The 56,107-nt window shown below is 64.8% G+C and carries 60 protein-coding genes and 2 pseudogenes (1 of these 62 cut by a window edge); 25 read left to right on the top strand and 37 right to left on the bottom strand.

Annotated elements, in window-relative coordinates; genetic code table 11:
* Positions 1-937: DUF222 domain-containing protein (locus GFY24_RS35875; protein ID WP_153809568.1), on the bottom strand; the 937-nt coding region annotated here is incomplete at its 3' end.
* A gap of 75 nt (positions 938-1,012) precedes the next feature.
* On the bottom strand, positions 1,013-2,452 hold the full coding sequence (locus GFY24_RS35880) for a serine/threonine-protein kinase (protein ID WP_309231744.1): 1,440 nt from the start codon (positions 2,450-2,452) through the stop codon (positions 1,013-1,015).
* 150 nt (positions 2,453-2,602) lie between these two features.
* Here GFY24_RS35880 and GFY24_RS35885 point away from each other — a divergent pair, with 150 nt between their 5' ends.
* From GFY24_RS35885 to GFY24_RS35905, 5 genes are all read left to right on the top strand, one after another.
* Positions 2,603-3,214: a glycosyltransferase gene (locus tag GFY24_RS35885; protein ID WP_153809569.1), complete on the top strand. Its 612-nt coding sequence runs from the start codon at positions 2,603-2,605 to the stop codon at positions 3,212-3,214.
* Entirely contained in the window at positions 3,207-4,541 is a 1,335-nt protein-coding gene (locus tag GFY24_RS35890; RefSeq protein ID WP_153809570.1) for a glutamate-1-semialdehyde 2,1-aminomutase, read from the top strand. The genes GFY24_RS35885 and GFY24_RS35890 overlap by 8 nt, the downstream gene beginning before the upstream one ends.
* Before the next feature lie 91 nt (positions 4,542-4,632).
* On the top strand, positions 4,633-5,388 hold the full coding sequence (locus GFY24_RS35895; protein WP_153809571.1) for an SDR family NAD(P)-dependent oxidoreductase: 756 nt from the start codon (positions 4,633-4,635) through the stop codon (positions 5,386-5,388).
* A 13-nt stretch (positions 5,389-5,401) separates the two neighbouring features.
* Positions 5,402-6,262, top strand: a complete 861-nt coding sequence (locus GFY24_RS35900) for an amidohydrolase (RefSeq protein WP_153809572.1) — start codon at positions 5,402-5,404, stop codon at positions 6,260-6,262.
* 289 nt (positions 6,263-6,551) lie between these two features.
* On the top strand, positions 6,552-8,582 hold the full coding sequence (locus GFY24_RS35905; RefSeq protein WP_153809573.1) for an SDR family oxidoreductase: 2,031 nt from the start codon (positions 6,552-6,554) through the stop codon (positions 8,580-8,582).
* 70 nt (positions 8,583-8,652) lie between these two features.
* Here the strand turns inward: GFY24_RS35905 and GFY24_RS35910 are convergent, their stop codons facing one another.
* Positions 8,653-9,300: a cutinase family protein gene (locus tag GFY24_RS35910; RefSeq protein ID WP_153809574.1), complete on the bottom strand. Its 648-nt coding sequence runs from the start codon at positions 9,298-9,300 to the stop codon at positions 8,653-8,655.
* Between the two features lie 269 nt (positions 9,301-9,569).
* Here GFY24_RS35910 and GFY24_RS35915 point away from each other — a divergent pair, with 269 nt between their 5' ends.
* The gene (locus GFY24_RS35915) at positions 9,570-10,973 is read left to right on the top strand and encodes a wax ester/triacylglycerol synthase family O-acyltransferase (RefSeq protein WP_153809575.1); all 1,404 of its coding nucleotides are present in this window, start codon (positions 9,570-9,572) and stop codon (positions 10,971-10,973) included.
* A gap of 11 nt (positions 10,974-10,984) precedes the next feature.
* Here GFY24_RS35915 and GFY24_RS35920 read toward each other — a convergent pair whose 3' ends face one another.
* Positions 10,985-11,914 (bottom strand): alpha/beta fold hydrolase, encoded by a 930-nt coding sequence (locus GFY24_RS35920; RefSeq protein WP_153809576.1) that lies wholly within the window; start codon positions 11,912-11,914, stop codon positions 10,985-10,987.
* An 84-nt stretch (positions 11,915-11,998) separates the two neighbouring features.
* Positions 11,999-12,898, bottom strand: a complete 900-nt coding sequence (locus tag GFY24_RS35925; protein ID WP_153809577.1) for an expansin EXLX1 family cellulose-binding protein — start codon at positions 12,896-12,898, stop codon at positions 11,999-12,001.
* 199 nt (positions 12,899-13,097) lie between these two features.
* Between GFY24_RS35925 and GFY24_RS35930 the strand changes: the two genes are divergently transcribed.
* From GFY24_RS35930 to GFY24_RS35955, 5 genes are all read left to right on the top strand, one after another.
* On the top strand, positions 13,098-13,958 hold the full coding sequence (locus GFY24_RS35930) for a cyclopropane mycolic acid synthase family methyltransferase (protein WP_153809578.1): 861 nt from the start codon (positions 13,098-13,100) through the stop codon (positions 13,956-13,958).
* Between the two features lie 191 nt (positions 13,959-14,149).
* Positions 14,150-14,740: an isochorismatase family protein gene (locus GFY24_RS35940; RefSeq protein ID WP_153809579.1), complete on the top strand. Its 591-nt coding sequence runs from the start codon at positions 14,150-14,152 to the stop codon at positions 14,738-14,740.
* A 75-nt stretch (positions 14,741-14,815) separates the two neighbouring features.
* Positions 14,816-15,208: a DoxX family protein gene (locus tag GFY24_RS35945; RefSeq protein ID WP_153809580.1), complete on the top strand. Its 393-nt coding sequence runs from the start codon at positions 14,816-14,818 to the stop codon at positions 15,206-15,208.
* Positions 15,209-15,242: 34 nt separating this feature from the next.
* Positions 15,243-16,418, top strand: coding sequence for an erythromycin esterase family protein (locus GFY24_RS35950; protein WP_153809581.1), 1,176 nt, complete (start codon positions 15,243-15,245; stop codon positions 16,416-16,418).
* A gap of 30 nt (positions 16,419-16,448) precedes the next feature.
* Positions 16,449-16,658 (top strand): hypothetical protein, encoded by a 210-nt coding sequence (locus GFY24_RS35955; RefSeq protein WP_153809582.1) that lies wholly within the window; start codon positions 16,449-16,451, stop codon positions 16,656-16,658.
* Here GFY24_RS35955 and GFY24_RS35960 read toward each other — a convergent pair.
* Entirely contained in the window at positions 16,655-17,251 is a 597-nt protein-coding gene (locus tag GFY24_RS35960; protein WP_228566982.1) for a hypothetical protein, read from the bottom strand. The genes GFY24_RS35955 and GFY24_RS35960 overlap by 4 nt on opposite strands.
* Before the next feature lie 137 nt (positions 17,252-17,388).
* Between GFY24_RS35960 and GFY24_RS35965 the strand changes: the two genes are divergently transcribed.
* The gene (locus tag GFY24_RS35965; RefSeq protein ID WP_153809628.1) at positions 17,389-17,820 is read left to right on the top strand and encodes a GtrA family protein; all 432 of its coding nucleotides are present in this window, start codon (positions 17,389-17,391) and stop codon (positions 17,818-17,820) included.
* Between the two features lie 190 nt (positions 17,821-18,010).
* Here the strand turns inward: GFY24_RS35965 and GFY24_RS35970 are convergent, their stop codons facing one another.
* Complete coding sequence (locus GFY24_RS35970) at positions 18,011-18,940, bottom strand: MerR family transcriptional regulator (RefSeq protein ID WP_153809583.1); 930 nt, start codon at positions 18,938-18,940, stop codon at positions 18,011-18,013.
* A 43-nt stretch (positions 18,941-18,983) separates the two neighbouring features.
* Here GFY24_RS35970 and GFY24_RS35975 point away from each other — a divergent pair, with 43 nt between their 5' ends.
* Entirely contained in the window at positions 18,984-19,763 is a 780-nt protein-coding gene (locus GFY24_RS35975) for an SDR family oxidoreductase (RefSeq protein ID WP_309231745.1), read from the top strand.
* Here the strand turns inward: GFY24_RS35975 and GFY24_RS35980 are convergent.
* The 17 genes and pseudogenes from GFY24_RS35980 to GFY24_RS36055 all read right to left on the bottom strand — a co-directional run bounded on the left by GFY24_RS35980 (position 19,760) and on the right by GFY24_RS36055 (position 32,486).
* The gene (locus tag GFY24_RS35980; RefSeq protein WP_153809585.1) at positions 19,760-20,395 is read right to left on the bottom strand and encodes a TetR/AcrR family transcriptional regulator; all 636 of its coding nucleotides are present in this window, start codon (positions 20,393-20,395) and stop codon (positions 19,760-19,762) included. The two genes, GFY24_RS35975 and GFY24_RS35980, sit on opposite strands and share 4 nt — an antisense overlap.
* A complete protein-coding gene (locus GFY24_RS35985; RefSeq protein WP_194853151.1) occupies positions 20,392-20,994 on the bottom strand; it encodes a TetR/AcrR family transcriptional regulator in 603 nt (200 codons plus the stop codon). Before GFY24_RS35985 ends, GFY24_RS35980 begins: the two co-directional genes overlap by 4 nt.
* A gap of 38 nt (positions 20,995-21,032) precedes the next feature.
* A complete protein-coding gene (locus tag GFY24_RS35990) occupies positions 21,033-21,653 on the bottom strand; it encodes a hypothetical protein (protein ID WP_153809587.1) in 621 nt (206 codons plus the stop codon).
* A gap of 14 nt (positions 21,654-21,667) precedes the next feature.
* The gene (locus GFY24_RS35995; protein WP_153809588.1) at positions 21,668-22,618 is read right to left on the bottom strand and encodes an MlaD family protein; all 951 of its coding nucleotides are present in this window, start codon (positions 22,616-22,618) and stop codon (positions 21,668-21,670) included.
* Positions 22,615-23,622 carry an MlaD family protein gene (locus tag GFY24_RS36000; RefSeq protein ID WP_153809589.1) on the bottom strand — a complete coding sequence of 336 codons (1,008 nt, stop codon included), beginning with the start codon at positions 23,620-23,622 and terminating at the stop codon, positions 22,615-22,617. Before GFY24_RS36000 ends, GFY24_RS35995 begins: the two co-directional genes overlap by 4 nt.
* Positions 23,619-24,554, bottom strand: coding sequence for an MCE family protein (locus GFY24_RS36005; protein WP_153809590.1), 936 nt, complete (start codon positions 24,552-24,554; stop codon positions 23,619-23,621). The genes GFY24_RS36000 and GFY24_RS36005 overlap by 4 nt, the downstream gene beginning before the upstream one ends.
* The gene (locus tag GFY24_RS36010) at positions 24,554-25,567 is read right to left on the bottom strand and encodes an MlaD family protein (protein WP_153809591.1); all 1,014 of its coding nucleotides are present in this window, start codon (positions 25,565-25,567) and stop codon (positions 24,554-24,556) included. The genes GFY24_RS36005 and GFY24_RS36010 overlap by 1 nt, the downstream gene beginning before the upstream one ends.
* A complete protein-coding gene (locus GFY24_RS36015) occupies positions 25,564-26,571 on the bottom strand; it encodes an MCE family protein (RefSeq protein ID WP_309231746.1) in 1,008 nt (335 codons plus the stop codon). The genes GFY24_RS36010 and GFY24_RS36015 overlap by 4 nt, the downstream gene beginning before the upstream one ends.
* Positions 26,568-27,596 carry an MlaD family protein gene (locus GFY24_RS36020; protein WP_153809592.1) on the bottom strand — a complete coding sequence of 343 codons (1,029 nt, stop codon included), beginning with the start codon at positions 27,594-27,596 and terminating at the stop codon, positions 26,568-26,570. Before GFY24_RS36020 ends, GFY24_RS36015 begins: the two co-directional genes overlap by 4 nt.
* 4 nt (positions 27,597-27,600) lie before the next feature.
* Positions 27,601-28,470, bottom strand: a complete 870-nt coding sequence (locus GFY24_RS36025; RefSeq protein WP_153809593.1) for an ABC transporter permease — start codon at positions 28,468-28,470, stop codon at positions 27,601-27,603.
* A complete protein-coding gene (locus GFY24_RS36030) occupies positions 28,470-29,300 on the bottom strand; it encodes an ABC transporter permease (protein ID WP_153809594.1) in 831 nt (276 codons plus the stop codon). Before GFY24_RS36030 ends, GFY24_RS36025 begins: the two co-directional genes overlap by 1 nt.
* A 253-nt stretch (positions 29,301-29,553) precedes the next feature.
* Positions 29,554-30,711: an FAD-dependent oxidoreductase gene (locus tag GFY24_RS36035; protein ID WP_309231747.1), complete on the bottom strand. Its 1,158-nt coding sequence runs from the start codon at positions 30,709-30,711 to the stop codon at positions 29,554-29,556.
* The gene (locus tag GFY24_RS36040) at positions 30,708-30,893 is read right to left on the bottom strand and encodes a rubredoxin (protein WP_153809595.1); all 186 of its coding nucleotides are present in this window, start codon (positions 30,891-30,893) and stop codon (positions 30,708-30,710) included. The genes GFY24_RS36035 and GFY24_RS36040 overlap by 4 nt, the downstream gene beginning before the upstream one ends.
* Positions 30,894-30,937: 44 nt before the next feature.
* On the bottom strand, positions 30,938-31,075 hold the full coding sequence (locus GFY24_RS36045; protein WP_153809596.1) for a rubredoxin: 138 nt from the start codon (positions 31,073-31,075) through the stop codon (positions 30,938-30,940).
* A pseudogene (locus GFY24_RS36050) lies at positions 31,075-31,395 on the bottom strand (alkane 1-monooxygenase); the annotation flags it as partial. The gene GFY24_RS36045 and the pseudogene GFY24_RS36050, both read right to left, overlap by 1 nt.
* Before the next feature lie 129 nt (positions 31,396-31,524).
* Entirely contained in the window at positions 31,525-31,689 is a 165-nt protein-coding gene (locus tag GFY24_RS43925; protein ID WP_375336154.1) for a zinc ribbon domain-containing protein, read from the bottom strand.
* A complete protein-coding gene (locus GFY24_RS36055; RefSeq protein WP_309231748.1) occupies positions 31,623-32,486 on the bottom strand; it encodes a transposase in 864 nt (287 codons plus the stop codon). The genes GFY24_RS43925 and GFY24_RS36055 overlap by 67 nt, the downstream gene beginning before the upstream one ends.
* A 22-nt stretch (positions 32,487-32,508) precedes the next feature.
* Between GFY24_RS36055 and GFY24_RS36060 the strand changes: the two genes are divergently transcribed.
* Complete coding sequence (locus GFY24_RS36060; RefSeq protein WP_153809597.1) at positions 32,509-32,862, top strand: hypothetical protein; 354 nt, start codon at positions 32,509-32,511, stop codon at positions 32,860-32,862.
* On the opposite strand, the gene GFY24_RS36065 is transcribed toward GFY24_RS36060, so the two are convergent.
* From GFY24_RS36065 to GFY24_RS36075, 3 genes are all read right to left on the bottom strand, one after another.
* Positions 32,846-36,025, bottom strand: a complete 3,180-nt coding sequence (locus GFY24_RS36065) for a carboxyl transferase domain-containing protein (RefSeq protein WP_153809598.1) — start codon at positions 36,023-36,025, stop codon at positions 32,846-32,848. The genes GFY24_RS36060 and GFY24_RS36065 overlap by 17 nt on opposite strands.
* Positions 36,026-36,121: 96 nt before the next feature.
* Positions 36,122-37,141, bottom strand: a complete 1,020-nt coding sequence (locus GFY24_RS36070; RefSeq protein ID WP_153809599.1) for an alpha/beta hydrolase family protein — start codon at positions 37,139-37,141, stop codon at positions 36,122-36,124.
* A gap of 37 nt (positions 37,142-37,178) precedes the next feature.
* The gene (locus tag GFY24_RS36075; protein ID WP_153809631.1) at positions 37,179-38,546 is read right to left on the bottom strand and encodes an AarF/ABC1/UbiB kinase family protein; all 1,368 of its coding nucleotides are present in this window, start codon (positions 38,544-38,546) and stop codon (positions 37,179-37,181) included.
* Positions 38,547-38,739: 193 nt separating this feature from the next.
* Between GFY24_RS36075 and GFY24_RS36080 the strand changes: the two genes are divergently transcribed.
* Positions 38,740-40,290, top strand: a complete 1,551-nt coding sequence (locus tag GFY24_RS36080) for an acyl-CoA carboxylase subunit beta (protein ID WP_153809600.1) — start codon at positions 38,740-38,742, stop codon at positions 40,288-40,290.
* 195 nt (positions 40,291-40,485) lie between these two features.
* Here GFY24_RS36080 and GFY24_RS36085 read toward each other — a convergent pair whose 3' ends face one another.
* From GFY24_RS36085 to GFY24_RS36095, 3 genes are all read right to left on the bottom strand, one after another.
* Positions 40,486-41,859: a lipase family protein gene (locus tag GFY24_RS36085; protein ID WP_228566983.1), complete on the bottom strand. Its 1,374-nt coding sequence runs from the start codon at positions 41,857-41,859 to the stop codon at positions 40,486-40,488.
* A 185-nt stretch (positions 41,860-42,044) separates the two neighbouring features.
* Positions 42,045-42,878, bottom strand: coding sequence for an acyl-CoA thioesterase domain-containing protein (locus GFY24_RS36090; RefSeq protein WP_309231750.1), 834 nt, complete (start codon positions 42,876-42,878; stop codon positions 42,045-42,047).
* Positions 42,879-42,989: 111 nt separating this feature from the next.
* Positions 42,990-43,274, bottom strand: coding sequence for a hypothetical protein (locus GFY24_RS36095; RefSeq protein WP_153809601.1), 285 nt, complete (start codon positions 43,272-43,274; stop codon positions 42,990-42,992).
* Between the two features lie 138 nt (positions 43,275-43,412).
* Between GFY24_RS36095 and GFY24_RS36100 the strand changes: the two genes are divergently transcribed.
* On the top strand, positions 43,413-43,682 hold the full coding sequence (locus GFY24_RS36100) for a hypothetical protein (protein ID WP_153809602.1): 270 nt from the start codon (positions 43,413-43,415) through the stop codon (positions 43,680-43,682).
* Positions 43,683-43,887: 205 nt separating this feature from the next.
* A complete protein-coding gene (locus GFY24_RS36105) occupies positions 43,888-44,136 on the top strand; it encodes a hypothetical protein (protein WP_153809603.1) in 249 nt (82 codons plus the stop codon).
* A 130-nt stretch (positions 44,137-44,266) separates the two neighbouring features.
* Here GFY24_RS36105 and GFY24_RS36110 read toward each other — a convergent pair whose 3' ends face one another.
* Positions 44,267-45,151 carry a helix-turn-helix transcriptional regulator gene (locus tag GFY24_RS36110; protein WP_153809604.1) on the bottom strand — a complete coding sequence of 295 codons (885 nt, stop codon included), beginning with the start codon at positions 45,149-45,151 and terminating at the stop codon, positions 44,267-44,269.
* Positions 45,152-45,243: 92 nt separating this feature from the next.
* The gene (locus GFY24_RS36115; RefSeq protein WP_153809605.1) at positions 45,244-45,480 is read right to left on the bottom strand and encodes a DUF397 domain-containing protein; all 237 of its coding nucleotides are present in this window, start codon (positions 45,478-45,480) and stop codon (positions 45,244-45,246) included.
* A 597-nt stretch (positions 45,481-46,077) separates the two neighbouring features.
* On the opposite strand from GFY24_RS36115, the gene GFY24_RS41385 reads away from it, so the two are divergent.
* Together GFY24_RS41385 and GFY24_RS36120 are read left to right on the top strand one after the other, a co-directional pair.
* On the top strand, positions 46,078-46,254 hold the full coding sequence (locus tag GFY24_RS41385; RefSeq protein WP_228566984.1) for a hypothetical protein: 177 nt from the start codon (positions 46,078-46,080) through the stop codon (positions 46,252-46,254).
* Between the two features lie 96 nt (positions 46,255-46,350).
* Positions 46,351-46,629, top strand: a complete 279-nt coding sequence (locus tag GFY24_RS36120; protein WP_153809606.1) for a hypothetical protein — start codon at positions 46,351-46,353, stop codon at positions 46,627-46,629.
* An 88-nt stretch (positions 46,630-46,717) separates the two neighbouring features.
* On the opposite strand, the gene GFY24_RS36125 is transcribed toward GFY24_RS36120, so the two are convergent.
* A complete protein-coding gene (locus GFY24_RS36125; RefSeq protein ID WP_153809607.1) occupies positions 46,718-47,494 on the bottom strand; it encodes a GntR family transcriptional regulator in 777 nt (258 codons plus the stop codon).
* 173 nt (positions 47,495-47,667) lie between these two features.
* Here GFY24_RS36125 and GFY24_RS36130 point away from each other — a divergent pair, with 173 nt between their 5' ends.
* The gene (locus GFY24_RS36130; protein ID WP_309231751.1) at positions 47,668-49,731 is read left to right on the top strand and encodes an APC family permease; all 2,064 of its coding nucleotides are present in this window, start codon (positions 47,668-47,670) and stop codon (positions 49,729-49,731) included.
* A gap of 21 nt (positions 49,732-49,752) precedes the next feature.
* Here GFY24_RS36130 and GFY24_RS36135 read toward each other — a convergent pair whose 3' ends face one another.
* Positions 49,753-50,082 carry a helix-turn-helix domain-containing protein gene (locus GFY24_RS36135; RefSeq protein ID WP_228566985.1) on the bottom strand — a complete coding sequence of 110 codons (330 nt, stop codon included), beginning with the start codon at positions 50,080-50,082 and terminating at the stop codon, positions 49,753-49,755.
* 59 nt (positions 50,083-50,141) lie between these two features.
* Here GFY24_RS36135 and GFY24_RS36140 point away from each other — a divergent pair, with 59 nt between their 5' ends.
* The 3 genes from GFY24_RS36140 (at position 50,142) to GFY24_RS36150 (ending at position 52,702) form a co-directional block, all read left to right on the top strand.
* Positions 50,142-50,876: an SDR family oxidoreductase gene (locus GFY24_RS36140; RefSeq protein ID WP_153809609.1), complete on the top strand. Its 735-nt coding sequence runs from the start codon at positions 50,142-50,144 to the stop codon at positions 50,874-50,876.
* Positions 50,877-51,618: 742 nt separating this feature from the next.
* Positions 51,619-52,269, top strand: coding sequence for a LysE family translocator (locus tag GFY24_RS36145; protein WP_153809610.1), 651 nt, complete (start codon positions 51,619-51,621; stop codon positions 52,267-52,269).
* Between the two features lie 82 nt (positions 52,270-52,351).
* Positions 52,352-52,702, top strand: coding sequence for a hypothetical protein (locus GFY24_RS36150; protein ID WP_153809611.1), 351 nt, complete (start codon positions 52,352-52,354; stop codon positions 52,700-52,702).
* A 1-nt stretch (position 52,703) separates the two neighbouring features.
* On the opposite strand, the gene GFY24_RS36155 is transcribed toward GFY24_RS36150, so the two are convergent.
* Positions 52,704-53,810, bottom strand: coding sequence for an oxygenase MpaB family protein (locus tag GFY24_RS36155; RefSeq protein ID WP_153809612.1), 1,107 nt, complete (start codon positions 53,808-53,810; stop codon positions 52,704-52,706).
* A 105-nt stretch (positions 53,811-53,915) separates the two neighbouring features.
* Between GFY24_RS36155 and GFY24_RS43135 the strand changes: the two are divergent.
* Positions 53,916-54,008, top strand: a pseudogene (locus tag GFY24_RS43135) (TetR family transcriptional regulator); the annotation flags it as partial.
* A 194-nt stretch (positions 54,009-54,202) separates the two neighbouring features.
* A complete protein-coding gene (locus GFY24_RS43500; RefSeq protein WP_309231754.1) occupies positions 54,203-54,499 on the top strand; it encodes a hypothetical protein in 297 nt (98 codons plus the stop codon).
* Here the strand turns inward: GFY24_RS43500 and hpnE are convergent.
* Both hpnE and GFY24_RS36170 read right to left on the bottom strand, forming a co-directional pair.
* Positions 54,460-55,893, bottom strand: a complete 1,434-nt coding sequence (hpnE, locus tag GFY24_RS36165; RefSeq protein ID WP_153809613.1) for a hydroxysqualene dehydroxylase HpnE — start codon at positions 55,891-55,893, stop codon at positions 54,460-54,462. The two genes, GFY24_RS43500 and hpnE, sit on opposite strands and share 40 nt — an antisense overlap.
* Before the next feature lie 87 nt (positions 55,894-55,980).
* On the bottom strand, positions 55,981-56,107 hold the 3' portion of the coding sequence (locus GFY24_RS36170) for an amino acid permease (protein WP_153809614.1). It continues 1,280 nt past the right edge of the window; the window shows 127 of its 1,407 coding nt (coding positions 1,281-1,407); its start codon lies off the right edge, out of view; the stop codon is at positions 55,981-55,983.

The raw sequence follows: 56,107 nt of genomic DNA on the forward strand, positions 1-56,107 counted from the left end.
CCGCAGCACGCTCGACCTCGGCCAAGCTCATCGTGATGACCGCCGCCACCGGCAGACCACGATGCTTACCCAACTGGCCGTCGTCGAGGTCGAAACGCAGGAAACACAGCAACGCATCATGATTGCGTTGCGCGGCGGTACGAGTATCACGGCGGGCGGCGGCCTTCAACACCTCGAGGTCTTCGGCAGCCGCCGCGGTGCACGGGCTTTCCCGATCCTGCGGATTGCACATACCGGGGCGCGCGAACTTGGCCAGCAACGGCGCCAACATCACCCGCAATTCGGGAGTAATCTCCCCGGACAACGGGGACATCCCATCCACCCGCTGCTTACCCAGAGTGATGCCCCGGAAGCGCTGGCGGTCCTTGTCCGTGGTCAGAGTCCCGTCGGGATCGATACGGGCCATGATCTCCTCACCCAACCCCGGCAACACATCCGGACTGCCCTCGCGGGCATAGTCGGTCAGGATCCGCTCGGCGTTCTCCTTCTCCGCATCGGTCGCGATCTCGGGCAGCCGCTTGATAATCCACGCGATCCGCCGCGCATGATCGACCGAGATCGCACCCTCCTCCTGCGCCAACGCGACATACGGCAACGCCGGACCCACATCCACACCCTGCAACGTCACCTGCGGCGACAACGTCTCCGCCGCCCGCACCCGCGCCAACGCATCAGCGTGACTCAACCGCAGAGTCCGCTCCAAATAGATCGACGTCTTCGAGAATCCCGCATTCTTAGCCAGCGACCGCCGCTCGGTATCAGCGATCAACCGATGCTTCACCGTTTCCAGTTGCCGCATCGCACACTCGACCTCACCCATCATCTCCACGAATTCACCATCGGTGAGCGGATACAGGGATTCGGAAGCCAGGGTGCGCACCGCCGTGAGCAGCGCGTGCGCGCCGTCCACGATTGCGGTCTCTCCCCTGAGATTCATACCTTTATTCTACCGTGATAGAATAGACCACGAAAGGCGAATTCTATTGTGATACACGCCTTTTCAAATAAGGATTCATGCAGGAAATAACGGGCTGACCCATTTGCTGCACAGCCATTTTCCATCCACGTAATCCATCGACATCGTAATGTTCTGATGCTCCGTGGTGTCGGCTTTGCCCTTGGTCGAATTTACCTGGGTTACGTCGACTGCCATCTCGTAGTGGGTTGTGTTGCCGGAGGTGACTGCGCACTTGGCGTCTGTTCCTCGTGTGTGTTCGGCGCCCGTTTCCAGCAGTAGCCGGATCGCTGGAAGCAGCTGTTGCGCTTGGGTTTTCCAGGTTCCGGTCGCGCCGTTCACGACGTTCGTCTGCCACCCGTCGCCGTCGTTGTAGTCGTAGGTGGTCATCAGGATCCCGTAGTCGCATGCCGCTTTGATCGCGGCATCGCGTGAAGCGTCCGAAGGTGCGACGCCGCCGGGGGTGGCGGCGTTCGGGACCGACCCGGCTCCGATGGTGAATTTCAATGCGCCGCTGCCGAATCCGGCTCCGACGCCAGCCACGATGATCGCCGCCACCACCGCGGCGAGGATGAGGCGTTTCCGTCCCCGCCTACGAGGCACAGGGACGGAGACGGGCGCGGGGACTGGAGTCGAGGGTGCGTCCCAGCGTTTTGTGGGCTCCAGGCTCGCTCGCACCGCCGCTGCCGCGAATTCCCCACAGCTGGCGTATCGCTGGTCCCGATCCTTGGCCATGGCCCGCGCGATGACCTCGTCGAACGCCACCGGCACACTCGGATTCTGCTCACTCGGCTGCGGAATCCGGCCATTGAGATGCCCGTTCACCAGCTGCGCGGTGCTCCCGCCCGGATACGGCAGCTCGCCGGTGAGCATGTGGTACAGCGTGCAGCCGAGCGCATACACATCCGAGCGCTGGTCCATATCCGTGCGCAGCTCGAACTGCTCCGGTGACGCGTACTGGAAACTCGCGTACATCTCCCCCGTGCGTGTCAGCGCGCTCGTCTGGTCCAGCGCCTTCGCAATCCCGAAGTCCGCCAGGAAAACCCGCTGTTCCGGCCCCCATGCCAGCAGAATATTGGCGGGCTTCACATCTCGGTGCAGCACTCCGGCGCGATGCGCGTGGTCCAGCGCCCGTGCGGTCTCGCCCAGAATCCGTACCGCGTGATCCGGTCGCAGCGGCCCGTCGCGCAGTACCGCCGCCACATCGGTACCTTCGATGTACTGCATGGCCATCCACAGCCGGTCTTCGGTGCGGCCGCGCGCGTAAACCGCGACGATATTCGGATGGGCCAGGCGCGCAGCCGTATCCGCCTCGCGCAGGAACCTTGCCCGGACCTCCGCATCATCGGCGACCGCGGGGCTCAGCAGCTTCAATGCCACCTGGCGCGGCAGGTCGCGGTCCCGGGCGAGGTACACCTCACCCATTCCGCCGACCCCGAGCAGCCGCTCGATCAGATAGCCCGCGAATGTCTGCCCCTGCGCGAGTGTCCTCGCCACGACCTCACTACCTCCGACCGGCTACATACTGCCGACCACCGTAACGCACGCGCGGGACGCGCTCCGCGCCAACAGCCTTTAGACTTGCGCTGCACGGGCGTCGGGGCCTCGACCGCGGTAATTCAGGGGACAACCCGGGGGTGAGACGCCATGGATGAGTCTTTCAGCAGTGAGCAGCGACCTGCCGCGCAGAGCGTTATCGCCGTCGTGGGGCGGCTCGCGCCGGAGAAAGGCCAGGACCTGTTCCTGCGCGCGCTCGCGGGGGTGGCGGTTCTGCCTCGCGAGGTCTTCCTGATCGGCGGACTACATCCTGGCGACGAGGAGTATCTCGGCGAGCTGCAATTGCACACCACGGCATTGGATCTGCCGGTCACCTTTACCGGGCGGGTCGAGGATCTGGAACCCTATCTGCGCCATGCCGATACCCTCGTGCAGTGCTCATTGCGCCCGGAGCCGTTCCGCCGGGTGGTCTGGGAGGGGATGCGGGCCGGGTGCGCGGTGATCGCGACCCGCCCACGCGGTATCGAGCAGATTATCGAACCGGGCGTCAACGGCCTGCTGGTCGAGCCGGGTGATCGCGCCCAATTGACGCGCGCCCTGGACACTCTCATCACGGATCAGGAGCTGCGCAGCAAGTTCGCCGACGCGGCCCGCATTCGCGCCGCCGACTTCGAGATCAACGAATCCGCCCGCACGGTCACCCTGTCCACGCCCACACTGAGCGAAACCCGTTGGCGCGCAGCAGGAGGAACATATGCCTGAATTCACCCGCAGCAACGAGATCCAGGACCGCCTACACGAGTTGGTGCCGGGCGGGGCACACACCTACGCGCGCGGAGCGGACCAGTATCCGGAGTTCAAAGCGCCGATTCTGGTGCGCGGGTACGGAGCTCGGGTGTGGGACTGCGATGGGAACGAGTACGTCGAGTACGGGATGGGTTTGCGGTCGGTGACCCTGGGGCACGGGTATCCACCGGTGGTGGACGCCGTGGCTCGCACCATCGCGCACGGTGTCAACTTCTCCCGGCCCACCGAACTGGAATTGCTTGCGGCACAGGATTTCCTGAGCCTGGTGCCCAATGCCGACATGGTGAAGTTCGCCAAGAACGGCTCGGACACCACCACGGCGGCGGTGCGCTTGGCGCGGGCGGCCACCGGGCGCGAGACCGTCGTGGTCTGTGATCAGCCGTTCTTCTCCGTGGACGACTGGTTCATCGGCGGCACCGAAATGAACGCGGGCATACCGGAATCGCCCACCATCACCTTCCGCTACAACGATCTCGGCTCGCTCGCGGAGGTCCTCGAATCCGAGGAGGTCGCGTGCGTGGTCATGGAGCAGGCCACCAGCCTGGCCGAACCGGCGCTCGGATTCCTGGAAGGTGTTCGCGCCCTGTGTGATCGGCATGGCGCGCTGCTCGTCTTCGACGAGATGATCACCGGTTTTCGCTGGTCTCTCGGTGGCGCACAACAGCTTTACGGCGTCCGGCCGGATCTGTCCTGCTGGGGCAAGGCCATGGGTAATGGGTTCCCGCTCTCCGCGCTCGCCGGTAAGCGCGAGTACATGGAGCTGGGCGGGTTGCGCACCGATGCCGATCGGGTCTTCCTGCTCTCCACCACGCACGGCCCGGAAACTGCCTCGCTGGCGGCTTTTCGCGCGGTCGTCGAGGCGTATCGCAGTACCGATCCCATCGAGCGGATGGAGCATGCGGGCCGCCGCCTCGCCGAGGGCGTGAATGCCGTCGCCGCGGAGATGGGTATCGCGGATCATCTTCAGGTGCGGGGGCGGGCCTCGTGTCTGGTGTTCCTCACCAAGGATCCGGAGGGCAAGCCCTCGCAGCCCTATCGCACGCTCTTCCTGCAGGAGCTGCTGGAGCGCGGTGTGCTCGGTCAGTCCTTCGTGACCTCGGCGGCGCACACCGATGCCGATATCGATCACACCATCGCGGCCTGCCGGGAAGCCGCGCTGATCTATCGAAAAGCACTGGAGCACGGCTCCGTCGAGGGTTTCCTGACCGGCCGCCCGGTGGCTCCGGCGCTGCGGCGCAATGCCGCTCCGCGCCGACTTCCTGACATACCAACGCGTCGGTAGGTTCTCGGCGGCAGGATTTCGCTCGAATTGCCGAAGTTGTATCGCAAATCTCGCGCTGAACGACTATTCATGGATTGCGAGGGATTCATGGATGACGGGTGAGGCAGTGGGTGAAAGCGACAGCGCGACGGGCGCTCTCGTAACGGGCGGTGCGGGCGATATCGGCAGCGCGGTGGTGCGGCGGCTCGCGGCGACGGGCCGCGAGGTGGTGATCGCGGATGTCGATCTCGCGGCCGCCGCCGAGCTCGCGGCCGAGCTGGGGCCGAAAGCGGTTGCGCTGCACCTGGATCTGACCGATCCGGCGAGTATCGAGGCGGCGGCGCACGCGGTGCGCGGGAGTATCTCGGCGCTGGTGCAGTGCGCGGGCGCGGCCATTGTGGAGCCGTTCCTGGACAGCACCGTCGCGCACTGGGACCTCATGCACCAGGTGAATCTGCGCGGGCCGATGCAGTTGACCCAGCACCTGCTTCCGGCGCTGCAGGAAGCCGAGGGCGCACGCATCGTCTTCGTCTCCTCCGATGGCGCACGGGCGGGCGCGGCGGGTGAATCCGCCTATGCCGCCTCGAAATCCGGGCTCTTCGGGTTCGCCAAATCCCTGGCCCGCGAGGTCGCCCGGCACGAGGTCACCGTGAATGTGGTCTGCCCGGGCCCCATCGAGGGCCGCATGGTGGCGCGCACCATGGAACACCACAGCGGCAATCTCGAAGCCCTGCGCAAGGCCATCCCCATGAAACGCCTGGGCCGGCCGGACGAGGTCGCCGCCCTCATCACCTGGCTGGCGAGCCCGGAAGCCAGTTATCTCACCGGCCAGCTGATCAGCGTCAGCGGCGGCATCACCATGCAGTGAAGGAGACGCCACCATGCCCACCATCCCCATAGTCGACGCGCACCTGCACCTGTGGCACACCAGCGCGCACGACTGGTACCCCCGGCTGCGCGAGTTCGGCGCGGCCGGCGGCAGACCCGAAGTGGCCGACGACTTCCTGCTCGCGGACTACGACCTGGCGGCCGGCACCGAAGTGGCGGGGCTGGTACATGTCTCGGCCACCACCGCACCGCACACCTATCTGGCCGAGGGTCGCTGGATCGACGGGATCGCGGCGACGGCGGGACGGCCGGTGGCCATTGTCGGAACCGTGGATGTGACGCTGCCCAAAGCGGATCTGCTGGCACACCTCGAACACCAGGCCGCGAGCCCGCGTTTCCGTGGACTGCGGGTCTACCAGGGCCTGTCCCCCAATACCCCCGCCGCCGAGACCATCGCCGCCTGGCTGCAGGACCGCGACGCCGTCTTCGATCTGGTGGCGCATCCGTACGACATGCTCGACTGGATCGACTTCCTCGCCGGATATCCGAACCTGCGCGTGGTGCTCGAACATCTGGGACTACCCCAGGGGACAGCGCCCGAAGAGCGCACCGCCTGGCATAACGCGCTCTCCCTGGCCGCCAAGGAAACCCCGTGGCTGTGCAAACTCTCCGGACTGGGAATGATCTGCCCGGACCTGTCGTGGGACACCCTGGAGTACTGGCTCGAGTCAAGCGTCCAACTGTGGGGCTGGCGGCGGCTCATGTTCGGCTCGAATATGCCCATCGACACCATGGCGGGCAGCTACCGCGATCTACTGGCCACCGTCGATCACCTGGTCGGTACCGATGCCACCGATCAGGAGACCGAATTCTTCTATCGCACAAACGCCTTCGACGCCTACCGACTGGGCTAGTCGATAAGTCGTAAATGGAGTTCTCAACTGCATCCGGCGGTTACATCAAACCCGTTGTCACAGTTAAAAACTCGAATTTGCGGCCGGGTGACCAGTCCCACATGCCCGAAACCGCCGATTTGGTTGAAGGGTTTATGGGCGGCCCGTAAAGTTACTCACCAGTTAGGCACGATGGTGTTCCTACCTCGGCCCGACATTCTGCTAAGGGGTCGCATTCTCTCGTCCACATCCACCGACGCATGTCGGACGAACAACGTTGAGCACCAACAAGTTCGTAAAAGGAGGGGCGATGGTTTCCTACATCGTGACGGGCGGCACCGGATTCCTCGGCCGACGCGTGGTCGCCGGACTACTCGAGCGCGACCCGCAGGCCGTGATCCACGCACTGGTGCGCGAGGCTTCGGTGGCCAAACTGCGTGAGATGGCACAGGGCTGGGGTGCCGCGGATCGGGTGTTCCCGCTGGTCGGCGACCTGACCGCGCCCGGACTCGGACTCCTGGACGTGGACGGCGAATTCGATGCCCCGCGCGCCGATCATGTGATCCACCTCGGCGCGGTCTACGACATGACCGCCGACGAGGACAGCACCTACGCGGCCAATGTGCACGGCACCCGTGCGGTCGTCGCGCTCGCCACGACGCTCGGCGCGGTACTGCATCATGTCTCCTCGGTCGCGGTCGCCGGTGATCACAAGGGCAAGTTCTTCGAGGACGATTTCAATCTGGGTCAGCGTCTCGATTCGCCCTATCACCGCACCAAATTCGAGGCCGAGAAACTGGTTCGGGAGAGTCACGACCTGCGCTGGCGGGTGTATCGCCCGGCCATTGTGGTCGGCGATTCGCGCACCGGCGAAATGGATAAGATCGACGGGCCGTACTACTTCTTCGCCGCCATCGCCGGACTCGCGGCGCTGCCCGCGGAACTGCGGGTGCCACTGCCGGATCTGGGCGCCACCAATATCGTGCCGGTGGATTATGTGGCCGCCGCCATGGTCGAGTTGATCACCAAGCCGGGTTTGATCGGCCGCACCTTCCATCTCACCAATCCCGAGCCGCAGCCGTTCGGACAGATCTACGCCGCGCTGGCGAAGGCCGCCGGCGCGCCGACCGGGATCGGGCCGGTGCCGGGTAGTCATACCGCACTGGCGGCTCTGGGCGGGCTGCCGGGCGTTCCGGCGGTGCGTGATTTCGTGCTGGAGCGCTTGGGGATTCCGGCCGAGGTCGCACCGCATACCGCGTTCGAATCCGCGTTCTCCTCGGACTTCACCCGGGCGCAGTTGCGCGGCACCGGCATCGAGGTGCCGAAGTTCGATACCTATGCCGGCAAGCTGTGGCGCTACTGGGAGAACAATCTCGATCCGGATCGCGCGCGGCGCGGGCGGGAGAAGCTGGCGGGCCGGATCGTGCTCGTCACCGGATCCTCCGCCGGGATCGGGCTGGCCACCGCGCACGCCGTCGCCAAGCGTGGGGCCACCGTGCTGATGGTGGCGCGCACGCCCGAGGATATCGAGACCGCGGCCGCGCAGGTGCGCGCCGAAAGCGGTGCGGCACAGGCGTATACCTGCGATATCACCGATGAGAAGTCGGTGGAGCTGCTGGTCAAGCAGATGCTCGCCGATCACGGGCATGTCGACTTCGTGGTGAACAATGCCGGGCGGTCCATCCGCCGTTCGGTGCTCAACTCCACCGATCGCATGCACGACTTCGAACGGACCATGGCGGTCAACTACTTCGGCGCGGTGCGGTTGATCCTCGCGCTGCTGCCATCCATGCGCGAGCGCCGGTTCGGGCACTTCGTGAATATCTCCTCCATCGCGGTGCAGACCAAGCTGCCGCGCTTCGCCGCGTATGTAGCGAGCAAGTCGGCCCTGGACAACTTCAGTGAGATCGCCGCGGTCGAGAACGCCGACGCCGGAATCACTTTCACCTCGGTGCGGATGCCGCTGGTGCGTACCGCGATGATCGCGCCGACGGATCTGTACAAGTCCATTCCGGTGCACTCGCCGGAGCAGGCCGCCGATATCGTGGTGCGAGCGCTCGAGCATCGGCCCAGCCGAATCGATACGCCCATCGGCACTTTCGCGCAGCTGGTGGATACGGTGATGCCGTCGGTGAAGCGGGCGATTCTGTCGCAGGGGTTCCGGATGTTCGGAGAGTCCAAGGCCGCCGAGCCCGATCGTGCGGCGGGCACCGAAAACAATGCCGACAAGCCGGAATCCTGGAGTCCGCTGCTGGCGCTCGCGCCGATTGTCCAGCCGCTCATGGGTCTGCCCGGTCCGGCGGCACGGATCGCCAATACGATTCCCGGGTTGAACTGGTAATCGACTACGGCACACAGTGATTCGGCCCGGTGAGCAATGCTCACCGGGCCGAACCCTTATCCCTCGGGACTCAGATGCGCACCGCCGCGAAGTTGGCCGCGGCGACGAGGCTGTCGCTGTAGGACACATGGGAGGGTGCGTTCATCCCGGCTCCGCAGACGGGATCGCCTCCGGTGCACCAATCTCCGGTGCGGCCGACGTACCAATCCGGCACATTCCAGCCGATGGCCCGCATGGGATCACCGAAGAGCAGAACCGCCGCGATTCGGGAACCGAGATCGCCCGGCAGCTGCACCCGGCCCGGATACCAGGTCACCGCGCCGGTGCCCAGTGCCGCGTGTACGACCGCCGCGCCCTGCGAATAACCCACCACGATGAATCGCTGCGCCGGGCAGGCAGCGGCCTGAGCTGCCAAGTGCCCCACCAGATCTGCGGTGCCCGCGCCGACATCGAAGCTGTAGTCGGCCGGATAGGCGACGGGGTAGGCGGTGATGGAGACGGGTAACCGGTCCTGCAGCATGCCGTACAGCTGATTGCCGACCACATCGCCCAGCCATCCGGGCTCACCCGTCCCCCGCGCCACCACCACATCCACATCCGAACACCAGTCCGCGTGTGCCTTCGGTAGTGGGAAGAAAATACTCACCACCATCAGCATGGCGGCGAAACCCCAAGCTATACGCCACTTTTCAGACAGCAGAACCTTCCGGTCGGCCATTGCGCTCACCCTCTCACGCCATTGTGAGTAGCCCCGTGACTCTTGTCAGTGACAAGTGACATTCCACCGGGCTATGTGACCCAAGGTAGGGAGAGGCGTAAGGGGCGGCAACGAGTTGCACTGGAGAGATACCCAATCGGTGCGCAACCGTATCACCGCGAAACTTGTTATCTACAAGCCACTTTGAGGCAACGGACCGGCACCGGAAGAGCCGCTCGAAGCGTCGCGAACGCCGCGCAAAATGGAACTAGTTCTCATAGGGTGTTGGTATGGAACGACTTACCGGGCTCGATGCGAGCTTCCTTTATCTCGAAACCGACACTCAACTCCTGCACGTCTGCGCAATGTTGATACTTGATCCGGCCGCCGACGGCGTCGAATTCGATTACGACGCATTCAAAGCCGAGCTCGGCAGACGGCTGCATCTCCTCCCGGTCATGACGCGCCGGCTGCACGCGGTGCCGTTCAATCTCGATCATCCGGTGTGGGTCAACGACTCCCACTTCGATCTCGACTACCACGTCCGCCGGGCCAGACTGCCCGCCCCCGGGGGCACGCGCGAATTGGCCGAGATCGCAGGCGATATCGCAGGTCGGGCCTTGGATCGCAGTCGGCCGCTGTGGGAGATGTGGGTGGTGGAGGGGCTGCCCGGCGGTAAGGTCGCGGTCGTCTCCAAGTACCACCACGCCATCGTGGACGGCATTACCGGCACCAATATGATGATGCACCTCTGCGATATCGAGCCGGGCGTTTCCTATACCCCGCCGACCGAAACACCCGCCGCCGAAACGAAACCCAACGATCTTCTGCTTGCCGCCGAGGCGCTGGCGAAGTTCCCGGGCAAACTCGGAATGGTCGGTATGGTCCGCCAAACCGTCGGCGTACTGGGCGGTCTGGTGCAGCGGCGGCGTAACGGCGAGGGAACCCGCGGTATGGCCCTGCCATTCACCGCACCGCGCACACCGTTCAATCGAGCGATCACCCCGCATCGCGCGGTCTCCTTCATACAATCGGATCTGGCCGATATCAAGGAGATAAAGACCGCGTTCGGCGTCAAGGTCAACGATGTGGTGCTCGCCGTGGTCGGCGGCGCGCTGCGCAGTTATCTGGAGCTGCACGACGAACTACCCGAAACCTCGCTCATCGCCTCGGTTCCGGTCTCGGTACACGCCACCTCGCGGCATGAGGAGGGCACCAATAAGGTCTCCACCATCTTCGCGCGGCTCTACACCGATCTCGCCGATCCGGTGGAGCGGATGGCGGCCATTGCCGCGGACAATCGAGGGGCCAAGGAGGAGCACAATCTCATCGGCGCGGATTTCCTGATGGATTGGGCGAAGTACGCCCCGCCCAACACCTTTCAGCTCGCCGCGCGCGCCTACTCGTCACTGAAACTGGCCGAGCATCATCCGGTGGTCCACAATCTGGTGATCTCGAATGTGCCCGGGCCGAACTTCCCCATGTACTTCCTGGGTGTGCGCGTGTCCTCGATGTATCCATTCGGGCCGGTCTTCCACGGCGCCGGACTCACCGCCACCGTCATATCCAATAACGGCCACCTGGACTTCGGCTTCATCGCCGCCGCGGAACTGGTGCCCGACGTCGAGAAGATCGCCGACGCTGTCCCCGAGGTGATCACCGAGCTGCTCAAGGCAGCCCGCGAAAAGAATTGAGCCGCTAGGGCTTACAGCCGTTCGGCTACTGACTGCACAGCCTCGAGGAGCACCGGGACAAAGACGTCCGCCTCGAGTGCACAGGCCGCATGACCGGCCTTGGCGAGGAAGATCTCAGCTCCCGGAATAGCCTTCGCCATCTCCAATTGCCGATAGACGGGCAGCGCCCGATCCCGGGTGGTGATCAGCACCGCCGCCGGCACCTTCAGCGTCGAGAGCCACTCCGACGAATCGAATTGCCCCAGTACCACCAGCGCCTGCGCCAGCGCCCAGCCACTGGTGCTGCGCATCTCCGACATGGCCCAGCGGTCCATCCGACCCACCGGCCAGGACGACTGCGGCAGCATCTGCAGCTTCTCATCATGCAATTGCGTACGGCGCGTGGCGTATTCGGCCATCGAACCGATCATCAGGCCCCAGGCCTTGTGGAAGGCGCGCTCGCGGCGGGTCTCTTGGAAGCGATAGGTGGTGGCGGTCAGGACAATTCCGCCGACCTTGTCCGGATTCCGATGTGCCGCAAGCTGTGCCACCACACCGCCCAAGGAGTAGCCCGCCAGAATCGGGCGGTCCACGCCGAGCACTTCGGCGAGCGCGAGGGCGTCATCGGCGAGATCATCGAGATCGAAACGCTCGGAACGGATTCCGTGACCGTGCCAGCGCTGATCGAAGAGCACCACGCGATACCGCTCATTGAGTTCACGCAGCGATGGAAACCAGTTCAGCATGGCGGTGGTCGCCATGCCGTGCAGCAACAGCACCGTCGGTGAATCCGGTGTGGGGCCGGCCAGATCCACCACGTAGGTGCTGCCGCGCCCCGGCAGTTCCACCATCGAGCCCTCCGGCACAGCTGTCAGCCTGGCGATGCGCGGTGACACCCGGCGCCCGCGGCGCTTCTCACCGGTGGCGGTTTCACTGGGGTAATCCAGGCTGGGGTTCGACATCGAAGGGCCTCCCGGTGAGCTGCTTCAACAGGCGAAAATGAAACACGTTTCACTTGATGATGCCATAATCCCGCACCGCGCGTTCTATGTGGCGCACTGCGATGGCGTGGCGATTACGGTGGTCACCACCACCGGGGGCGGCGGCGGGGTGGTGACGACCGGGACCGGGTCGGTGCTGTCGTAGAGGCGAATCCCGGTGTAGCGCAATTGACCTGGGTCGATCTCGATGCCGGGGACCTCGACCACATGGTCGTAGATATCGACAATGCAGGCGGTGAAGGGGCCCGGCCCCGCACCGGAGACGGACCAGTAATTGTCGTAGCCGCGGCGCAGTGGTTTGAAGTCGCCGCCGGCGTCCGGGCGTAAAGCCACCCCGCGCAAGGGATTTCCACCACCGGAGAAGAGCAGGCCGAGCCAGGAGGGCGATGCGCCCGGCTGGACCCGGTAGAAGAGCTCGGGGGCCGGGTTGGGGTCGCGCACGTGGCTGATACGGATCGGGGCGACACCGTCGATGGTGTGCGCGATCGCCTCGAAAGCCGCTCTGCTGAGGTCGTATTGGTGCGGCGCGCAGCCGGGGCAGCGGTCCACGATCTGGGCGCGGACACTGCCGAGCGGGCCGTCGATATCGATATAAGAGCCGCAGGGGGTGGAGTCGTCGTACTCGCCGGTCGAGACGCCGACGTAGTAGCCGTCCAGGGGCAGGTCCGGCAGTGAGCAGGCCGTACCCGGGCCGAAGGCGTAGTAGCGTGCCTCGGCGGCCTCGGGGGCGGGCGGCTCCGTGGCTGGAAGCTGCTGCGTGGTAACCGAATTCCGGGTGGCCGTGGCGGGCAGGGTGACCACCGTGGTGATCGGCGCGGCGGTGCGGCAGGCCACCGGTTCCGGGCGCATCGCCCAGGTCGCCGTCCCGACCACCACCGCTGCCGCGAGGGCGGTCCACAGCCACGGTCTGCCGGACCGCACCTCTTCGTGTCCTGTGCGGTGCATGGCTGTTCCCCAACCTCCGAGTTGTGTTTGCTGCGACGATGCTGAACCCTCTTCAGGAAAGCAGCCTGGCCGGTTGTACAGGGCTAGAATCAGAAACACGAAGTCAAAAACGCGGTGTGTCGCCGGTGTGTCATGGATCCCGAACGGGCGGTGCTCCGCTGTCGTATGTCCTGATACACCGACGTCAGGAGCACCCCTCATGCCCGCCGATCTCGCGCCCTTCTACCAGCAGGTGCAGGCCCACTACGACCTCTCCGACGACTTCTACGCCCTGTTCCTCGACCCGTCCATGACCTACAGCTGTGCCTACTTCGCCGATCCCGCGATGACACTCGAGCAGGCCCAGCTCGCCAAGATCGACCTCGCGCTGGGCAAGCTGAAACTGCAGCCCGGGATGACGCTGCTCGATATCGGATGCGGTTGGGGCGCGACCATGATTCGCGCCGCACAGCAGTACGACGTGCGGGTCATCGGGCTCACGCTGAGCCGCAATCAGTACGAGTACGCGCGCGCCCGCATCGAAAAGCACGGGCTCACCAATGCGCAAGTGCGGCTTCAGGGCTGGGAGGAGTACGCCGGGCGCGCCGATCGCATTGTCAGCATCGGGGCGTTCGAACACTTCCGTAAGGAACGCTATGCGGAGTTTTTCGCCCGGTGCCACGCCATGATGCCCACCGACGGACGGATGCTGCTGCACAGCATTATCGGGCGCACCCTCGCGGAATTGCGGGCCATGGAAATTCCGGTCACCCGGCAGGACGCGCTGTTCCATATCTTCATCAAACGGGAGATCTTCCCGGGCGGGCAGCTGCCGCAGCCACCGGTGGTGACCGGACTGGCCGAGGCCGCCGGATTCCATACCCAGCGGATTCATTCACTGCAACCGCACTACGCACGCACCCTCGACCTGTGGGCCGAGGCGCTGCAATCACATCGAGAGGCGGCGGTGCGGCTCACCTCGGAGGAGGTCTACGAGCGCTACCTCAAATACCTCACCGGATGCGCGCATTACTTCCATGCAGGACATCTCGACGTCATGCAATTCACGCTGGTGAAATAGCTCGCTCGATGCGGAAGCGGCAAGGGTTTTCACCCATCGCACCACCATCGGGTCGCTGACCGCGCGGACGCGGCGATCGCCGTCGACCTCGACCGCGCCGGGGACGATGAGGATCTGCAGGTTACATGATATTTCCGACATGACGCCGCGGCCGTAGCGTGATACACATTCAACTCCTGGAAGGACATTCAATGGCTGCGACGACTCTGCGCGAACTCGACGGTCTCGATCCCACCCCGGCCTCGCTCGCCGATGCCACGCTGGTGCTCATCGATTATCAGAACACCTATACGCGCGGCGTTATGGAGCTGACCGGATGGGAAGCCGCGCTCGATGCCGCGGCCGAACTGCTCGCGCGGGCGCGGCAGGCCGGGACCACGATCATTCATGTCATCAATGACGGTGGCGAGGGCACGCCCTACGACATCACCGCCGAGATCGGGCAGATCCATCCGCTGGTCGCGGCCATCGAGGGCGAGGCGGTGGTGGTGAAGACCGCGCCCAATAGTTTTGTCGGCACCGACCTCGGTGAACGGATCGACGCGGCGGGCAATAAGAACGTCATTCTCATCGGATTCATGACGCATATGTGCGTGCAGTTCACCGCCGAAGGGGCTTTCCTGCGCGGCAACTCACCCACCGTGGTCGCCGATGCCTGCGCGACCCGGCCGTTGGCGACCGTCGTGGCCGAGGTGTCGGCCGAGCAACTGCATCGGAGTGCACTGGCGACCATCGGCGATGTGTACGCCGTCATTGTCGCGAAGGGATCCGACCTGACATAGCCACCTACTGCGGGACAATGGATTCAGTGATCGCGGTGGATGAATACCGCGTCTCCGGCTGGAACGGAGTAGATCATGAATTGGATTCGTTATCGCCCGCTCGTCTACTGGGTGAGCACCGGGCTGGTCATCGCGGAGCTGGTGGTAGGCGGGGTACTCGATGCCGTGCATTTCCACACCTACCGGGATCTGGTGGTGAATCTCGGCTATCCGACATACTTCCTCACGATCTTGGGCGTGTGGAAGATAATCGGGGCCGCCGCGATACTCGCGCCGGGCTGGCCGGTGGTCAAGGAATGGGCTTATGCGGGAACGTTCTTCGTGTACACGGGTGCGATTATTTCGCATCTGACCACCGGGTACGCGTTGAACGAGGTCGGCGTGCTCGCGGTATTCACCGTACTCACGGCGGCCTCCTGGGCGCTGCGGCCCGCCGATCGCAGAGTGCCCCGGGCCACACTCGCTTGACCTCAACCTTGGTTCAGCTAGCAGAGTTGCGAGTATGAACGCGACCTCAACTCCGGCAAGCACTTCCACCGGCCTCGGCCTCGCCGATCTGCCGTCCGTACCGCGTGCGCTGGATGCGGCGGGGCTCGCGGAGATCGCGCGCGCGGTGGCCGCGGCCAAGGTGGTGGGTATCGGTGAGTCGACGCGGTTCGCACCGGAGACCTTCGCTCTGCGGGATGCGCTGTTCCATTTGCTGGTGCAGCAGTATGGGTTTCGGGTTGTCGCGCTACAGGACAGTGCCGATGTGGCCGCGATTCTCGACGAGTATGTGGTGAGCAGCGAGGGGTCGGCCCGTGGTGCGCTCGAAACCGCTTGGCGGCCTTGGCGGCATCAGGAGATGGCTACCGCGTTGGAGTGGATCCGGGATTTCAACCGGGCGCATCCTGCGGATCCGGTGCGGATTATCGCGGTGAAACCCGCACAGGCGAAGTCGGCGGATTACGACGTGGTGTCGGCGGCGGTTCGGGAGGTTGCGCCTGATCGGGTGGACGAGCTTTCTGCTCATCTGGAGCCGATTCGCACCGCGCATACGACTGATGAACACGTACAGCGGGCTCAGGGTATCCACCCGGGACGCTTGTTCCGTGAGCACGCCGATGATGCTGCGGCCCTGGTTAATTCGCTGCCCGTCTCGGATCAGGCGCTATCGCTCATGCGGTCGATCGTCGACTTCCATGAGAACAGCGTCGCGGGCCGCGGCAGTTTCATCGGTGATGACGAGCGCTGGGCGGCCACCATCATCAACCATCAGACCCGGACCGGTGAACGCGTCGTCTACTGGGACGGGATAGCGCACAGTGCCGCAACACCTCTCGGCTCGCAGCCCACCGACAGCACCCCGCCGACCGTGGGTAGCGCGCTACGCCGGTACTACGGCTCCGACTACGCCTCCATTGCCATCGGCTTCCACCACGGCAATGTCGGTATCGCCGATATCCCCTCCCCCGCACCGGATTTCCTCGACGCCGTGCTGGGTTCCGCTGCCCCTGAGACGAATTGGCTGGATCTGCGCGCCGCCGAACCTTTCGGTCCGGTCAAGATGCGAGTCATCAGCGGTATCTACAACCCGGCCCAGGATACCGCCGCCTACCTCACGGTCGCGGATCTGCCCGCCGCCTTCGACATCCTCATCCACGTTCGCGAAGTCTCGCCGCTGCGCTGGTTCCAATAGCGCCACCGCCCAGTCGATTAGGGTGTCGGCATGGATGCTGCCGACTACGGTCCAGGTGATGTCGTCTACTTTCCGGAGGGCCCATTCAGCGGCATCTGCGGGGTCGTCCGGGAAGTCGATCCGCACCGCGCCGAGCTACGCATCGAATTCGGTGAGGGCCTCGTTCATCGTGAGGGCAATGTGCTGCGCGAGCGCCGGCACGGGCTGACCGTCGGATTCGACGAGGTCGAGCTCGTTTAGGGGCACTGTTCGAGGTCCGCCAGGAATGCGGTTGCTTCGCGATGTGAGCGCAGCCGGATAAAGGTGATGTGGCGGTATGCCGGGTCGTCCTGCCAGGTGAGGTAGCGGTCGCGGTTCCTGGCGTGCGTCGTCCAAGCCCAGGCGATGACCGAATGCTCCGGGTTGAGCGAGAACAGGTTTCGGCCGCGTTCGCGATTACCGTTCCACAGCTCGTGCCGGGCCAGCAGCCTTATGAGAGTTCGCCGGATGATCTGCATCATGACCTGCCACCGCGGTAGATCGAACCAGACCACGGTATCGGCGCGACTCCACACCAGGTGACCGAGCTTGCCGTGATAGTTCCCGTCGACCACCCAGGCGTCCTGGGCAATGCGCTCGCCGACCGCGGCCCGGAACTCCGCCTCCCCCAGCGGCGTCCAATCCGCCTGATGGTGAATGGCGTCGAGCTCGATATGCGGAATCCCCAGCCGCCCCGAAATCCGCCGCGCCAGCGCACTCTTACCCGACCCCGAAGTACCCGCGACCGATATCCGCCGTGTCATCACCACCAGTGCATTATCCACCGCGACCAGGCCGAACACCGTGTGAGTCACGTGTCAGGGCGGTGTAAGCCCGATGTAAGCGCGCTGTCAGCGAGGTTGGCGACAGTAGTCCCGTGAACAGCACAGCACTCGCCGCTCCCGGCCAGCGGAACCCATACGGGGACACCACCCTCCTCCCCGGCCTCGACCTGAGCGTCGGCGCGGAGTGGCTGAGCGTCGTGCGCCGCTATCTGCGTGGTGATCACACTTTCGCCCAACTGATCCGTTTCGCCCTGGTCGGCGGCGCCAGCAATATCGTCTACATACTGCTGTTCATGGCCATGACCGAATTCGGCCCCCTGATAGCCAATATCGCCGGCTCGATCGTAAGCACGATCATCGCCAACGAACTCCACCGCCAACTAACCTTCCGCGCCACCGCCCGAGTCGGCTGGTTCAACGCCCAATGGGAAGCCGGCGGCCTGGCCCTGATCGGTCTCCTGGTCAGCACAGCAGCCCTGGCCGCCCTCAACCTCTGGGCACCGGGCCTCAGCACAATCGCCCAGTCAGCCGCGGTAATCGCCATCATGGCCGCAATCGGCGCCCTCCGCTTCCTAGCCCTCCGCGGCTTCGTCTTCTGAAACGAGACCGCCTCGACCTCCGAAATCTGATGAAACTGGTTGCGGTAGTGCGACATACGCTGATGGACGGATGATCACCATGAATCCTGCGTGGTAACGGGGACCGTCGACCGGTCATACCGGGTACCTGGTCCGTGACCACCGGCAACCTCAGACTCGATGAGATGAAACCGCACTCCCGGGGTAGGGGTTAGTGGGAGCGGAGGGCGGCGGCGAACCAGGTGAAGATGGGGGTGAGGTTGGGGAAGGGGGGCCAGGCGTTGATGGTGGATAGGAGGCGCCAATATTCTTCTACGCGGGGGTCGTTGGCGATTGTCAGGCGTTCGAGGATCCAGTGGCGGAGGGCCGGGTCGTCGGGTTTGGCGAAGGTTTCGGCGTAGCGGGCGGTGAGGGTGTTGAGAATTGTTGCGGCCGTGGGGGAATCGGGGGTGATTCCGGCCTCGAGGGCGGCGGTGATTTCGGTGGTTACCGCTTCGGTGAGGTCGTGGTGTAGGCCGGTGGTTTCGCCGGCGGCGCGTTCCTTGGCTTGGTAGGCGACCATGCGGCGGACTGCTGCACGGAAGTCGGGGTTTTGGGTCAGGTCGGCCAGGTCTATCCAGGCTTCCAATTGTTGGGGGGTGGGGTCTTCGGGGAGGTGGGGCATGGAGGCTCGGACCAGGTCGGCCATTTCGGGGTTGCCGTTGGCGGAGCCGAAGGTGTCGTCTATGAAATCGTGGATGAGGCGGTGGCGTTCTGCTTCGGAGAGCTGGATGAGTTTGTGCATGAGGGTCATCTCCTGGGGGTTGGATTCGCGTTTGGCTACCGCGCGTAGGACCGCGCGGCGGAGGCGGAGCAGGGTGATCTGTAGGTCGATGGCTTCGGCGTGGGTGGCGGCCACCTCGGCGACGGTGGTTTCGCCGGCCAGGACGCGGCGGATGGTGGCCAGGTCTACGCCCAGATCGCGGAGGGTGCGGACGAGTTCGAGGCGGGCTATGGCCTCGGCGTTGTAGAGGCGGTAGCCGGCGGGGGTGAATTCGGTGGGCGGGACGATGCCGCGGTCGGCGTAGAAGCGAATGGTCTTGACCGTCAGACCGGTTCGTTCGGCCAGAGCCCCGATGGGGTAGAGCGCTTCGTCGTCCATGAGCAATAGCTTGGCGTCTCCCCCTGGTGGAGACTCAAGTACCGTGACTACACAGGATTACCTCTCCGGACTGTTCTCGCTGCGGGGGCGGGTCGCGCTCGTGACCGGCGGGAGCTCGGGCATCGGGCGGGCCATCGCGGGTGCGCTCGCACAGGCCGGGGCCAGAGTCGTGATTGTGGCGCGCGGTAAGGACAAGCTGGCGGAAACCGCCGCCGAATTCACGGCGCAGGGCTGCGAAATGGGCTGGGTGAGTGCGGATCTCACGACGCGCGCGGGTGTGCGGGCGGGCGCCGAGGACGCTGTGCGGATCTTCGGCGAGCCGGATATTCTGGTGAATTGCGCGGGGATCAATCTGCGGCCACCCTTCGCCGAACTCGGCGAGCAGGTGTGGGATCAGACCATGGCGGTGAATCTGGACGCGCCATTCCTGCTCGGGCAGCGCTTCGGGCCGGGTATGGCGGAGCGCGGGTTCGGGCGGATCATTCACATCACCTCGCAGCAGGCGCACAGAGCATTCGTGAACAGTGGCGCCTACGGGGTGTCCAAGGGCGCGCTGGAGTCGCTGGCCCGGTCACAGGCCGAGACCTGGTCGCCCTACGGCGTCACCTGCAATACCCTCGTCCCGGGCTTCGTGCTGACGCCGTTGAACCAACGGCTGCAGGAGGATTCGGAGCGGGTCGCGGCGCTGGCCGCGCGCACCATGGTCGGCCGCAATGGCCTCGCCGACGATTTCGCCGGTGCCGCGGTATTTCTCGCGAGCCAAGCCTCCGCGTATGTCACCGGTCAGGCGATCCATGTCGACGGCGGATTCTCGGTGCACTAATCCGGTGCTCCGAGCGCGGTGCAGAGAAACTCGGTGAGCTGCAGGCGAACTCGCTCCTGCGTGAGGCCGTCCGCGCCCGCGCGCAGGGCCGAGAACAGCGCGGAGACGAGCACCGAGAGCAGCACCTCGCCCGCGATATCGGCATCGAGGCCGGCGTCCAGGAACCCGCATTTCATTCCCTGACTCACCTGCTCCACCGCTTGCGCACCGAAGCGGCGGGCATTGCGCAGACAGCGATCGATGACCCGGTCGTCGATCGAAGACGCCTCCAGCAGCAGGAAATTCACCAGACCGGGCTCGGTGGCCACCAGGTCGTAGCAGCGATCGATAACCCGCGCGTACCGAGCGCGAAATGCCCCCATGGAGTCGGGCACGACCTCGGCCTCTGGTCCGAGCAGGCGCTCACGAATCTGGTCGAAGCAGTGGTCGATGACGGCGTCGAGAATATCGCGCTTATTGTCGAAGTAGTTGTAGAAGGTCCCGTGCGAGACGCCCGCCGCGCTGGCGATATCGTCCACGCCGATGCTCCGAAACCCCTGCTTCATCACGAGACCATAAGCGGCATAGATCAATTCGGCACGCCGCTGCTCCGCACGATCGGCCCGCCGGGCATCGCGGCCGAGCTCACTCACGACACCGCCTCTCGTATACGCAACGCCTTCTCCAATAACCGCAGCACCCCCTCGGTACTGCGCTCGCGGGCGCGCGGATCGGGCGTGCCGTGCAGTTCCCGCATGAGCCACGGACCGACGAGGGTCAGGATAGCGTGTCCGAGCACCTCCGGATCGAGATCGGCGCGCAACCAGCCCGCGTATACCCCGCGCGAGATCTCACCCGCCACCAGTGACGCGGTCACCGCCTCCAGACCCAGAAGCCGTTGTGCCAGTTCGGGATCGATGGCCCCGGCCTCAACGAGTAGCAGCCGCAACACCTGCGGCTCCCGCTCCAGCAGGTCGTATATCCGCGATACCGCCGCCCGCACCGCATCCATCAGCTCGTCGAGACTCCGTGCGGTACCGAAGAGTTCGGGGATCCGCACGGACTCGATCACCTTGTCGATCCCGAAATCGACGACGTGGTCGAGGATTTCGCGCTTGCTACCGAAATACCGGTAGATCGTGCCCTGTCCCACCCCCGCGCGCGCGGCCACTGCGGAGATGGCGGTGGCCGCATAACCGTGCGCGGTGAACACCTCGTAGGCGGCTTCGATAATCTGCCGACGCCGTCGCACGGAAAGGCCGGGCTGCGGCGGCCGGCCTGTGCGCGGGGCTATTTCGTGGCCCCGGCCTTGGCGACACCGTCGGTGGTGACGCCATCCTTGGGGCCGTAGTCGACCACCAGCCAGTCACCGCCGCTCTTGGCGACCGTGACGACCAGCAGATTCGGCTTGGCGGCGGGCTCGGTCTGCTGAATATTCTGGGTGCGCTGAATGGCGTAGACGGTGACCGCGTACTGGTCATTGCCCTTGGCCTGCACCGAGGTGCCGACCACCTCGCCGGTGGCGACGACCTGCGCCCCGGTCATGATCTTGGTGAGGGCATCGTGCGCCTGGGTGTACTTGTTGCGCAACGCCTCCGAGGTATCGCGCTGCACACCGTCGAAGAAGCCGGGCAAGTTCTTGTAGTCGTAGGTCAGCGAGCGCATGGCGTAATCGCCGGCCACCTCGGCAGCCCGGTCGCGGTCGGAATCGCTGGTGCGCAAGGCATTCAGATTGCCGGAGGCACTGTGCCAGCCGATTCCGAGCAGTACGGCCAGTACCGCGACGACGGCCACCGCGATCACCTGGAGCCGGTCGCGAATCTCGCTGAACCGCACCGGCTTCACGAGCTCGGGCATCGACTTCTGCAGCACCACGGTGGATTCGGTGTTCTGCTTCTCGATCTCACTCACGATTCGCCTTCTCTCTATCGAGGAAACTCAACGCCGACATGGGCTTTGCCATCGCCGGGAAATACGGTCGCCAGCAGATCGACTATCGATCCGGCATCGACCCGCAACGGCTTGATCGCACTCGTCGAGGGTCGCAGCGCGGTGGCAATGAACCCGAGATCCGGCCCGATCAGGGACAGGTACTGATCGATCTTGGTGACTAGCGGCCCCAGCGGATCGTCGAAGATGTTCTCCCCGACATAGGAGAAGTTCTGGAACGCGGCGATAATGTGCAGCAGCTCCGGCAATGCCGAGTCCAGGTCACCGGCGGCGGCACTGAGCGAGGGGGCCCGGCCGTCGAACCGGTCACCCAGGGTCTGCACATTCGAGTACAACCGGGCAATCGCATCGCGCTTGTCCCGCAGCAGATTCGCCGTACTGGTCAACGCCTTGGTGAGGTTGGCGATATCCGCGTCGCGCCCCTCGAATCCGGCCGCCACGGTGGTGGCCAGATGCTCCAGTCTCGCCGGATCCAGTTGTGCGGTAAGCGCATCCATTTTGGCGAGCGCGTCACCGACGGTGCTGGCGATCCGCACCTGCCGCTGCGGCACAATGCTGCCGTCGTGCAGGAACGGCCCGGCGGTGCCGGTGGGCCGGAAGTCGATGAACTGCTCCCCCGCCGCCGACAGGTTGGCGATCCGCACCGCACTGTCCTCCGGAATCCGGTACTTGGCATCGTATTCCAGCGTTACCGCCAGCCCGCGTACCGTCGCGCCGATATCGCGCACCCGTCCGATCGGCAGCCCCCGCAGGGTCACTTCGGAGGTCTTCATGAGCCCGCCGGAGAAGTCCAGCAGCACTGTGACGGTGTTGTTTTGGCGGCGCGGATCCAGATTGAGCACACCGACCGCCATATAGCTGCCGCAGACCAGCGTCAACACCATGAGCAGGACCAGCGAAACCGGTCCGGAGAACGAGAGTTTCATGGCACCAGCCCCATCGATCGCAGGGTTGTGAGCAATTGATCGGCCTGCACATCCGCCGAGACCCGATCCACCCGCACGTCCGGAGACTCCAGGAAGGGAATCAGCTTGTCCCGCAGCAGATTACGGAAGGCCTCCAGATTCGTGGCCAGGGTGATGTCGGAGTAGCCGATGGTCACCGCGGTCGGGGCGAGAATCGAGACGATCGATCGGAAGTCGCCGATATGCGGTAGGACCAGTTCGCCCAGATGCTGCGCCATCGTGCCGCCGCTGATAATCAGTTCGACCACATTGAACAGCACCGCCGACAGCCCGGCCGCACGTTCCGGCCCGAAGGTCAGAATGCGATCCACCGCATCGCGCCCGGTCTCCAGCTTCCCCGTAATCTGTTGCGCCGAAACAAGAATGCGATCGATATCGGCGCTGTGCGAAGCCATATCGCGCAGCGCCGCACGCCCGGCGGTATTGATCCGATCCAGCTCGGCCGGATCGCTCGGGAAGGCCGCGTTCACATCGGCGACCAGCTGCTGCAGATCACCCCACCGGCCGCCGGTGATGATATTGGACAGCGCCCGCAGAATATCCTCCACATTGGTGGCGGGCACGGTCTGCGAGACCGGTATGACATCACCATCACGCAGGAAGTCGGCCGGGGCGTTCGCCGGGGCTTCCAGGGCGATATGGATATCGCCGAGAATGGTGCTCTGCCGCAATTCCGCGGTGGTGGTCTTCGGCAGTTTGGCATCGGTACGCAGTTCGACCGTGGCGACCGCGGTGGTGCCGATCAGATCGATGTGATCGAGCATGCCGATCTCGACACCGTCGGCAATCACCTTGGCCCGGTCCGGCAGATTCAACACCGAGCCGAATTCGATTCGCACGGAGTAGGTTTCACCGCTGGGATAGGTACCCGGAATAGGGATATCGGTGGCCCGCACCCCGCAGCCGGTGAGCAGCAGGGCGACCGCGATCAACACCGGAATCACCCGCGGAGCTATATGCCTCATCGGCCACCTGCCTGCGGTAGTTGCGCCGCCAGCGACGGCAACTGAGCGAGCAGGCTGGCGATATCGCCCTCATGCTGCTGCACGAAGTCATGCGCCTGCGGCAGATACAGATCCAGGAAGCTGTACGCCTGCTGATCGTATTTCCCGACATTGCGCGCCAGCACCGGCAGGAACTCCGCCGCGATATCGACCGCACCCGCGAATTCGGTCGAGAACTCACCGATGAGTTGCAGTCCGGCGCGCAGATTGTCCAGCACCTGTTGCAAATCCGGCCAATTGGTCACGAACATGGTGGTGAGCTGATCAAGATTGTCGACCAGCCGCCGGAACACCACATCGCGCTGCGACGGATCACCGACCACGGCGGAGAGCCGCTGTAGCAATTGATTCCACTGCGGTCCGGTCCCACTGATGGCATTGTCGGCGGCGGTGAGCGTGTCGTTGAGCAGGGTGTCATTCGCTTGCCCGCCGCCGGTCAGATCACCGGCGAGCCTGCCCATGGCATCGAGCGCCTCACTGATCCCGATGGGAGTCTTGGTGTGGTCCAGCGCAATACATTTCGAAGTGTCGAAACGCGGTCCAGCGGTGTAGGGCTTGGTCAACTCCACATGCCGGTCGGTCACAATGGAACTCGACATGGTGACGGCCTCGATATCGGCGGGCAGTTTCACCTTCTCGCCCACGCTCATGGTTACCCGCATGCGATCGCCGAGTGATTCGATCTTCGATACCGCGCCGATCTCGACACCGAGCATGGTGACGCTATTGCCCTGGTAAAGGCCTACGGTATCGGCGAATTCGGCGCAGACGCTCTGTTTCGTATCACGTACCGTCCCGGCCCAGGTCACCCCGGCTGCAACGGTTATGGCGACCACGACCGCGGCAGCGGCGGCCAGCACAGATCGGCCCCGGGCTTTGCGCATCCATCCCATCAGCACGCCTTGCCCTGGTAGGGAATACACACCTGCACACCGTCGGCGGGCGCATTCGCCTTCACCTGGGTGCCGAGCAGGCCATTGAGTTTGGCTATCACATCCCGCAATCCGTTCACCACGGTGTCGAGCCGATTCGGGTCGGCGAAGACCTTGGCGAACAATTGCTCGAACTGGGTTACCGAGGGTTCGATGGAGTCCCCGTACGCCATGATCGGGCGATGCAGGACGACGAGCAGCCGTTTCACCAGATTGAAGACGGTGACGATATCGTCCTTGCGATTGCCGAGCTGATCGGCGACGGTGCCGAGCTGGCGGACGAAATCGGCCAGTAGCGTCTTGTCATCGGCTATGGCGGCTATGTACTCGTCCGAGACCTGCAGCGCGGTATTGAGCTGCTGGGTGCGATCGGCCAGGATTCCGGTCAGATCATTCGCATTGTTGATGACACCGCGCAAAGCGTCGGGCTGCCCGGCCAGAGCCTTGTTCAACTCGCCGACCGTATCGCGCATGGTGCCCGCGTCGACCTTGCTGAAGATCGGCGTGCCCTTGTCGAGAATATCGCTGAGCTCGAAGGGTGTTCCGGTGCGCTCGGGCGGAATGTGCTTGGCCCCCAACTCCTTATCGCCGGTCGGGGCGAGCGCCAGGTAGTGCCCGCCGATGGGGGTCAGCATCTTGACCTCCACCGCGGCCCGATCCCCCACCCGCACTTCGGATTTCACGGTGAAGCTGACCTCGACGTGATCGCCGACCAGGTCCACCGAGCGGATCTTGCCGACATTGATGCCCGCGACCCGCACCTCGTCACCCGAGCGCGCTCCACCGGAGATCTTGAAGTCGGCGATGTAGGTGTGCTGCCCGAACGGCACCACGTACAGCGTGCCCGCCGCCAGCAGCGTCACCGCGCATACCGTGACACCGGCTATGCCCCAGCGCAATTGCGTCGGCTGGTCACCGCGCCCGGTGAGGGTGTCGCGGATCAGTTCGCTGAAGTAGCGGATCAGCCCCTTCATTTGCACACCACCAGGTTCTGCGTGGACAGGATGACGTCCGCGACGGCGGGCAGCGCTGCCTCGCCGTTGGAGCAGGTGATCCGCGGTTTCACGCCGTCGCCGGGCACGCTCTCGTTCAGTCCGGTGACCAATTGCGGTGTGACCGCCAGAATCTGGGTGAGCTGATCGGTCTGCGGGACCAGCCGCCGCAGCAATCCGTCGATCGGGCCGTAGGCCACGTCGTAGGCGTCGCGGGTCTGCTCGAGCAGCGGAATCAGCGGGGCCAGTGCGTCTTTCGCGGAATCGATAGCGGTCAGCATCGTCTGCGTCCTACTGGTGAACTGGCGCAGAATGCCGGCCAGTTGCGTCACCAGATCGCCGACCGCCTGGGATTTGCCGCCGATCTCATCGGAGACAAGGCCCAGATTGCGAATGAGCAGCACGATCACGGCCTCGCTATTGCGGGCGTGCCTGGTGAGCGTATCCAGGTCCGAGAGCACCGGGCCGATACCCGAACCGTCCCCTTGGATTACGCGCAGCAGATTATCGCCGAACCTATTGAGCTGTCCGGGATCCAGGGTGTCGAAGAGCGGTTTGAAGCCGTTGAACAGCTTGGAGACATCGAAGCTGGCAATGGTCCGCTGTATCGGAATCGTCGCTCCCGCCGGTAGTTTCGCGCCGCCGGTGCCCTCGGTGAGCAGCTCGACATACCGCTGCCCGATGAGGTTCTGATAGCGCACCGCGGCCTTGGTGTTGTCGTAGATCGGCCGGTCGGTGGCGACGGTGAAGTGCACCCGCGCCCGCGCGCCGTCCAGGGCGACCGTCTCCACCTTGCCGACCGCGACACCGGACATGCGCACCGAGTCTCCGGCGAAAAGCCCTGACACATCGGTGAATACGGCGTCATAGCCGACCTTGTCACCCGGGATCGGGGTGCGCAGCGCGGTCACGATGAAGACCGAACAGGCCGAGACGATGAGCAGGAAGATCACGAGTTTGACGGAGGACTTGACGATATCGTTCACTTCGCCGCACCTCCCAGCGAATCGGCCAGATACGGCATGGTTTTCACGATCAGGTCCAGCTGCAGCTGTACATGCCCGTCCACCTCCGGGAAGGCTTCGTTCATGGCGCGCAGCAGATTCGGAATCCGGTTGTAGGCCGGAGCCACCGTGCCGAGCGAGACGGTCACCGGCACCGCGACATCGAGCACTCCGCCGAGTACCTGCTCCAGGTCCGGGTTGTTGCGGCGCAGCAGCTCCGAAATACCCACCAGCACAGACTGATCCACACCACCGGTGGCCTTGTCGGTGCGCGCGCGATTGGTGGCGTCGCCGAAGTACGCGGATTGTTCGAGCACCGCGAGAATGGCACGCCCGACCGAGGGCGTCAGATCGGCGAGCGCGCCGGTCATATCCCGGCCGATCGTCAGGTAGTGCCCGAGCGGAGCCTGCTGTCCGTCGGCCAGCAGGCGCGCGGTCTCGAAGAACGACTGCAGCACCGGGCCCAGACTGTCGGCATTGTCGAGCAGCAGATCGAAAAGCCTTCGCACCGTGGCGGAGTCGAGTACCTGGGTGAGCCGTGCGGCGCGCCGGAAGACCCCGGCGACGGTGGCATTGGTGGCGTTCTCGCCGATATGCAGGGTGGCATTCTCACGCAGTGGCGCGCCACCGCTACCCGCGACCAGTTCGATCGCGCTGGAGCCGAAGACATTCGAGGAGGTGAAGCGCGCGGTCACATCATCGGTGAGCGCGGCCGCCTGCCTCCGGTCGATCTGCAGCTGAATACGCTGATGGCCGTAGCCGACTGTTTCGACCTTGCGGACCGTGCCGATGGCATAGCCGCGGAACTTCACCTCCGCACCCGGCGCGAGCCCCTCACCGAGGGTGGCCGCGTCGACGGTGAGATCGAACCGGTCGGCGAATGATCCACGCGCATAAGAGCTTACGAGCAACGTCACGGTGACGAGAACTATCGCGATCAGTACCCCGCGCAACCGCAATACCCACGGTCCGGCGCTGCGGCCGGAGTGGTCCTGGAAGCCGCTCATCACATCACCCCGAGATCCTGATGCCGACATCCAGGCCCCAGATCACAATGGTGAGGATCATGTCCAGGATGACCACCAGCACCAGACTGGCGCGAATGGCCCGGCCCGACGCCCGGCCCACGCCCTCCGGACCGCCGGAGGCGTAGAAGCCCTGGTAGCCGTGGATGAGAATAATGGCGATGACGAAAATCATTGCCTTGACCAGGGATGCGATCACATCACCCGGTTGCAGGAACGCGTCGAAATAGTGGTAGTAGGTGCCCGAGGACTGCCCGTGCAGCACATTCACCACCGTCGCGCAGGACAGATACGACAGGATGAGCGTGAGCAGATGCAGCGGGACAATGGTGATGATGCCCGCGATCACCCGGGTCGTCACCACGAACGGCATGGGCCGAATTCCGATGGCCTCCAAGGCATCTATCTCCTCGGAGATGCGCATGGCGCCGATCTCGGCGGTCATCCGGCAGCCCGCCTGTGCGGCGAAACCGATGGCCGCGACCATGGGAGCCATCTCCCGGGTATTGGCGTAGGCCGAGACGAAGCCGGTGAGCGGGCCCATGCCGACCATATTCAGCGCGGTGAAACCCTCCACGCCGATGGAGCCGCCGACCGCGATACCGAGGAAGGCGAGCACGGCCACGGTGCCGCCGCCGACAATAATCGCCCCTGAGCCCCAGGTGATATCGGAGAGAATGAGCATGGTCTGACGCCGGTAGACACGCAGCGTATGCGGGATGGCGGCCAGCACCTCGTAGACGAAAGTCGCCTGGTGGCCCAGGGATTCGAAGATTCCCAGCGGAGCCCGCGCGCCGCGTTCGGCGACCCGGCCGACAACGCCCAACGGTTGATAACGAGCTGGAACCTGAGTCATCAGCCCACCTGCGTCGGAATGAACATCGAAACCAGCTGGGTGATAACAAGATTCACGCCGAACGCGGCGATCACACCGATCACCACCGCCGCGTTCACAGCATTGGCCACCCCCTTGGGACCGTGCATCGCCTCCAGACCGCGCTGGCAGGAGACGACGAGCACGATCACCCCGAAGAGGATCGATTTCACGATCGCCACCACCAGATCGCTCATCTTGGCGAAGGCCGCGAAGGCGGACAGATAGCTACCCGGCGTGACGCCCTGAAACCCCACGGCGATCACGTATCCGGTGAACACGCCCATGAAGATGATCAGCATGCACAGCAGCGGGGTGAGCGCGATCATGGCCGCCAGCCGGGGTGCGACCAGTCGGCGCACCGGGTCGATTCCCATGGTGCGCAAGGCATCCACCTCATCGCGAATGGTGCGCGCGCCCAGATCCGCGGCAATCGCCGAACCCGCCGCACCGCCCAGCAGCAACGCGGTCACCATGGGCGCACCCTGCCGGATAACGCCCAGTCCGCCCGCCGCACCGGAGACCGAACTCGCGCCGACCTGCTGGGTGAGGCTGCCCACCTGCACCGCGACAATGACCCCGAACGGAATCGATACCAGCACAGCGGGAATGGCGGTGACGCTGACAATGAACCAGCCCTGCTGCAGGGTGTCGCGCCACGGATGTTTGAGAGCCACGATATCGGTGACCAGATAGCGGAAGGCCGCCACCGCGAGTTGAATGGTGCGCCCGAAGGTACGCAGCCCCGAGAGAACGAACTCGACCGCCTGCCGAATCAACGGCTCAGGCCCTTGAATGACCTTGTCGACCAATGCCTACCACCCCACTGCCCCGATGGGTCCCTACCGACCCAGACGGACAGTAATACAGATTTCGGACTGACGTGTCAGTCTTCACTGGATTAGCCGGAGGGCTTGACCAACCGAGCGGTTTCGGTGAAAAATGCCCGCGCGCGTACGAAAGAGAGCAGGTCACAACCGCTTTCAGCAATGGCTCGGCAAACAGGAATACCGCCGATCAATCATATTGATGCGGCGGTATTTCACTAATTGCGAGTGGTTAACCCTATGCGGCGATTTGTTCGCGGGCGGCGCGAATGTCGGCGGGACGGCCGATTGCGACCGCGCCTCTGAGACAGCCGTCGTGAGTGGCGAGCACGGTGATATCCGGGGTGCCGGGCGTGCCGCGCACCTCCAATTCATCGCCGGGCAGGATGCGACCCGCGAACTGGATATTGACGCCGTATTGGGTGGACCAGCCCCACGGGACACCGGCGGGAGTCACCGGCAGATCGAGCATGGATTGCGCGACCGCAGCGCCCTGCGCCTGAGCGCTGTTCCAATGCTCTTCGCGCACATACGCATTGAGCTTCGGATCGAATCGGGCGGCGGCGTCTCCGGCGGCGAAGATGCCGGGAATCGAGGTGCGGTACGCCTTGTCCACCAGGATGCCGTCGTCGATCTTCACACCGGCGGTTTCGGCCAGGGCGGTATCGGCGACGGTGCCGATGGCGACCAGGGCCGCGCCAGCGGTCCACTCGCGACCGTCGGTGGCGGTAGCGATGACCCCGGCGGCGGTGTGCGTCACACCGGTCAGCAGTACCTCGGGATGGATGTCAACACCGTTGTCCGCGTGAAGTTTCCGGATATAGTCGCCGATTACCGCCGGGGCGATCCGATCCAGCGGGGCGGACCCCGCATGCAGAACCGTCACGCGCGTACCGAGACTCGCGGCGGTGGCGGCAACCTCACACCCGATGAGCCCGGCTCCGGCGATCAGCAGCGAGCCGCCGCCGATTGCCCGGCGCAACACCTCGACATCGTCTCGCCTGCGCAGCAGGTGCCCCCGGATACCCGGCAGTGCGCGCGGACGCGCTCCGGTGGCGAGAAGCAAAGCGTCGTAACCGATCTCGCCGCCGTCGCGCAGCCGCACCACCGAGCGATCGGCATCGATACTCTCGACGGTGATGCCCGTGCGCACATCGATCCCGCGGTCCGGCCAGAACTCGGCGGGCTCCAGTAGCGTGCGCCGCTCCACCGCGGTGCCCGCCAGCAGCTCCTTGGATACCATGGGCCGCCGATACGGCAGGCTCCGCTCCGCGCTCAGCAGCACGATCTCACCGCCGTAACCCGAACTCCGCAGCGTCTTGGCGGCGGTGGCGCCCGCGACGACACCGCCGACGATCACCATGCGCCCGCCCTGTGCGCCGGATGAGACGGTCACGAGCGGCTGACCTCGACCATCTCGAAATCCGCCTTGGCCGCACCGCAGTCCGGGCAGGACCAGTCCTCGGGGATATCCGCCCAGCGGGTGCCCGACTCGATACCGTCCTCGGGCCAGCCCAGCGCCTCGTCGTATTCGAAGCCGCAGACCAGGCAGCGGAAGAGTTTGAAATCGGTGCTCATGATTCGGTTCCCGTTGTCGCGGTGATGGATTCGAAGTCGAGTTTCTAGCGCACGCCACAGTCCGGACAGCACCAGTCGTCGGGTACCGCCAACCATGAGGTAACGGCCGGAAAGCCCTCGCGGGGAGCGCCTTTCGCCTCGTCGCAGACGTAGTCGCAGACGGGGCAGCGGTAGGCGGCCATCACCGGGTCCCGTACCGGGCGAGCACACGCTCGCGCTTACCGGGCTGGATGTTCACCAGCGTGATATCGCCGTCGTAGTGGTTCAGCACCCGGCGATCCATCACCCGGCGCCACAGTCGCGGGAAGTAAGCCAGGGTGATCCTGCCGGCGTAGCCGCTGGGCAGATTCGGCGCGCCATCCATGCTGCGCAGGATCTGGTACCGCCGAGTCGGATTCGCGTGATGATCGCTGTGCCGTTACAGGTGGTACAGGAAGATACTGGTGACAATGTGATCGGAGTTCCAGCTGCGCTCGGGGGTGCAGCGCTCATAGCGATCTCCGGCGGTGCGCTAACGGCGCAGGCCGAAAAGCCAGAGTTGACGTCCTCCTGGCCTTGCGGCCAGAACTTCTACCGGTGCCCTCACGGGGCGCTTTCGATGGGTTCCTGTTTCACCGGGACGTGCTCTCCGTTAGACGGAAAGGCTGGCAGTCCCTCCACAGGCGTTTAACCACTCCGCCCGCCCGGCGGCGTGAATGTTCTTGGCAGCATTCATATCCCGGTCATGGGTCACCCCACACGCACACGTCCACTCCCGAACCGACAGCGGTTTTGGCTCGCTGACCACCCCGCACACGGACGATCCTCGTGGACTGCGTGTGCCCAATCACGGCGTGTGTCAGCGACTTTGGCGTGTACCTTCGCGACTCGAACCCGCGCCTTTCGTCGGTTACTGGAGCCTTTCATCTTCCGGGACAACGACCGCTGCGCCTTGCGCAACCGGCGTTCGGCCCGGCGCAGAAACCTCGGAGACTCGATCCGCGTGCCGTCGGACAGGACCGCGAACGTGGTCAGCCCCAAGTCGATTCCGACTTCCGAATCACGTGGCGGCAGCGGCACATCAGTCACCTCGACGACAAAAGACGCGAAATACCGGCCAGCCGCATCCTTAATCACTGTCACGGAGGGCGGGGCCGAGGGCAGCTCTCGCGACCAACGCACCGACACGTCTCCAATTTTCGGCAACCGCAACTTGCCACCCGGGGTGATCGCGAACCGAGCGTTCTTGGTGAATCGGATCGACTGCCGGTTGTCCTTACGGGACCGGAACCGGGGCAGTCCGATCCTGGGACCCTTGCGTTTACCAGTAAGCGAGGCGAAGAAGTTGCGGTACGCGGCATTCGCATCGGCCACGGCTTGTTGCAACACCACGGACGACACCTCAGCTAGCCACGCCCGCTCCGGCGTCCTCTTCGCCTCGGTCAGCAGTCTCGACAGTTCGCTATCGGTCGGATACGGCAGCCCAGATCGGCGCGCCGATTCCCGCGCTGCGACCGCATCATTGAAGACCACCCGCGCGCACCCGAACGCCCTCGCCAACGACTGCTGTTGCCCCCCAGTGGGGTACAGGCGGACGTTGTGTCGTAGCTGCACGTCGCGATGCTAGCAATGGTTCATGACCGAACATGACGATATCCGGCAAGCGGTCCGATACACGCCGCGCACCGGCATGGACAACACGCTGTGGGAGGCGTCGCTGTCCGGCCGCACCGTCCCCGACACCGCCCTGCTCCCGGTCCTGATGACCGAGCCCGAACCGGTCCTCGGCCGCGCCATCACGGCGGTCGGCGCGATGATCCGCGCCCAATACCAGCTCCCTGGACTATCCGATACCGATCTCGCCGCTTCGACGGAAACCCTTGTCCGCCTTGCCCTCAGCCACCTCTTCCAGCCCACCGCCCCGATCGACCGTGCCGTCGACCAGATCATCGCGGTGACCACCCCCGCACTCGCTAACGCAGGGTGGTGATCCAGCGGCGGGTGTCGGCGGGGTCTATGACGTCGTCGAGTTCGAGGACGGTGGCCGCGGTGAGGGCTTTGCCGCTGGCGTAGGCGAGTTGGACGAGGTTGTCGAAGGTGGTTTGGCGGGTGATGGGGTCTTCGATGGCGGCCAGTTCTTTGGCAAAGCCGAGACGGACCGCGCCTTCCAGGCCCATGCCACCGATTTCGCCTGTGGGCCAGGCTATTACGAAAGTGGGGGCGCGGAAGGAGCCTGCTGCCATGGCTTGTGCGCCCAGGCCGTAGCCCTTGCGCAGGATGATGGTGCCCCAGGGGACGGTCAGGGCGGCGGCGTCTATGAAGAGGCGGCTGAATTTGGTTACCGTGGCGTGGGTTTCCGCTTCCGGACCAACCATGAAACCCGGTGTGTCGCAGAGGGATACGACCGGGAGGTGGTGGGCGTCGCAGAGTCGCAGGAAGGCGCTGAGTTTGTCGGCGGCGGGGGCGTCTATGGCGCCGCCGAGGTGGTGGCAATTGTTGGCGATGAGGCCGTAGGGGCGGCCTTCCACTCGGATCAGCGCGGTGACAATGCCTGTCGCCCAGTCGCGGCGGAGTTCCAGGATCGAATCCATATCTGCGATGGATTCGATGGCGGCGCGAATATCGAAGGCGCGCAGGCGATCCTCGGGGATGATGTGGCGGGAGAGGCGGGGATCCGGGGCGGTCCAATCGGATTGGGCGCCCTGGAAGTAGGAGAGATAGTGCCGCGCGATCGACATCGCCTCGGCCTCATCGGCGGCGACTATGTGCACCACGCCATTTCGGCGCTGCACCTCGATCGGGCCGATGTCCTCGGGGGCGTAGACGCCGAGGCCGCCGCCCTCGATCATGGCGGGGCCACCCATGCCGATATTGGCATCGGGGGTGGCGATGACCACATCGCACATGCCGAGCAGGGCGGCGTTTCCGGCGAAGCAGCGGCCCGAGACTATGCCGATGAGGGGGACGTGGCCGGAGAGTGCGCCCATGGCACGGAAGGTGGTGACGTCCAGGCCGGAGATACCGGGGTAATCCGTATCTCCCGGGCGACCGCCGCCGCCCTCGGTGCAGAAGATCACCGGAAGCTGTTGTGTGTGAGCCAGTTCCAGCATGCGGTCGGTCTTGGCGTGATTGCGCATGCCCTGGGTGCCCGCCAGCACGGTGTAGTCGTAGGACATGACCACGGCCCGGGTTCGTTCCGCGCCGAAGCGATCGGCATTGATCGTGGCCACGCCCGCGATCAGACCGTCGGCGGGGGTATTGGCGATCAAATCCTCCGAGCTGCGGCGCAATCGCTGCGCCGCCACGGCCAGGCCGCCGTATTCCAGGAAGCTGTCATCGTCGACCAGATCGGTGATGTTCTCGCGAGCGGTGCGGCGGCCCAGGCGATGTCGTTTGGCGACCGCTTCGGGCCGGGATTCGTCGAGTCCCACGCGATGGCGGGCGAGCACCTCCGCGAGATCGGGGCGAATCGTATCCAGGTCGATAACGGCGCTCTCGACGCCCTCGCCGTCGTGATCCGCCTCGATCCAAACCAACAGGGGCGCATGCGGGTCGATCACCGCACCCGGCTCGATCAGATGGCGCAGCACCCGCAGCGACTGTTCGGCGCGCAGGACGTGCTGCATCTTCATCGCCTCCAGCACAACAACTTCCGTACCCGCGGCCACGACCGTACCGGGCTCGACCAGCGAGACCACGGTGCCGCCCATCGGTGAGCGCAGGGCTTGCTCGTCGGCGGCAAGCTCCACGGTGTCCACCGAGGCGACCGCATCCGGGACGGCATGGAGCACCGGGGCGTAATCCGCTGCCTTGACGACGAATTCGCGCACCTGCCGCTCATACCACGAGGTCGAGACCGGAGTCGCGGCGACGAGCTCGTCGAGCACCGCCCGTTGCACGGCCAGATTGGTTTCGACACCGGCGATCACCGTCTCGGCCAGGGCATCCGCCGCCCGGCGTACCGCCGCCGGATAGGTCGGCCCACGCGCGATGATCTTGGCCAGCAGAGAATCGAATCGGGCGTCCTGCCGCAGACCGATTCCGGCGGCGGTATCCACCCGCACACCCACTCCGGTCGGCGCGGCGAACTGCGTCAGCGTTCCCGTACTCGGCAGCACTTCCCCACCGGCGGTGACGATTTCGGCATTCACCCGCACCTGCACCGCATATCCGCGCGGCGCGACCGGCGGCAGTTCGAGCTCGGCGAGACCGCGCCCGCGCGCCAACTCCAGTTGAATCGCCACCAGATCCAGCCCGGTCACCTCCTCGGTGATGGTGTGCTCGACCTGCAACCTCGGATTCACCTCGAGGAACCAGGATTCCGTGCCACGCACCAGGAATTCGACCGTGACAACACCCCGGCAGCGCACCGACTCGGCCAGCCGCACGGCCTGCTCATACAGCCGTTCCCGCACTCCCGCAGCGAGGTTCGGCGCGGGCGCGACCTCGATGAGCTTCTGCTGCCGCCGTTGCACACTGCAATCGCGATCCCCGATCGCGATCGCTCGCCCGCCATCGGCAATGATCTGCACCTCGATATGCCGAGCCTCGGTCACCAGCGCCTCGGCATACACGCTGTCATCGCCGAATCCGGCCAGGGCCTCCGCCCGGCAGCGCTCATACGCCTCGGCCAGCTCGGCGGCGTCACGCACCACCCGCATACCGCGACCCCCGCCACCCGCGGCGGCCTTCACCATGACGCCATCCGGATGCGCCGCAAGCAATTCCGCGATCCGCTCCACCGACGTCATACCGGTGGTCGCCGGAATCACCGGTACCCCAGCCACTTCGGCCGCCGCCCGCGCCGCAACCTTATCGCCGAACAATCGCAGCACCTCGGGTGAAGGCCCCACGAATACCAGCCCCGCAGCAGCGCACGCGGTAGCGAATTCGGCACTCTCACTGAGGAATCCGTACCCTGGATGCACCAGCGGCCCATCCCCCGCTTTACGCGCGGCGGCCACCACCTCATCAACATCCAGGTAAGCGCGGGCCCCCACCCCGGGCAGCCGCACCGCCTCATCGGCAAGTCGCGCGGCCATGGCCTCGCCCTCGTCCCCGGTGTGCATCGCGAGTGTGGCGTACCCGCACTCCCGAGCACTCCGGACAACCCGGACAGCCACCTCACCCCGATTAGCTACGACGACGTACATCCCGCCATCCTCGCAGCCGCCAAACAAAACGTGCATGTAATGGCGCAGGCGTCTTCTCGACGTTTACCCGCGCCATTACATGCACGTTGGAGAAAATCAGGCGGGGATACCCATGCCCTGAGCCAGGATCGGCCAGGAGTTGTGCAGGGCCTCATCCCAGTACGGCCAGTAGTGCGTGCCCACCGGGTTGAACTGGTAGGTGGCCGGGATGTCCAGGCCCTCCAGACGGGTCTTGAGGTTGGCGGTGCAGGCGTTGACCGCGCCCTCGATGATCATGCCCAGGCCGAGGTTGATGCCGCCCATGACGCCGGGCGCGCTGCCCAGGTAGTACTGGACGTCGGACGCGAGCGGGATACCGCTGCCGCTGGAGACGTAAAGCAGTGTGCCACGCAGCTTCTCGGCATTGAGGACCGGATCGTTGGCCGCCCACAGCGGGCTGTCGCTCGGGCCGTACATATTCTCGGTATTGCCACCGGCCCAGGTTTCGGTGGCCAGCTTCACGAACTGCTTACCGGCCGGATCGGCGATCTGAGCGCAACCGCTGTACGCGGCGACCGACTTCCACAGTCCGGGCTTGGCCTCGGCCAGTTGCAGCACCGAGGTGCCCGAGGTCGACAGACCGGTCAGTGCGTTCAGGCCGGTGGAGTGCAGCGCGTCATCCAGCAGCGGCGGCAGCTCCTCGGTGAAGAAGGTACGCCACTTGTTCAAGCCCAGCTTGGGATCGGCCTTCTCCCAATCGGTGTAATAGCTACCCAGCCCGCCGATCGGCTGAATGACATTGACCGGCTTATCGGCCAGCCATTCGATGGCCTTGGTCTGGGCCTTCCAATTCGCCGTGCCCTCACCGCCATCGAGACCATTGAGCATGTACAGGTTCGGCGCGGGTGTGGACTCGTCGAGCGGGCGCTGCACATCGACGGTGATGTCCTTGCCCATGGCCGCCGAGTACACCTTCATATGCCAGGTGCGGCCATCCTTGGTGATCGAGCTGATCGCCGAGGGCTTCGCGGGCTCCGCCGAAGCGGAGGTCCCGATCATGGCCATGGACAGTGCCGCGGTGAGTGCCACAGCGGTAGTCCGGAGAACAGACGAGCTGCGTAGTGCGGAGAGCTTCATCGAACAGTCAAATCCAATCCAGTGGTCACCGCTCCCGTCAGTCGACGGGTAGCTCGGTGCCTTCCTCGGCGATCTTGGTGGCTACTTCATTCGGGAAGACATTACGGAACAGGAACAGGTCTCGGCCAAGCCGCCAGCCGGGGGCCAACGCCACGGCATATCGCTCGAAGTAGCCGAGTTGTTTCCCCATCATGATCAATTGCTCCGGACCGGAAGCCCCACGGCGCTTACCGAATTCGAGCAGACGGGCCGCGACCAGGCCCAAATCGAGCTTGTCGAGACTGCCCGAGAGCACCGGGCCCAGCGCCACCGCGAGCTGACGGCCGATGGTGGCATCGTCACCACTGTCATCGGCGACCAGATCCAGTTTGCGCAGCGCACGGGCCACCGGGCGGAAGTCGTTGTCGATAGCGCTGGCGTAGAACAGCGCTCGCACGAACTCACGCCATTCGGTCTCCATACGGCCGACAATGCCGAAGTCCAGCATGGCGACTCGGCCGTCGTCGAGCAGCCAGAGATTGCCGGCGTGCACATCGCCGTGGAAAAGCCCATGCACCGCAACCGATTCCATCCACGCCTTGACCAGACGGCGGATCAGCAGTTCGGGATCCGGATGCACCTCGCGGATATCGTCGAAGCGATCCAGCGGCATCCCGCGCATGCGTTCCATGCACAGTACGCGCGGACCGCAGTGCTCCCAATAGACCTCGGGCACAGCCACATTGGTGTTGTCGCCGAACGCCGCCAGGTTCGCCCGGGCGCGGGTCTGATTATCGGCCTCGACGAGAAAATTCAGTTCGGCCACGGTCGCCTCGTACAGATCGCGAACCACGGCCTGCGCGTTGGCGACTCGCGCGTTCTCCGAGCGCTTCTCCAGTGCCCGAGCCAGTTTCATGGCCGCGCGCAGATCCACGATCATGCGCCGGGCGATCTCGGGCCGCTGTACCTTCACCACCGCGTCCCGGCCGTCGAGCAGCACGCAGGCGTGCACCTGGGCGATGGACGCCGCCGAGAGCGGTTCATCATCGAAGGACGCGAACAGCTCCGAGATCGGCTTGCCCAGATCGGCTTCGATAATCGCGCGCGCATCCGCCGACGGGAACGGGCTCATATCGTCCAGGCAGCGCAGGCAGGCATCGGCGAGTTCGCGCGGGAACGCACCCGGCGAGGAGGCGATCAACTGTCCCAGTTTCACGAACATCGGGCCGAGCGCTTCGAGACCGTTCACCACGCCCTCGGCGACCGCGCGCTTACGCTTGGCCTTGCGCAGACCGCCGGTCAGCACGCTGCGCGTGACCGATCCGCCCAGTACCGCACCCACGATCGCCGTTCGCCGCAATTCGGAGAACCCGAACGTATCCAGGTCCGGCCGGATCACCTCGGGCGCCCCCGCCCGCACTGTCATCGGTGAGCTCACGGGGCGCAGTGTATCTCTGTCCCAGCCGGTTGGTCCGCTGTGGTGCCCGGCACAGGTTACCGAGGCGTTCGGTGGTTGGGACCCCGCTATGCCAGGTACCGTGGCGGGTTGAGCCGTGATCCGGCCAGACCGGGCTGCGATCCGGCCCGAACAAATGAACGCGAAAGGCAAGACCGACGTAATGACGGGTACAGCGGAGAAGCTCGCGGAACTGCGCAAGCTCCTGGAGATCGCCGAAGAACCTTCGGGCGAGAAGGGCATCGCCAAGCGGCGCGCCAAGGGCATTCCGAGCGCCCGAGAACGCGCGCAGATGCTGCTGGACCCGGGCACCTTCGTCGAGATGGGCGCGCTGATTCGCCAGCCCGGTAACTCCAACGCCTACTACGGCGACGGCGTGGTCACCGGTCGCGGCTATATCGACAGCCGTCCCGTCGTGGTCATCTCGCACGATCAGACCGTGTACGGCGGATCGGTCAGTGAGATGTTCGGCCGGCGGGTGCGCGCGGTCATGGACTTCGCCTACAACAATGCCTGCCCGGTGGTCTGCATCAACGACTCCGGCGGCGCGCGCATTCAGGACGGCGTCGCCTCGCTGGCCTGGTACGCCATCATGTGCAAGCTGCAGGAGGACCTCTCCGGGTACGTGCCGATGGTCGCGGTCATGCTCGGCAAGTGCGCGGCCGGTTCGGTGTACGGGCCGATCAATATGGACGTCCTGGTGGCGACCGAGGATTCGTACATGTTCGTCACCGGTCCCGAGGTCATCCGGGCCGTGACCGGTTCGATCGTCACCGCCGAGGAGCTGGGTGGCGCGCGGGCGCTCGAGCAGAACGGCACCGTGCATCACGTCGCCAAGACCGAGGTCGAGGCCTACAAGTGGGTGCGCGACTACCTGAGCTACCTGCCGACCAGCTGCCTGGAGCAGCCGCCGGTGATCAATCCCGGTCTGGAGCCCGAGCTCACCGAGAGCGACCGGCAGCTGGACAAGCTCATGCCCGATGCCGACAAGGTCGGCTACGACATGCACGAGGTGCTGCTGCGCATCTTCGATGACGGCGAATTCCATGAGATCAGCGAGAAGACCTCCGCGAATCTCATTACCGGGTTCGCGCGTGTCGACGGCCGGCCGATCGGCGTGATCGCCAATCAGCCGCTCGTACTCGGCGGTGCGCTCGACGCCGCCTGCTCGGACAAGGCCGCGCACTTCATCCGGCTCTGCGACGCGTTCAATCTGCCGCTGGTCTATGTGGTCGACACCCCGGGCGTGCTGCCGGGCGTGGACGAGGAGCGCAATCACGTCATCAAGCGCGGCGGGCGCATGTTCCGCGCGCTCATCGAGGCGACCGTGCCGATCGTCACCATCGTCACCCGTAAGGCGTACGGCGGCGGGTATGCGGTGATGGGCTGCAAGCAGCTCGGCGCGGATATCTCCCTCGCGTGGCCGACCGCGCGACTGGCGGTCATGGGCGCGGAATCCATGATCCCGATCGTGGGCAAGCGCCAGATCGAGGCAGCCGCGCCCGAGGATCGAGAAGCGGTGCGGCAGGGCATGATCGACTTCTACAACGCCACCGTCGCCACCCCGTGGACGGCGGCCGAGCGCGGGTACATCGACGCGGTCATCGAGCCGTCCGCGACCCGCCTGGAGATCCGCAAGGCACTGCAGCTGCTGCGCGACAAGGGTGCGGTGCGCAAGCACAACCCGCGCAAGCACAACCTCTTCCCGATGTGAGGTGAAGACGACCTTGCCCCGGCCGTGATGGCCGGGGCAAGAGGAGTGAAATGGGTGGGGGACCTGCCTCCGGCCGTCACCGCCGCGCGGGAAATCGGTTGGGCTGGTTCAACATTCGTTGGGCTGGTTCAACATTCGTATGGGTGGGGACCTGTCTCCCCGCACTCGCCGGCGCCGCAAATCAGTTGGGCTGGTTCAGCATTCGTTGGGCGCGGGTTCGCCGCGGAGTCTTTGGTCCAGCCATATCAGGGATTCCGGGAAGCCGGTGAAGGCGGCGACTATGTGCTCGCCGGCCACGCTGCGGTAGACCACGGTCACCCCGAGCGCGCACTGTTCGGCATAGAGGTTCTCCGCGCCCGCCGACGGTATCCAGAACTCCTGTGCGCCGTTGTAGATGTACAGCGGCACAGGCGATTTCATCCCGTCCATCCGCGTCACCCGATACACCTCCTCGGCCAGCTGGCTGTGCAGCGGATCCGGGAAGTTCGCGGCGATATCAATAGGCAGCTGCAATATGCCCGGGATACCGTAGGAATCCATACAGGTGTCCTTCATGATCACCGCCACCCACTGCGCGAGATGGTTCATATGCGCCAGAATCTCGGGACGCTCCCGGCCGATGGCGAAGGTGGCCGCCATGAACACCCCCGATGCCAGATTGGCGTTCATACTGCGCGAGAGGATCTCGTAATCGGCGGGTACGCCACCCATGGCCGCCCCGACCACCACATCGACCAGCTCGGGCGCGTAATCGGCCATCAGCTTGACCGCACCCTTGGTCGCAATGGCCCCGCCCGAGTACCCGACCATGCCGAATCGGCTCTCCCCGAACTCCTTCGGCATGGAACCGCGTACGGCGCGGATGGCGTCCAGTACGGCATGCCCGGCCACGAACGGTTCGGCATACGCCATGCGCGGACCCTCATGGTCGGCGATGAGCACCGCGTACCCGCGCAGTAGCGCCAACTGGGTAGTGGGCGGCAGATACTCGGCCAGGTTGGTGTTGCTCGAAAACCCGTGCGCCAGTGTGTAACTCGGATTGCAGTCACGACCGAGCGAGTTGATCGGCAGATTGTTCACCACGACCGGTCGCTCCCCCGCCCCGGTCCATTGCCCGGGCGGGAGTGCCAGCGAGGCAATGGCATAGGAGGCCGCGCCGTGCGAATCGGTGGTGCGGTATTTGAGCTGGACCACCTGCCGCACCGGTGTGATCAGCGCGGGCCCGGCCGTGGCCGTGACATCGCGCCAGGCGACGAGTTGTCCTGCGCCGAAATCGTCCAGCCGGGCCGGCCATTCGTCCACGAACGAATCACCGATGGGGGTGGGCAGGGTGCCGGCGCGCAGGGCGGCCAGGCCGGGTGCGAGCCCGCCCGCGTCCACCAGGGGTGTGTCGGGCGCATTGGGCAGTGCCGGCGACGGCACCACCGCGTCGACCCACTGCTGGAAGGCGGGCAGCAGCCCGGACACCGACGCGCCGGAGGGTTGCGGATCGGTCGTCTGGGCATGCGCAAACCCTGCGAATCCGCCGATCATCAAGACGGCGGCGAGAATTCGCCGAAAATAGAGCAAGGCAGCCCCCCACGCGGATACAGCGGTTTGGCGAGCGTAGACCCAGCGGTGATGGCGGCACCCCGCCATGCCCTGTTCGAAGCCGCATCGAGACCACACTGTGCCGAACGCGTCTTGCGTGTCGTCGGCCCGACACGATTGCTACGGGGATGCGGGGCGTTCGAAACGCCGCCGTAGTACGGCCTTCAGCTGCGCGCGATCATGACCGCATCGAGTTGCGCGCTGCTGATCTGGCGCGCGGCATTGGAGACCGAGGTGACCATCGCGCTACCGAAGGGGCCGAGCCGGTCGAACAGGGTGGCCACCCCGACCGCCATACCGCGCTCGCTGAAGTGGCTGTCCGCCTCCACACCGATCTCATAACCCTGCGGCATGCGCGAAAGGGCAAGTGTCATATCGGTATTGATGAATCCGATGCCCGCGTCACCCCAGTTGGTCATCATGCTGGCGGCCTCGCCGACCACCGCGGTGCGGGTGAAGGGCGACAGCTCCTCCCCCGTGATCACCCGAATCGGGTTCTGCCAGGTGCGCTTACGGGTGGCGTTCTCGTGCTCGGTGGGCACCGAGGACCACTGCCCCGGATTGCCGTCGCTGTTGAAGAGCGGAATCTGCGGCAGCGGCGACGGGGGCGCGATATCGAGCGCGGGCGGCCGCGGCTCGAATTCGCGCTGCCAGAGCTCACCTGGCGGCTGTTCCGAGGGCCGCAGCAGTACCGCCGAGGCGCGCGCGGCCATCGTGCCGCCCTGCATCACCATGACGTCCGCGACGCGAATGCGCTTACCGTCGCGCACCCGGACCATCGGCGTGGTGGTGTGCTCGAAGCGGGCGGCACTGAACATGTCCACGGTCAGGCGGACGGGGACGAAACCGTCGGTGGCGTGTTCGCGCTCCAGCTCCCGGGCCATCAGCCCACACAGCGCGGGTCCGACGAGCTGCGCCGAGGACCATTGACTGGCGGCGAAAGCCGTGGGCTCGAAGCCGCCATCCACCTCGTCGAAATACGCGGGCAATTCCACCACGGGTCCACCTGTCCAGTTCAGTTGATCAAACCACTGCTCCCAGACCTAACATACGATTGGAACCTGTTTCAATACGCCGTCCCGCTACCGCACGGTGGCATTTCCCACAGCTCAGTCCAGCAGGACCGGGCGTAGCCGGGTGGTGAATACGCCCGCCCGCTCGACCGCGTCCGCCGCGGCGGCGAGTTCGATCTCGGCCTCCTCGAAGACCTCCCGCGCGCCGGCGATACAGCGCCCGGGCGTGAGCAGCGCGGCAATACCGTCGGTATCGACGAGCATGCCCGAGTCCGCGAGTGCGCCGTAGTCGGCGCGCAATTCGGCGATATGCGCACGCAGCGCGGCCAGCTCGCGCAGCAGTTCGGCGCGACGGGCCTCCAGGCTGCGTGGATCGGTCATGAAATCCAGTGTGCCGCAAAGCCACCCGCGGCCGCACATGATCACCGAAAATCGGCTCACCGCAACCGCCGTGATTGACCTGTGCCCGTGCGGGTATGCAAGCGATATCGGCCGCGCGAGGGCGGCGCGGGAAGGGCTGTGACGATGACTGCCGAATGGGAGAATTCCGCCGGGCGGCTCCGCAATGAGACCGAGCCCAATGGCCTGGGCTTGGCCCTGGCCACCATTGGAATCGTGGCGGTGGCACTCGCTATGACCGTCGCCGGATATGGTCTGCTGGGCTGGGCGATTGTGATCGGCCTGGCCAGTATCACGTGCCTTTGGGCCGGAATATCGCTCGAAGTCGCTGAACAACGGCGTTTGCAGGGCCTGGGCGATGAGCGTGAACGCTCGGATGGGCTCCGATAAAAGGTAGCTCGCAAACTTATAGCATCCTGAAATCCCTGCTGGCCCTACATATTCGAGGTTGCAGATGCACTTGCATCTGCGCGGAGCACGGTCATAGACTCAGGTGGCAAGGCACCGTAGGGGACAACCAGGGAGCCGAGCGGTGGATCACCGGCGATTCCGCGCCATCGGTTTTAACCCTCGGCTTGGCATCAGGGGCGTTCTAATGAATCAGCCAATCAACCTCAGCCGACTCGGGTTTGCCGAAAGAACCCGGCCGGAGCAATCCTGCTCGCATGAGACGGCAACCGCTTTCGTCATTCATCAGGTCGAATCGACTGGAGCGGCCACTCGGTATGATTTTGATATCGAGCGAATAGTCACCACCGCGCATGCGATGGTGAACGACTGGGATCTGCACATGATGCAGCCGGAGGCGTTCTGGCGTATCGCTTCCAGCTTTATCAGGCAATAGATCAGCGTCGTAGTAAAAAGCCCGGCACAAGCTGATAGGGGCCCCGCCCGGGGCCCCACAGCCTGTGTGTCACTTGAACACAGTGTCACTTGAACAAAATCGGTGTGTCACACGGTAGTTCGAGCTCTCGTCAGAGCGAGTCGGCAACCTCCGCCAGGAGTTTGCGGGACCGCTCCGGGGGCTCCGCCTGCACACTCAGCTGATCCATGACCTGACGGTAGAGCTCCAGGTCCGGCCGACGGTCCAGATACAGCGCGCTGGTCAGCTGCTCCAGGTAGACGATGTCGGGTAGTTCCGACTCCGCGAAGCGCAGCATGGTGAACGAACTCCCCGCTGCCGCATGCCCTCCCGCCGTATATGGCAGCACCTGAATGGTGACATTGGGCAGCTTCGACAGTTCGATCAACTGAATGATCTGATCGCGTAGTACGGCCGCGCCGCCCACCGGGCGATGTAGCACGGCCTCGTCCAGAACCGCCCAGAAGCTCGGCGCGCTCGGGCGCGTCAGTAGCTCCTGGCGGTGCCGACGCAGCGATACGCGCCGCTCGCCGTCCTCGTCATGGCCGAGTGCGACGATCGAGCGGGCGTAATCGGGGGTCTGTAGCAGGCCCGGAACCAGTTGTCCCTCATAGGTTCTGATGGACTTGGCCGCGTACTCCAGGCCGAGGTAGGTCTCGAACCACTGTGGGAGCAGGTCGCTGTAGCGATGCCACCAACCGGGCTCATTGGCCTTACGCACCAGATCCAGGAACTGTTCGCGCTCACCGGGATCCGTGACCTTGTAAAGGGTCAACAGGTCCCGGATATCGCGCTCCTTGAATCCGGTTCGCCCGAGTTCCAGGCGACTGATCTTGGCATGGGAGCCGCGGATGTGGTCGCCGGCGGCTTCCCGGGTTATGCCGTTCTCTTCCCTCAACTTTCGTAGCTGCCCGCCTACCGCGATGCGCAATGCGGTCGGGCCACGGTCTACGACAGCGGAATTCGCCCGACCGTTAGGAACGGGTTCTGCGATCATGGGGTCCACTCCGATGCTCGGGTTTTCCGGCAGTGGGCCACAACCGCAACCGCAACGTCGCGTACCACCGCGCCGATTGCCAATGCTACCGCTCAGTGAGCGAGATCGTCGAACTCTCCACTCTTGGCGCCCAACAGGAAGCATTCGATCTCGGGGCGGGTGTAGACCAGTACCGATCCTTCCGGATCACGAGAGTTTCGCATGGCCACCTCACCGTTCGCCAGTTTCGCGAGTTCCACGCAGTTACCGCTCGGGTTGCTGAAAGTGCTCTTGCGCCAAGCGAGTTGAGAGCTGTCGATGTCGATACGGGTTGCCGGAATGTCCGTCATTTCAGACTCCTTGCCAGTACCGCCCGTGGGCGGTGTCCCAGTACTTGCAAATGTTCGGTCAAATGTTCTTACAGTTGCAACCGCAAGATGAACGATAGCACGCGAGTAGCCCGCTATCGATCCCTCGATTCGGGCATATCCTTTGCAACACAACAGGTTTGATCTTGGTCACCGGCGTGGCGGTGCGAAGTTGTGAAGAAATTCAGACATCTCGTACCGGTCAGTCTGACAGATTAGGGTGCGTGACCTCCCCGAGGCCGGGCAGGGCAATACCTGGCGAACACTCCGGTCATCCCGCGAGTCACGCAAAGCGGGCCATCGGCAAATCGCGGCAGGCCCCCTGACGGGCGGAATGGCAAACGGTTGCAGGCTGATTCGACCGAGGGCAGATGGTGTGGCATGGTGACCGGAGAGCGGCGCCGGCGTTCCGGACATTTCGTCACAGTGGCGCAAGGCGCGTAAACCCCGGCGCCCCAACAACACCGAATCGGACGCATCGTCCGCGACACGTGTCGTCGAACGCACAGATGCACTTGCATCTGCGACTTGCAGCCTCATACACTCGGTGCACCATTTCCCCTCGGCCAGAGGCATCCAATGACACAGATGCTCGCCCACAGCACCGATCTCTCCGGTGACGACTGCGAAATAGAACCGCGCGGTCTGAATTATCGCCGGGCTCGCGTAATTCTGCGTGCACACGATCAGCACTTCGCGTGCCGGCAGTATCTAGCCGCGATCGCATACCTCTCCGCGGACAACGACGTCGACTGAATCCTCTTGCGCGACAATTGAGTCGCGGGCCTTGCCAATACGGTGACGGGCGCGTACCCCGGATAGAGAACCACCGTCACGTGGAAGAGCGCCGAGATGATTCTTTTTGCCGCCCAAGACGTCCTGGCCCAAGTCTTCAATCCCGCGCCCGAGACCCCACCGGCCGCGGACAAGCTGCTCAAGCTGGTCAGCTACTTAACCTGGTTCATCCTGCTCTCCGGAACCCTGGCCATCATGTACGCCGGCGGCCGGTTCGCCTGGGAGAAGTGGAGCGGCGGATCACTCACCGCCCCGAAGCAGATTGCCGGCGCCCTGGTCGGCGGCATTATCGCCACCAGCGCGGGCACCATCATGAACACCGTCCTCGGGCAATGAGGCAAGCCGGGTAAACCGAAATGACAACGCCGGGCCGGTCCTGTCGTCTCAGACAAGACCGGCCCGGCGGCGTGAAAACAATCGGAAATTACGCGGTCGCGGCGTGCACGGTCTCCTCGGCACCCTCGGCGGTGCCAACCAATTCCTCGAATCGCGCCACCACCCTCTGGTGGTAGAGACCGAACAGATCCTCGAACAGCGCCAACTGCGCCCCGCTCGGACCGGCTTCGGAATCCCATACCGCGACCAGGGCGCGCCAGACCAGCACATGCAGATCCGGCGAGACCGCGAAGTAGGCGTCCACCGCCTCGGGCACCTCGAGAATCATCTCGCCGATGGAGTTGAGCACCGCGCGCTGCATACCGTGCCCGAGCGCGGTGAGCAGTCGGCGCAGCAGGTTCAATTCGATGCGCAGCATGCGGTGCGGATCCGGATCCTCGCCGCGCGCAACGGTTTCCAACTCGTCGATATCGGCTTTGAGTTCGATCGGATCGACCGCGCGGTCACTGCCGGTATACGCGAGCAGCGCCTCCAGCGCGATACCGCGCTCCTCCTCGACGATATTGCCGAACATCTCCGCGGCCACCTCGGGCTCGGGCATGGAAAGCCGGAACAGTCGCCGGTACACATCCACGCCACCCACGGCGCGCACATCGCGAATCACGAATCCCTTGCCGCGGTGCGCATCCACGAATCCGTACGATTCGAGCCGTCCCAGAATCAGTTGCGCCGTCGCACGATTCAGATCGAACTCGTCGGCCACCTGGCGAACGGACGGCATGAGTCCACCGGGCATGTACTGCCCCGATGCCACGCGGCGCGCCAGTTCGTCGGCAACGTCGGCGACGACCGTCCGGTCTCCCATCGTGCCACCTCTCCCCATTCTGATTCACGTCCCAGACAGTGTATGTGCTCAGTCGGACAACTGCACAAGTCTCGGGACGCACAAGGAGAAGCACCGGCATTCGCAGTTTTTTTACGGAATCCATACGGCGCGCAGCCGGTTTCATGCCGAATTGCGGCCTAAGCTCCGCAACCGTGGTTTCACCGATCGATGTCGCAAAACGACTGGTCCTCGGCCGCCCGTTTCGCAGTGATCGGCTGGGTGAGACCCTGCTGCCCAAACGACTCGCGCTGCCGATATTCGCCAGTGACCCACTGTCGTCCGTCGCCTACGCGACGCAGGAGATCCTGCTCATCCTCACCCTGGGCGGGCTCGCGTACCTGCATTTGACGCCATTGGTGGCCGGAGGCGTGGTGGTGCTGCTAGCCGTGGTGGCGCTGTCCTATCGGCAGGTGGTGCAGGCATATCCGTCCGGTGGCGGCTCGTACGAGGTGGTCGCTGAGAATCTGGGCGCACTGCCCGGCCTCGTCGTGGCCGCGGCGCTCCTGGTCGACTACGTCATGACGGTGGCGGTATCGGTCGCGGCGGGCGTGGACAACATCATCTCCGCGGTGCCGGACCTGAATCCGTACCGGGTCGCGATCAATCTGGTGTTCATCGGCTTCCTGACCGCCATGAATCTGCGCGGGGTACGAGAGTCCGGGCGCGCGTTCGCGATTCCCACCTACGGCTTCATCCTCGGAATCTCCGTGCTCATCGTGGTCGGGCTGGGCCAGACCGCGTTCGGGCACACCCCGATCGCCGAGAGCGCGCACTACCAGATCCACGCCGAACAGGTCGGACTCTCCGCCGCCGGGCTGGCATTCCTGCTGCTGCGCGCGTTCTCCTCCGGCTGTACCGCGCTCACCGGCGCGGAAGCCATCTCCAATGGCGTACCCGCCTTCCGGAAACCGAAGGCGCTCAACGCGGCCCGCACCATGACGGCCATGGGAGTGACCGCCATCCTGATGTTCTCCGGGGTGACGGCGCTGGCCATGATCACCAAGACCCGGGTCACCGAGAACGCCTGCGACCTTATCGGATTCCCCGGCGACTGCCACACCGACGCACAGCGCACGGTGATCGCGCAGATCGCGTCGGCGGTTTTCGGTGGGAACAGCATCGCCTTCTACTACCTGATGGTGACCACGGCGCTCATCCTGATCCTGGCCGCCAACACCGCGTACAACGGATTCCCGCTGCTGAATTCGATTCTGGCGCAGCGGCGGTACATGCCGCGCCAGCTGCACACCCGCGGTGACCGGCTGGCGTTCTCGAACGGCATCATCCTGCTGGCCGTGGTCGCGGCGATCCTGATCTACGCCTTCCACGGATCCACCACCCGGCTCATCCAGCTGTACATCGTCGGCGTCTTCACCTCCTTCACGCTGTGCCAGATCGGCATGGTGCGGCATTGGAATCGCGAATTGCGTATGGCGGGGAGCGATCGACTCCGAATTCACCGGGCGCGCGCCATCAATGCCTTCGGCGCGTGTTTCACCGGCGTGGTGCTGGTGGTCGTCATGATCACCAAGTTCACCCACGGCGCGTACCTGGTGGTGATCGCCATGCCGATTCTGGTCGCGATCATGTGGCTCATTCACCGGCACTACACGGCGGTGCGAGCCGAATTGGATATCGACCCCGAAGAATTCGTGACCTTACCCGGACGGGTGCACGCCATTGTGCTGGTCTCCGGATGGCACAAGGCGACCCAGCGGGCAGTGCAGTTCGCGCGCGCCACCCGACCCGACACCATTACGGCCGTAACCGTCAATGTCGATGACGCCGATACCCGCGAACTCGCGCAGGCATGGGATCACAATCATGTAAAAATTCCGCTCAAGGTCATCGAATCTCCATATCGGGAGATCACCCGGCCGGTGATCGAAGAGATCAAACGCCAGCGTAATTCCCGGCCCCGCGATGTGGTCAGCGTATTCATTCCCGAATACGTGGTGGGCCGCTGGTGGGAAAACCTGCTGCACAATCAGAGTTCACTGCGCCTCAAAGCACGACTGCTGTTCGAGCCGGGCGTCATGGTGACCAGCGTGCCCTGGCAGCTGCACTCCTCGCATACGCGCGACACCCTGCGGGTCGAACACCGGGCGGGTGAGATCCGGCGCGGCATAACCGGTTCCGCGGATACGGCTCGATTCGGCCGCCGAGGCCACGGTACGGGCGAATCCGTCAGCGCGCCAACCGATCCGAGACCCTGACGAAGGTATAGCCCCGCGCCGTCATCCCAGCGGCGGTGAGTCGGCCTGCTCCAGTCTCGCACCCCAGCGTTCCGACCACTGCCACAACGGTTTCAGCGCCACCCCGAGTTCCCCACCGGCAGTGGACAACTCATACGACTTGTCCGTCCGCTTCACCACCACCCCGGCCTCCTGCAGCCGCTGCATACGCACCGAAAGCATGCTCGAGGAGCAGTTCCCCATCCGCCGGCGCAACTCCAGAAAACCGAGCGGCCCCGGTTCGAGCTCGGAGATCACGCGCAGCATCCAGCGCTGGCCGAGCAGCTCCATGGCGGCCAGTGCGGAGTCGGTGGGTTGGCTTGCACTTCTCATTCAGAACCACCATATTGATTCTAAATCAGAAGCGTTCGTCCGGGTTGGAGGACTTGGGTATGAAGCGAATTGTGTTGATCACCGGAGCATCTCGCGGCATCGGCGCGGAAACAGCCCGCGTACTGGGCCGACGCGGCGACCACGTAGTGATCAACTACCGCGAGAAACGCAAACGCGCGGAGACCATCGCCGCCGAAATCGAGGCCACCGGCGGCAGCGCGTCCGTAGCGGGCGCCGACATCACCGACCCCCACAGCGCAGCCGCCCTGATCGACACGGTGACAACCGAATTCGGCCGCATGGACGTCCTGATCCTCAACGCCTCCGGCGGCCTCGAACGCGACGCCGCCCCCGATTACGCCATGACCCTCAACCGCGACGCCCAAACCCACCTAACCCAACTGGCCATGCCCCACCTGCCCCCGGGCGGCCGAATCGTCTTCGTCACCAGCCACCAAGCCCACTTCTCCCCCACCCGCCCCGTCCCCGCAGGCTACGAACCCATCGCCGCGAGCAAGCGCGCGGGCGAAGACGCATTACGCGGATTGATCCCCGAATTCGGCTCTCGCGGAATCGATTTCACCGTCGTGTCCGGCGACATGATCGACGGCACGATCATCGTGCGGCTACTCGAACGCCGCGACCCGGACGCTGTGACAGCCCGCCGCGAACACGGCAACCTGCCGACGGTCGAGGAGTTCGCGACCGCAGTCGCCGACGCGACCAGCATTGTAGCCACGCCGGGTCACACCATCTACGTCGGCGGCGAAGACTTCGCCGCACCCAGCCCGTAGGGCCAAAACCCCAAAAACCAAGAGACACAACGACAAAAGACCAAAAGCAAAAAGACGCCAGGACAAGAAGAGCAGAAAACAAGACAAGCAAAGAACAAGACGAGAAAGAAATTAGGACAAAACCCCCACCCTCGACCTGGACATGCGATCACTGGGACATGAGCGTGGTGTCGTGCGGCGTGTCGCACCGTGAGTTCCCGGTGATCGATCGTCCAACACCGCGAGGGACTGTTTTGGTGTCTTTGTCTTTGGTCTTTGGGCTCGAGAAGGTAACCACGGCCGGTCTTCCCGCAGGGAACGGGACGATCCGGGCGTAGTCCGGTAGCTCGAGTCGGGTACGGCAGGTGACGTGCCCAGCGATGCCTGCTTTGCCACGGAAATTGCATACGCAAAATGCAACCGTCGCCGCATTGGGCGGCCTCGAACCGCGATCCGATCCCAGGGCATACCCGTGATGCCCGAACCTGTTCGCCGAGTGTGCACTCTGGGCGGTGTTTTGTCTTTTTCCCCGCCACAGCTGCACACTCGGCAAGCACCCTGCCGGTCGGTAGGTGAATCCCGGTGCGCCGCACCCGATTCGCCCCTTCCCGCGCCCGATTCGTCCAATTCCGTCAACATCGACGTAATCACGCAGGCAAACGCCGAGAAGACCCCTGCGTGGTTACATGCACAACGCTTACGAGCGATTCGACTGGGTTGAAAACGGGTGGCGGGGCATTGGGTGGCATGCCAGCATCGCTGGATGCCGCATTGGGTTCATGTACTCCCCACCTTCACCCTCGCCTGCTTGATTCTGGCCGCGATTCCTGGCCCGGCCACAGCGTTGTTTCTGCAGCGTTCCGTGCGAGATGGCCGCACTGCCGGGCTGGCTGCGGTGGCGGGCAATGAGATCGGGGTGTTCGGTTGGACGCTGGCGGGTGGGGCCGGGTTGTCCTCGTTGCTGGTCGCTAATCGAGTGTTGAGTGTGGCGATCCATATCCTCGGCGCGGTCGTATTGATCTGGCTGGGCGTGCAAGCCTGGCGGAGTGCGCGGCGGTCCAAGGGGGAAGATGCCTTCGGGGCGGCGCTGACCTCGGCACTGCCCGGTGGCAGCACCCCTGCGGCGGCCTTTCGCGCTTCCCTCATCTCCATTGCCGCTAATCCGAAGGCCGCAGTCTTCGGATTGACCATCCTGCCGCAGTTCCTGCCGAGCCATGGCCCGGTGCTGTCCACGGTGATCATCCTGGCCGCCATCCAACTGGTGATCGACACGGCCTGGTGCGTCGGGATTGTGCTCGCCGCCGACCGCGCCGGAACCTGGTTGCGGCGCACGGAGATTCGGCGGCGCGTCGAGCGCGCGCTCGCGGCCGTGCTGGTGGGGCTCGGTATCGGATTGGCCGCTGAGGCTCGCTGACGGACTCGGGGCCTAGGGTGGGTTCATACGGCTCGCGTTTGTCTCGGTCGCGGCGGGCAATTCGGCGGCGAGGAGGTGCGGGATGGTTGATGACGTGGAGAAGCGGTGGCAGGATCCGCCGACCTTTCGGCAGGCCGCGCGGTATGTGGTGGCGGTGTTGGTTCTCACCGCGATTGTCGCGGTGCTCGCGCTGGTGTGGGCCGGTGCGCGGCAGGAGTGTTTGAACTCCGATTCGATGCTGTGCGATACGGCCGCGAGACTGGTGGTGGGATTGGGGCCCGGGCTGGTTCTGCTGTTCGGGGGGATCGGGGCGTTCGTGAAGACAATTCTGGAGTGGCGAGCCGCGCGGGCCTGGCCTATTTGGCAGGGGGCAGGGTGGTTTCTGTTCACCTTGATGGTCATCTACCTGACCATTGCGGGTGGGTCCACCTGAGTCAGATCAGGCAGGTGGAGGCGTCGTGATGGTCGAATGGCGTGCCGTTGATGCCGACGCGGGCGACCAGGAATCTCGCGACTTCGATATTTCGGTTCCAGAAGGGGTCCGACTTCGGTTCGTACCAAAGCTCCGATGCCACGGCACGCGGCGGTGGCGGGCGCAGTGACATACCCGGGCGATAGTAGTAGTCGAATGGATGCCCACCCGCGCTCTCGGACTGGCCTTCGGGTTGGGGCAGCATCGCTAAAACCCTGTCAGCTGACGGAATTTGGTTACAGAACCCGCGTCGGGATCGGCGTGGACGGGGCAGTAGTGCTTGGCATCGCCGCGGTGTTCCGGTGCGGGCCACAGTAGTTCGGGCGCTTCGGGGGGAGGCATTGTGCCCGAACGCTTTCCCGCCTCCCGGCGGCGCGCGGCGCGCACTCGCGGGAACGAATAGTTCACCGCCGCCGGGGTAACCCGGTTGGCGGCCGATAGTGCCCGGCACAGTCGATCGAAGAACCATTGATCGCGAGCGGTCCAGGTGAAAACCCATGGTGCGGCGAATGGCCGGATCGCACAGGCCGACGGTGACGAATTTGACCAGCCGCCGACCCCCTAGTCGAATCAGCCTCTCCCACAAAGGTTCCGGGAGATGCCGCAGCACCGGGAACGGCGGCACGGACGCGGTATCGATGAGGTTGTACACATCCCACGCCGCCCGGGTCGGTTCCAGGGTGTCCCGGCATATATCGCGCCAGTACCGCTGGAACGCGGGCCAGGACTCCGGCACCACCCGCATGCTCATTCCGTATAGCTCGTACCATTGATAATGCTCGCGCCAGAGTTGTTCGCGCTCAGTGCCATTCATCCCACCCATGAATAGTTCGGCAGTCCGCAGGGTTTGCACGAAGAACACCGCGTGCGCCCAGTAGAAGGTTGCGGGGTCGAGCGCGTGGTACCGGCGACCTTGTGCGTCGACGCCTTTGATTTCGCGGTGATATCCGACGATCTTCCGCGCGGTGCGCCGGGCATACGGCCCGTCGAAGACGACCCCGAGAATCGGGTAGGCCGAGCGCAATACGCGCTGATACGGCTCACCCGCGATCTCGGAGTGGAACTCCACGCTCGCATTCCGAAACGCAGTGGAAATGACATGCCACCGAAACGCCGAGCCCCGAAATCGCCTGCTACACCGCGTAAATCACCGCAGCAGGAGCGCTCGCGCGCCATGGTCACGCGGATTGTGGACGCCGGCGAGCAGGTGCTCATCGCGCACGGTTATGACGGCGCCTCTACCAATCGCATTGCCGAGGCGGCGGGCATCAGTCCCGGATCGCTGTACCAGTATTTCCCGAACAAGGATGCCGTGGTGGCGGCGGTCATCGAGCGCTACACCGGCGCGGTCGCCGAGCGGGTACGCGCGCGGGTGGTCGCGAATATGACCCGTGCCCCGGAAATCGCTGTGCCGGAGACCATTTCGGAGCTACTGGACGCCCTCGGCACGCATCGCGAACTATTGCGCGCGGTGGTGGAGCAGCCGCCGCGACTCTCCTCCGGCGCGACAGTTCTCGCGTTCGAGCAGCAGATCGGCGAGCTGGCGCGGCTCGGCCTGTCCATGCGCTCGCGCGCGCGGTCCCGCCGGATGTGGACTTCGATGCCGCCGCCTGGATGCTGGTCCGTGCGGTCGAACACCTCACCATCCGCTACCTGCTCGAGGACCCGCCCATCCCCCGTGACCGCTTCCTCACCGATATCACCCGCTTGGTACTCAACTACTTCCGCGATCCCCGGCCGCGAGCCGAACGCGAGTAATCAGACCGCCCGGCACGCTGAGTGGTTGCGGCAACTCGAGGAGTCGGGAGATCGAGTAGCAGATCTACCGCGCGGGCGGCACTCTGAGCTGCGCTTTCCATGGTGGCCGACCAGTCGGTTCGGGTCCAGTCGCCCGCGATCACGAGGGTGGGGACCGAGGTGCGCTGGCCGGGGCGCAATCCATCGGTGCCGACCACCTGGGAGAAGGTGGCGCGGGGCATCGGAACCACCTGGGCGTGCAGGACTTTGGCGTCTTTGGCGGCCGGATAGTACCGGCGCAGCAGTTCCATCTGCTCGTCGACGACCTCGTGGCTGGGCTTGTGGATCTGCTCGTAGGCCCCGCTGGTGGTCAGGCAGTACAGCCAGCCGTGCTCGGTGCCGCGGCCGTGCATGCGCTGGCGGTCGAAGACCTGGTCGATAATGTCGGCCCCGCCGATGAGCGCCTCCATCGCACCCTCGGTACCGAGCGGGCGATCCAGGTACAGGTTCGTACTCACGATCGGTGTGAAGCCCAATTTATCTGCGGCGGAGTAGATTTCATCATGCTCGGGGAGGTCGTCGAGGAGTCCGCCGAGATAGGAATTGGGTACCGCACACACCACCGCATCGGCGGGCACCAGCTCACCGTCGTCCAGGGTCACCCCGGTCACGATCCCGTTCTCGATCCGAATGCGCCGCGCCACCGCGCGATATCGCACCCGCACCCCGCGCTGCTCGAACACCCGCTCCGCGCCCGTGACGAACAGGGTATCCAGATCGGTGGTCGGATAGCCGATGCTCACCGGCTGACGATGCTCGAGGCCCAGGCGAATTCCGGTCGCCAGCACATCGGCGAAGACCTTGGCCGATTCCTGTCGCACCGGCTCCGCGGCGATACCGAGCGCCAGCCAATCCCACAGCGCCTCGCGCGCGGTTTCGGGCATGCCGAGCCGCCGAAACCATTGATCGGTGGTGAGATCCGCCAAATCGGCGGGCTGGCGCAGGCACTGCCAGCCCATCCGAATGGTGGCCAGCGCCGCCCGCGCCCGATCGGCCGGGCCGGCGTCGGGATGCGCGCCGAGCAGCGATCGCAACGCCCGAATTCCCTTGATGCCCATGATCGTGGTGCGCCCGCCGGGCCAGCGCAGTACGCCCTGATGCGGGAATCTCACGAATTCGCGGGTGCCGATACTGGTCAGATAGCGGAACAGATGGTCGTATCCGCTGGCGATGACATGCTGTCCATTGTCCGGAATATCGTGCAGCGCGGGCACTTCGAGCGCGTGTGTGCGACCGCCGAGCCGTCCGCGTCGTTCCAGCAGCGTCACCTGTTTACCGGCCTCGGCCAGCCATACCGCGGAGGCCAGACCCGCCAGGCCGCCACCGATCACCACATACTGTTGCGGATCGTTCATTCGCGCTCCCGGAGCCATTGCCTTCTGCTGGCAAGGTAAGTCCCCCAGGAGCGCGTCCGTGCCGCGTTCGGTCGAAACGTATTGCTGTTAAACGCTTTCGGTCTGCGCACTACGACGTGAGAGCAACGGGTACGCGGCGCATACGAGAATGCCCCACACCACGCCGACAACGAGCGCCGTGCGACCCGAATCGGTGAAGAACAGCAGCACGACG

The sequence above is a fragment of the Nocardia sp. SYP-A9097 genome (genome assembly GCF_009649815.1).
Lineage (GTDB): Bacteria > Actinomycetota > Actinomycetes > Mycobacteriales > Mycobacteriaceae > Nocardia.

Bases quoted from the DNA above. Each gene is read 5' to 3' on its own strand.
- GFY24_RS35900 (WP_153809572.1), top strand. From the start codon at position 5,402: ATGCCCACCATCCCCATAGTCGACGCGCACCTGCACCTGTGGCACACC.
- GFY24_RS36045 (WP_153809596.1), bottom strand. From the start codon at position 31,075: ATGGCCGCCTACCGCTGCCCCGTCTGCGACTACGTCTGCGACGAGGCG.
- GFY24_RS35995 (WP_153809588.1), bottom strand. From the start codon at position 22,618: ATGAAACTCTCGTTCTCCGGACCGGTTTCGCTGGTCCTGCTCATGGTG.
- GFY24_RS36135 (WP_228566985.1), bottom strand. From the start codon at position 50,082: ATGAGAAGTGCAAGCCAACCCACCGACTCCGCACTGGCCGCCATGGAG.
- GFY24_RS36080 (WP_153809600.1), top strand. From the start codon at position 38,740: ATGACGGGTACAGCGGAGAAGCTCGCGGAACTGCGCAAGCTCCTGGAG.
- GFY24_RS36025 (WP_153809593.1), bottom strand. From the start codon at position 28,470: ATGACTCAGGTTCCAGCTCGTTATCAACCGTTGGGCGTTGTCGGCCGG.
- GFY24_RS35930 (WP_153809578.1), top strand. From the start codon at position 13,098: ATGCCCGCCGATCTCGCGCCCTTCTACCAGCAGGTGCAGGCCCACTAC.
- GFY24_RS35905 (WP_153809573.1), top strand. From the start codon at position 6,552: ATGGTTTCCTACATCGTGACGGGCGGCACCGGATTCCTCGGCCGACGC.
- GFY24_RS35955 (WP_153809582.1), top strand. From the start codon at position 16,449: ATGGATGCTGCCGACTACGGTCCAGGTGATGTCGTCTACTTTCCGGAG.
- GFY24_RS36120 (WP_153809606.1), top strand. From the start codon at position 46,351: ATGATTCTTTTTGCCGCCCAAGACGTCCTGGCCCAAGTCTTCAATCCC.
- GFY24_RS35940 (WP_153809579.1), top strand. From the start codon at position 14,150: ATGGCTGCGACGACTCTGCGCGAACTCGACGGTCTCGATCCCACCCCG.
- GFY24_RS36140 (WP_153809609.1), top strand. From the start codon at position 50,142: ATGAAGCGAATTGTGTTGATCACCGGAGCATCTCGCGGCATCGGCGCG.
- GFY24_RS35910 (WP_153809574.1), bottom strand. From the start codon at position 9,300: ATGGCCGACCGGAAGGTTCTGCTGTCTGAAAAGTGGCGTATAGCTTGG.
- GFY24_RS35895 (WP_153809571.1), top strand. From the start codon at position 4,633: ATGACGGGTGAGGCAGTGGGTGAAAGCGACAGCGCGACGGGCGCTCTC.
- GFY24_RS36110 (WP_153809604.1), bottom strand. From the start codon at position 45,151: ATGATCGCAGAACCCGTTCCTAACGGTCGGGCGAATTCCGCTGTCGTA.
- GFY24_RS36150 (WP_153809611.1), top strand. From the start codon at position 52,352: ATGGTTGATGACGTGGAGAAGCGGTGGCAGGATCCGCCGACCTTTCGG.
- GFY24_RS36005 (WP_153809590.1), bottom strand. From the start codon at position 24,554: ATGGGATGGATGCGCAAAGCCCGGGGCCGATCTGTGCTGGCCGCCGCT.
- GFY24_RS36115 (WP_153809605.1), bottom strand. From the start codon at position 45,480: ATGACGGACATTCCGGCAACCCGTATCGACATCGACAGCTCTCAACTC.
- GFY24_RS41385 (WP_228566984.1), top strand. From the start codon at position 46,078: ATGACACAGATGCTCGCCCACAGCACCGATCTCTCCGGTGACGACTGC.
- GFY24_RS36095 (WP_153809601.1), bottom strand. From the start codon at position 43,274: ATGACCGATCCACGCAGCCTGGAGGCCCGTCGCGCCGAACTGCTGCGC.
- GFY24_RS35890 (WP_153809570.1), top strand. From the start codon at position 3,207: ATGCCTGAATTCACCCGCAGCAACGAGATCCAGGACCGCCTACACGAG.
- GFY24_RS36040 (WP_153809595.1), bottom strand. From the start codon at position 30,893: ATGAGCACCGATTTCAAACTCTTCCGCTGCCTGGTCTGCGGCTTCGAA.
- GFY24_RS36105 (WP_153809603.1), top strand. From the start codon at position 43,888: ATGAATCAGCCAATCAACCTCAGCCGACTCGGGTTTGCCGAAAGAACC.
- GFY24_RS36145 (WP_153809610.1), top strand. From the start codon at position 51,619: ATGCCGCATTGGGTTCATGTACTCCCCACCTTCACCCTCGCCTGCTTG.
- hpnE (WP_153809613.1), bottom strand. From the start codon at position 55,893: ATGAACGATCCGCAACAGTATGTGGTGATCGGTGGCGGCCTGGCGGGT.
- GFY24_RS35925 (WP_153809577.1), bottom strand. From the start codon at position 12,898: ATGCACCGCACAGGACACGAAGAGGTGCGGTCCGGCAGACCGTGGCTG.
- GFY24_RS36125 (WP_153809607.1), bottom strand. From the start codon at position 47,494: ATGGGAGACCGGACGGTCGTCGCCGACGTTGCCGACGAACTGGCGCGC.
- GFY24_RS36075 (WP_153809631.1), bottom strand. From the start codon at position 38,546: ATGACAGTGCGGGCGGGGGCGCCCGAGGTGATCCGGCCGGACCTGGAT.
- GFY24_RS35950 (WP_153809581.1), top strand. From the start codon at position 15,243: ATGAACGCGACCTCAACTCCGGCAAGCACTTCCACCGGCCTCGGCCTC.
- GFY24_RS36070 (WP_153809599.1), bottom strand. From the start codon at position 37,141: ATGAAGCTCTCCGCACTACGCAGCTCGTCTGTTCTCCGGACTACCGCT.
- GFY24_RS36000 (WP_153809589.1), bottom strand. From the start codon at position 23,622: ATGAGGCATATAGCTCCGCGGGTGATTCCGGTGTTGATCGCGGTCGCC.
- GFY24_RS35945 (WP_153809580.1), top strand. From the start codon at position 14,816: ATGAATTGGATTCGTTATCGCCCGCTCGTCTACTGGGTGAGCACCGGG.
- GFY24_RS35915 (WP_153809575.1), top strand. From the start codon at position 9,570: ATGGAACGACTTACCGGGCTCGATGCGAGCTTCCTTTATCTCGAAACC.
- GFY24_RS35885 (WP_153809569.1), top strand. From the start codon at position 2,603: ATGGATGAGTCTTTCAGCAGTGAGCAGCGACCTGCCGCGCAGAGCGTT.
- GFY24_RS36060 (WP_153809597.1), top strand. From the start codon at position 32,509: ATGACCGAACATGACGATATCCGGCAAGCGGTCCGATACACGCCGCGC.
- GFY24_RS36065 (WP_153809598.1), bottom strand. From the start codon at position 36,025: ATGTACGTCGTCGTAGCTAATCGGGGTGAGGTGGCTGTCCGGGTTGTC.
- GFY24_RS35970 (WP_153809583.1), bottom strand. From the start codon at position 18,940: ATGGACGACGAAGCGCTCTACCCCATCGGGGCTCTGGCCGAACGAACC.
- GFY24_RS35920 (WP_153809576.1), bottom strand. From the start codon at position 11,914: ATGTCGAACCCCAGCCTGGATTACCCCAGTGAAACCGCCACCGGTGAG.
- GFY24_RS36010 (WP_153809591.1), bottom strand. From the start codon at position 25,567: ATGAAGGGGCTGATCCGCTACTTCAGCGAACTGATCCGCGACACCCTC.
- GFY24_RS36020 (WP_153809592.1), bottom strand. From the start codon at position 27,596: ATGAGCGGCTTCCAGGACCACTCCGGCCGCAGCGCCGGACCGTGGGTA.